Origin of the sequence: Streptomyces sp. NPDC051109 (genome assembly GCF_044455885.1) — a bacterium.
Lineage (GTDB): Bacteria > Actinomycetota > Actinomycetes > Streptomycetales > Streptomycetaceae > Streptomyces.
Genome location: NZ_JBITFF010000024.1, coordinates 56,649 through 98,286 on the forward strand (window position 1 = coordinate 56,649; position 41,638 = coordinate 98,286).

Genomic DNA, 41,638 nt, shown 5'->3' on the forward strand with positions numbered 1-41,638 from the left:
GCCGGTCCAGCGGTACCTGCGGCGGCTCGCCAACCCCATCGGGTCGGCGTGGGTCGCGGCGAAGAACGGTTCGGCGGCGGGGGAGCGCCAGTCGATCAGGAGCCGGCGCCCGGCGCCGTCGGTGAGGCCGAGCCGTCCGATGTAGACGGGCTCGGGGTCGTCCGCGCCGACGATGCGGCCGAGGCACAGGTCCAGTCCGAAGCGGCGCAGGGCGCGCAGCCGGGAGGTCAGCCGGTGGATCTCGCTGTCCCGTTCCATCGCCTCCCGGCCCAGGCCGCCCGGCGCCCTGCGCAGCTCGTCGAGGCTGTCGGACAGCTCGGCGACGGCCTGCTCCAGGCTGTGGGCGAGGGCCGCGAAATGCTGCTCGTCGCGGGCGATCAGGGCTGGGTCGGCCTTGGGGGAGAGGTGGTCGGGGAGGTCGAACGCGCTGGTGGTCTTCGTTGTCAACACAGGCACCCCGTGCATCTCCTAATCCGCTGCTTCTGGCTACGAGGAGCGATTCTGCGGTAGCACGGGGGCCTTGCCGCAAGCCCCCCTGTGCGCTATAAGTTAAGAGTGGCAAGGGGTGGGTACTCCCCCTTCCGCAACCTCTCCCCCTCCCAGTGACGCCGAGCGCGGCGGGTACGCGCCGTTCGACGCGCGCGCGTACCCGCCGGCTCACCTCTGCGTACGGGCTACTTGGGGGTCACCCAGACCTGCCGCTTGTTGGTGTTCGCCGTGTAGAGCTGGACCACGGTGCCGTTGGCGGTCGAGCCGCCGGTGACATCGAGGACCTTGCCCGAGGCGGTGTGCACGATCTGGCCCTTGGCGTTGACCGACCACCGCTGGGCGGCGGTGCCGTTGCAGTCGTAGAGCGAGATCTTGTTGCCGTCGGTGCCCAGGTTCCGCGAGTTGTCGAGGCACTTTCCGAGTGCGCGGAACGTACCGTCCTTCCCCAGGATCCAGGACTGCGCGACGGAGCCGTTGCACGTGTACAGCTGGATCTGGGTGCCGTTCTCCGCCTTGCCTCCCTTGACGTCGAGGCACTTGCCGCCGAGACCGGAGACCTTGCCCTGAGGGGAGAGCGTCGCACCGGCGCCGGCCGCGAGGAGGCGGAGCCCCTGCACGTCGAACTGCTGGACGTACGTGCCCGCCCGCTTGTCCTTGTACGCGTACGTCGGCGTGCACATGACGGGGAACTCGCCCGAGTCGGTGCCCTTGACGCAGTCGCCCTTGGTGAGGCTGCGGTTCGCGTGGGTCAGGCCCAGCGTGTGCCCGATCTCGTGGCTGACGTGGTTGCGCATGATGGCCTCGCCCATGGCCGCGGTGGGCTTGCCGGCCGTGGTGAAGAACTCGTCGTCGATGTAGGCGTGGCCGCTGGTCACCGTGTCCGCGAGGGAGGAGGCGGTGAAGCCGCAGCTCAGGTTCGCGGTGCCGGACCCGTCGCGGACCACCTTCCACCCGGTGCTGCCCATGCTGCCCTCGCCCGCCGGCGGCACGCAGGGCCGGTGCGCCACGCCCATGACCACCTCGCCCCGCGGCCGGGCGTAGTCCCAGCCCACGGGGTGGGTGTCGACGGTGACGGGGAGGTTCGTGATGCGCTGGAGGTCGGCCGCCGTCGCCTTGGCGTACGGGGCCAGCCAGTCGGCGGACTTCTGGTCGTAGAACTTGATCGTGTAGCCGGTGGCCAGCCACTTGGTGGCCCCCGACAGCTTCCATCCCTCGCCCTGCGGGGGAGTGGCCGCGGCGGCCGCGGCTGTCCGGGGGGCGGCAGCCGTGCGGCCGCCGCCGATGCTCATGACCCCGTTGCTGAAGGGGGTGTGATCGTCGGCGGAGACGGCGGCGTCGCCGTCCGCCGCCTCGGGCGCCTCCCCCTGCGGCAGCGCCGCTTCCTCGGGTGCGGCGGACGGATCGGCGCCGGCGGAGGCCACGGCGCCGGTGTCCTCGGTGCCGAAGGCGGTGGGGGCCAGCAGACCGCCCGCGGCGGCCACCACGGCACACGCGGCGACCAGAGGTATTCGATACTTAGCGGTGAATCCCAAGTCCTGTTGCCTTTCCTCGTGTTCACTCCCACTGCCGGCGGCGACGCACCGTCCCCATCGGCAGCCCGGGATCCAACAGATGATAGGAAGCGGGCCAAGGTGAGCCACTGGCGGGGCAGTTAGCGCGCCGAGACCAGCGCGTCCGAACCGGGAGCCGGCGGCGAGCGGGCGGATGCTCGCCACCTCGATCGTGAACGTGGCCCTGCCCCAGATCCGGTCCGGCGTCGGCCTGTCCGACAGCGGCACCACGTGGGTGGTCAACGCCTACGGTCTCGCGTTCGGCGCACTGCTGTTGGCGGGCGGCCGCGCGGCGGACCTCCTGGGCCGTCGTCGCGTCCTGCTCGCCGGCCTCGGGCTCTTCGCGGCCGCGTCCTTGGCTGCCGGCCTCGCGACCACCTCCACCGCTCTCATTGCCGCTCGCGCCGTACAGGGCCTCGGCGCAGCCGCGATCGCCCCGGCCGCGCTCGCGCTGACGATGGACCTGTTTCCGCCCGGCCCCGGGCCGGCAGGGCACTGGGGGTGTGGGGCGCGGTGGCCGGAGCCGGCGGCGCGGCCGGGGTCCTCCTGGGCGGCGTCCTCACACAGGCCTGGGGCTGGTCCTGGATCTTCCACGCCGTCGCCGTCGGGGCGTCCGTCGTCCTGGCCGCAGTGGCGGCCCTCGTACCCCGGCGCCCGCTGCGGACACCGGGCGGTTCGACCTGCCGGGCACCGCGGCCGTGAGTGGTGAAGTACGACCGTGCCAGGGGGAGCCGCCAGGTCCACGAGGTCGGCGATGCCCGGCTGCCCGGTGAGGCCGTCTTCGTACCTGCCGCCGGCGGCACCCGCGAGGACGACGGCTACCTGCTCACCGTCGTCTCTGACCTGAAGCAGAACGCCTCCCGGCTGCTGGTCCTCGACGCCTCGGGCCTCGACCGGATCGCCGCCGTCCACCTGCCGCGCCGCGTCACCGCCGGCATCCACGGCTCCTGGATGATCCCGGACAGCGCCCTCGACGCCGGCCGGAGCTGACGCCCGCCGCACCCGGGCACGCGCGCGAGCGAGCCGTGCGCCGGGTGCGGTCAGCGGGTTCCGGGAGCGGGCGGTTCGTGGCCGGGGTACACGTGGTCGGGGGTCACGATGGAGGTGACCGCCTGGCCGAAGAGCGTGCTGGGCTCCTGGTTCTCGTATTGGTCGTCGGTGTTGAGGAGGATGACCATGGTCGCCTGGGCCTGCGGAAGGTAGACCGGCAGGACCTCGTACCCGGGAATCGAACCGTTGTGACCGATCCAACCCTGGACGTTGAAGATGCCCAGCCCGTAGCCGTCGCCGGGAAGGTCCATCGGGGTGGTCTTCAGCCGCTCGGCCTGGGTCGCGGGCGTCAGCAGCCCGCCGGTGGCGAGGGTGCGGGCCCAGCTGCGCAGGTCCTGCAGGTCGGAGACCATCGCTCCGGCTGCCCAGGCCCACGAGGGGTTCCAGTGGGTGGAGTCCTCGATCTTGCCCGAGGCCGTCTGATCGGTGTAGCCGTGCGCGTACGGATCCGGGAGGGCCGCACTCGTGGGGAAGACCGTGTGGCGGAGTCCGGCCGGTGCCAGGACCTTCTCCGTGATGACCTCGTGGAGCGGCCGACCGGTGACCTTCTCCACCACCAGGCCGAGCAGGATCAGGTTGGTGTTGGAGTAGTCGAACCGTGCGCCCGGCGGGAACTGCACGGGGTGCTTGAACGCGTAGTCGAGCAACTGCCGGGGTGTGAAGTTCTGTTCCGGATCGGCCTGGAGCTTCTTGATGAAGTCCCCGTCCAGGCTGTAGTTGAAGAGCCCGCTGCGCATGCCGGCCAGTTGGCGCAGGGTGATGCGGTCCCCGTTCGGAACGCCCTTGACGTACTTGCCGATGGGCTCGTCGAGGCCGATCTTCTTCTGGTCGACCAGCTGGAGGAGGGCGGTGACCGTGAACGTCTTGGTCTCACTGCCTATGCGTACGTGGAGGTCGGTCGCCATGGGCGCGCGCGTCGCCTTGTCGGCCACGCCGAACGTCTTCACGTAGCTCCCCTTGCCGGGGGCCCACAGTCCCACGGTCACACCCGGCACCTTCGTCTCGCGCATGACCTGACGCACCGCCGCGTCCAGTCGCGCCGCGACGGCTGGCGTGAGCCGCGGGAAGCCCGCGCCGGTGTCAGGGGTGGGGGTGACGGGAGTGGGGGAGGGGGCGGACACCGCCGGGGCGGTTGCCGCCCCGTGTGCGGCGCAGACCGCGGCGGCCGGTCCGACGAGCACGCCTGCGGCGGCGGCAGCCACGCAGGCCCGGCGCAGCCGGATGTGGGTTGGCTTCACGGAACGCCCTCCCGTCGCCCAGGGCACGGACAGCAATCACCAGCGTAGGCCCGGGCCGCGCCGGTCGCGCGGCGAGCCGGTCCGGGGCACGGCGTTCCGGTTCGCCCCGCCGGCTCTCCGGGGCGAACCGGGCGTGCCCCTCACCCGGGTACCCGACCGGTGGTCAGGCCCCGCAGAACGGCATGGTCCGTACGTACCCGCCGAGGTTCTCGTCGTCGGTGGCGAGAAGGGCGTCGCCGGAGCCCGCCAGGCACTCCACCCCCTCGATCTTGTACTGCGGGAAGGTCCCGAGCACCGTGGGGGACGCCGCGAGCGAGACCCGTACCCGGCCGGTCGCCGACACGGTCACCCGGCCCGCCTCGCTCACCGCCGAGTCGAACGGTCCGTCATCGCCCGCGCCCGCCGCCGAACTCACGATGATCCGACCGGAGTCGGTCACCGAGATGTCGGAGATGTGCCGCGTCGCGGTGTCGTTCGGATACGCCGCCCGGTAGACGCGACGGGTCACGCTGCCGAACTGCGGCTGCCCCCAGGGCGCGAACGAGAGCGGCGCCGCGTAGAGCGTGGCAGGACGATCCGCACCCGCTCCGCGATCGGCCCACAGGGCGGCGAGGTTCCCGTTCTGGGACACGAGCGCGAAGCCCTCGAAGTCGTCGCCCTCCCCGATCGCCGGCAGCGGCGCGTAGTCGACGACCGTCGCCGTGCTGCCGACGACCTTCAGACGGTAGACGATGCCGCGACTGGCCAGCGCCAGGTACTCGGAGGGCATCCGGGGGATGGCTTCGATCGCCTCCAGGTCGGAAGGCTCCGGCCCGTCCCAGGTGATCGGGGAGGTGCTGTCGGAGCCCTCCCCGTGGGTGACCCGGGACAGGCGCTGCTGCCCGGTCGGCGCGTTGTCGTGCACGACCAGGGCGTGCACCCCGGTTCCGTCCGCGGTGCGGTCTTCGAACGCGATGCCGCTGACACCGCTGCGGGCGTCGTCGCCCACCTTCCGCCATGCGTCGGCCGCACCGACCGAGGTGGTGCCGAGCAGCGTCATCAGGGCGGTCGCCACGGCGGGCCAGGCCGCGCGCTTCAACATCGGGAGCTTCACTGGGGATCGTTCGCCTTCCCTCCGACAGACGCGATGTCACGCGTCGGGAGGCAGGCTATTGATCATGGTCAGTGCTGCTCAACGACCGTTGCGCCATATGGAGGGGAGCGCGAAGGAGCGTGGGCCTGGCCCTTCGGTGGGGCCGTCAGTGGATGATGACGGTCGTGGAGGGTGAGGACCAGTTGCCGGCCGTCACGCGCAGCTCCTCCTTGCCCTTGTTCTTGAAGGTGTTGTCGAAGGAGAAGCTGGAGCCCTGCTTGACCAGGGTGTTGGCGTGGAGGGTGGTCCACTTGGAGCCGTTCTTGTGCTGCAGGACCACCTTCGTGCCGATCGGCAGGCCCTTGGTGCGGCCGGTGAACGTGACCTTCTCGCCGGCCTTCACCTCGGTCGGCGTGGCCGTGAGGCTGAGCTCCCCGGAAGGCGATGGAGCCGGCGTCGCCGCGGCGGCGGACGTGGCCGCGGCCGTGGCCGCGAGCCCTCCGCCGGTCAGCAGGGCTGCGGACAGGGCGCCGGTGGCGAGGATGCGAGCGATACGACGTGGTGTGGCCATCAGGTCGGACTCCCGTCTGGAACGGATTCCCCCACGTGGCTCGAACGGCTCCGATGCTAGCGGTGCCTCGCCCGAACGGGCGACTTGATCAAGAGGAACGCCTGGTCAGAAGGTGTGCGACCGCCGGCGCCGACCGCCTGCCGACGCCCCGGTACGGTTGCGCCAGTGATCCGCGACGGATCTCCTTGGGCATCAAGGGAGTTGACGGACGTGAAGGTCGGGGTCTACCTGGCGCACCCCCGGGCGGGGAGTTTCAACCACGCACTGTTCGAGGAGGTGACGCACACCCTGGCGGCGGCGGGGTGCGAGGTCTGCGCGCACGACCTGTGCGCGCAGGGTTTCCCCCCGGTGCTGACCGCCGACGAGACCGGGACGGTCGACGTCGCGGCGGCGTCGACGGACCCGGTGGTGGCGCGGCACCGTGCCGAAGTGGCGACGCTCGACGCGCTCGTCTTCGTCCACCCCAACTGGTGGGGCATGCCGCCGGCCGTGCTGGCCGGCTGGGTGCAGCGGGTGCTGGTGCCGGGCGTGGCGTACAAGCTCGGGCAGGCGGACGGCGAGCCGGCGGGCCTGCTGCGGGCCGGCCGGGCGCTGGTGCTGAACACCTCCGACACCCCCGGGGAGCGCGAGGCCGGAGAGTTCGGGGATCCGCTGGGGCGGGTGTGGTCCGCCTGCGTCCTGCCGTACGTGGGGGTGACCGACGTCCGCCGTACGGTGTTCCGGACCGTCACCGGCTCCACGGCGCAGGAGCGCACGGCCTGGCTGGCACAGGCCCGCCGCGAGGCGCGGGCGCTGATCGCCCCCGACGGCTGAAGGCGATGTCGGCGGCGGGCCCGGCGAGGGCGACGGCCTGCGGCCCGGTGGCGGCGTACCCGCGCGCCGCGAGCCGGCCACTGCCGTCGCCCGTGCGGCCTACCGGTCCTGCGAGAGGCGTACGAGCTCGGCGAACGAGCCGTCCAGACGGACCAGTTCCTCGTACGTGCCCTGCTCCGTGATCCGGCCGGCATCGAGGACGATGATCCGGTCGGCGAGGCGGCAGTTCTCCATCCGGTGCGTGACGATCACCGTGATCCGGTCGTCCTTCATGTCCCGCAGCCCGGAGAAGACCATGTGCTCCCCGCGCGGATCCATCGCCGAGGTCGGCTCGTCCATGACGAGGAGCGCGGGCCGCCGGTGGAAGGCCCGGCCGCAGGCGAGCCGCTGCCACTGGCCGCCGGAGGGCTCGTGGCCGCCGTACAGGGAGCGGGCCAGCAGCGTGTCCAGACCGTCGGGGAACGCCTCCACGGCCTCCCTCATGCCGACGGAGGCCAGAGCCTCCCAGACGGCGTCCTCACCCCGCGCGTCGGGCTGGCCGAGGGTGATGTTCTCGCGGGTCGAGAAGGGCCAGTACCCGTACGACTGGGTGACGAGTCCGACGTGGGTCCACGCCGAACGCTGGTCGGCGTCGGCGGTCGGCACGCCGTCCCAGGACACGCTCCCGGCCGTCGGGGTCGTCAGCGCCGTCAGGAGCCGGATGAAGGTCGACTTGCCGGCGCCGTTCTCCCCGACGAGGGCGATGACCTCCCCGCGGTTCACGGTGAGGTCGACCGGCCCGAGTGCCGGGGTGTCCTTGCCCGGGTACGTGTACGAAGCACCCTCCAGCCGGATCTTCTGCGGGGCCTCCAGCACCTGCGCCCCGCGCGGTGCGGACTGCTCGGCCGACTGCGCGATGAAGGCGGCGTAGTCCCCGAGGTAGAGGGCGTGCTGGAACATCGCCGCCCCGTAGACGACGAGCTGGGACAGGGCAGCCGTGGACGTGCGCATGGCGACGATCGCGGTGCCGGCCGCGCCGACGGCCATGTAGCCGCCGATCACCAGGGCGCCGAGGGACATCCAGGTCAGAACGATGAACAGGCCGGACACGGCGGCCGCGGTGAGGTAGACGGCGAGGTAGCGCGGGGCGGAGCCGACCATCTTGGAGTCGATCCGTTCACAGACGGCCGCGTACCAGTGGTGTGCGTACGTCCTCATGCTGTTGCCCCGGAGCTCGTCGGCCAGCTTGGGGGTGGTGAGGTGCCAGCGCATCATGTGGCGGATGTTGCGCGAGGCGACCGTCTCGTTGTGGAGGCGGTAGTCGAGGCGCGCGGCGAAGACCGAGCCGAGACCCCGGGGGACCACCGACAGCAGCAGGAGCGGCAGGAGCAGCGGGTGGACCAGAGACAGCACGGATGCCACGGCGACCATGTCGATCAGCCCGCCGGTGAAGCCGAGCGCGTCCTGGAGCAGCATGGCGGAGCGGGCAGATCCGGTTTCGGCCGCCTCGGAGCGCTCGGTGAAGTCGGGCGCGTCGTAGGCGGCCAGCTCGACGTCCATGTGGGCGTCGACCATGGCCAGGTCGGCGATCGTGGACATGCCGGGGTTCAGGCGCCGGGCGGCGCTTCCGGAGGCGATGGAGGCCAGCGCCCCCACGGCCGTCATGGCCGCCGCGGCGGCCAGGGGCCAGGTGGCGCCGGCGATCCGCTGTTCGGCGCCGCCACCGGCCAGGAGCGGACCCATGGCGCGGGACACGGCGGTGAGGGCGGCGGCCGTGCACACCCCGCCGAGGAGCTGGGCGCATACGAGCCACAGGAACGCGGTGCGGTTCACCGCCCAGGCCAGCTGTGCGGTCTGCACGAGGGCGGCGGGCACACGGCGGGCCATCTGCCCGAGCGACAGCCGCTCCATGGCCTTGTTGTGCTGCCCCCACGTGAACGTGAACTCCGGCGGCGCGGGCAGGGCGGCGGCCTTCGTCTTCTCGGCGTCCGTCGCCTTCGCGGCGACGTCCTTCTTCCGGATCGTGCGGATCATGCTGCGGCTCCTCCGCCTCGGCTGTGAGGGAACCCGGTTCACCCGGTGCGGGGCATGGCGGCGCAGCCCTCCGCCCGAGGTCGGGGGTCGGGGGAGGCGCCGTTCAGCTGTCCGGGGAACTGGAGGGAGTGAGTACAGCGCAGTGCGGGGGACGGAGCAGCCGGATCTGGCCGACCTGCCGGCGCCGTCGGGTCCGCCCTGACAGCTGATCGTTCCGGGCGTCGGCTGCGTTCCGGGGGTTCCGGGAAGGGAGGTTTGGCTGGAACCGGCGGGTTCGGCCGCGAGCCGGAGGAAATCGCTTGCCCGCCTCCGGGGAGGAGTGCGCCCGGCCCCGTCTCGCCTCGGCGGCCGCCGAGGCGAGGCCCTCCCCCTACGGCCGGGGACCGTCGTGCGCGGTCCGAGCCCGACCGCGCGCGACGCAACGGCCCGCCCTCTTCGCGGATGCTAGAAGGCCGAGTGGGTGAACCAGTGGGTGAGCAGGTCCTGGTCGCCGAGCAGGCGGAAGGCGTCACTCTGGCGGTCCAGGCGGCCGTAGAGGAGCAGGAGCAGGTCCGCGGCCGCTCCTCGTACGGTGGCGTCCGCCGTACGGGCCCCGGACTCGTCGGCGATGAGCGCGAAGCCGTCCGGGCGCAGTTCGACCAGCCAGTCGCCGTCGCCGTCGGTACAGCTGAAGCGAATGGTCCGGTCGGCGGCGCGCAGTTGGGCGGTCAGCGGCGCGAACGGCGACGCGAACGGCAGGTTGGTGAGGAACTCGTCGATGCCGTCCACCGCCAGCGCGCGGTCGACGTGCGGTGCGATCCCGAGTGCGAGTTCCGCGTCGACCCGGTGGACGAGGGTCTCGAAGAGCATGCGCCGGACCCAGAACCGGGCGTGCTGGTCGACGCCCCAGGCCCACATCGGCGCGTCCAGGTCCGTGGCGGCGAACATCCCGGCGGCCTCCGCGGCGCTCGCGGCCAGCCAGTCCGGGAGGCCGTCGCGGTCCTCCGGCAGGTGCAGGTCCACCTCGCGGCTCGTCGGCGGCTGCTGGATGCGCCGACGGAGCAGCTCGGTGAACCAGCGGTGCACGCTGCCGACGTGCCGGGTGAGGTCCTCGAGGGTCCAGCCGGGGCAGGTCGGCACCGGGGTGGAGAGGTCCGCCGCCTTGACCGTGGCGACGAATCCGGCGGCCTCGGTGGCGACGGCCGCTCCGTGCTGGGCGGGGTTCATGTGGGGGCCCTTCGTCCGATGGTGCTGCCCGGGTGGAGAGGATCCTTAAGGATGTAGATGATTGATGTCCTTAAGTAATGGTGAAGGTAATTCGCGAGCCGGTGGATGTCAATCTCCGGACCCCGCCTCCGCCCGGGCGCCGCCTGCTAGAATGATCGCGTTCGCCTTCGGCACCCCAGCGGGTGTGTCCGGAGGCTTTTTTCATGCCTTCTTCCCCTGCCGAACCCGCCACCCCGCCCACCATTCCGTCCGCCACCGGCTACCGCTCCCTGCTCCGCAACCGCGAGTTCGCCGGCCTGTACGCCGGCTTCACGCTGACCGTCGCCGCGAGCACCCTGTCGGGTTTCGCGCTCGGCACGCTGGTCGATCACCAGACCGGGTCGCCGTTCCTGACGGCCGTGAGCATGTACGGCGCCACCTTCGCGACGGTGCTCGGCGCCCTGACGCTCATGTCGGTCGCCGACGGGAACCGCCCCCGCCGGACCCTGGTCACCCTCCAGGGCGCCTCGCTGGTGGGCGTTGCCGCGCAAGCGGTCCCGGGGTTGCCGCTCGCCGCCCGGTTCGCTCTTCTCCTGGCGCTGGGCTTCTTCCAATCCCTGGGCACCGGCACGCGGATGGGGCTGCTCGCCGAAATCGTGCCGACGTCCACCTACGCACTGGCACGTTCACTGATGAACGTCACCTCCGGCGGCATGGCCATCCTCGGCTACGCCGTCGGCGCCGTACTGCTGCGCCACCTCAGCCCGCAGGAGGTCTTCGTCATCGCCGGCGTCCTGACCGGACTCGGCCTGGGCGTAGTGGCCGCGACGATCAGGGAACGGTCCATCCGGCTGGCCCGCCGACCCGGGCTGCGTCAGACCTGGACGACGAACATCGCGCTCTTCTCCCGCAAGCGCGAGCGGACACTCCTGCTGAACCTGTGGGTGCCCAACGGCCTGGTCGTCGGCTGTGAGGCTCTGTTCCTCTCGTACGCGCCCGAGCACGCGGGCGCGCTCCTGGCCGCCGGATCGGCCGGCATGCTCCTCGGAGACCTGGCGGTCGGGCGACTGCTCACCGCGGCGCAGCGGTACCGCTGCGCGTTCGCCCTGCGGCTGCTGCTCGCCGCCCCGTACCTGCTGTTCGCCTTCCACCCGCCGATGCTGGTATTGCTGGCGGGTGTGTTCGTTTCCGGCGCCGGGTTCGCCGCGACCCTGCCGCTTCAGGAGCAGCTCCTCGCGCTGACCCCCGACCCGGTCCGCGGCCAGGTCCAGGGCGTCGAGTCCGCCGGCCGGATGACGTGGCAGGGCATTGGAGCCGCCATCGGTGGCGGCGTCGCCACGTACCTCGCTCCCGGCGCCGCGATCGCCGCCCTGGCGGCGGTCTCCGTTGCCGTCACCCTCGCTTCCCGATCCTGTTGCGGGCCCGATCCGGACGCCGCGCCCCCGGCCGTCGACACCCGGTAGTGGAGCGGGTGCCGTCGGCCACGAAGGAGAGTGCTCTGAACTCCTGCCGGACATCCGACGTTTCCTCTGTAGGGAGCTTCCCTGGCGCGATCGAACCGATAGGGGATTCACTGTGGTACTTCCGGTTGTCGTCCAGCGCGGTCGGAGCGCAATCGAGGCGAGCGCCCCGCCGGTCCTGCCCGGCCTGTCCGCACCGGCCTGCCGGAACGCCGATCCGGCCCTGTTCTTCCCGGCGTACGGCGTGCCGTTGAGCGAACCTCAGATAACGGCCGCCAAGGAATTGTGCGCCGGCTGCCCCGTCCGCGAGGAGTGCCTTGCGATTGCCGTCCGTTCGGACGAGAGCGACGGCATCTGGGGCGGCACCACACCGCTGGAGCGGCGCCGGATGAGGGTGCAGCTGGCGCGGATGGAACAGGGTGTGGAGCTGGCCCGGGCGGTGGTGTCGGGGGAGGATCCGGAAGTGGTCCAGGCCCTTCGGCCCGCCGTGGTGTACAGCCTGTTCCGCATGGGCTGGAATGCCGAACGTATCGGCATCGCTCTCAAGTTGACATCCAGTCAGGTGCAAGCGGCGCGGGGGATGGCGGCGAGGGCCCAGGCGTTCCTCGCCTTCATGGAGCGGCACTGCCCCAAGGGCAGGATCTGATGGGCGCCCGGCCGGCGCAGATCGCGCCGGCCGGGCGCCGCCCATCCGTCGGTCAGTCCCGGACGATCGTCCAGGGGCGCATCAGGTCGTCGTCCTCGTGTTCGAGAATGTGGCAGTGGTGGACGTACTCCGCGGGGAATTCGGTGCCGCTTCCCGGGATCGACGCGATCGTGTCCGTCGGCGGGTCGAATTCCCGGATGATGATCCTGGTCACCGTCTCCGGATAGGACTTGACCGTGTCCTTGTTGGACTGTGCCTCGTCCGGGTCCGGCGGAATCGGCGGTCCGGTGAGGTAGTTCGCCAACACCGGCCTGTCCTGCGGCTTGCGGCCGCCGTCGATCCACCTCTCGTACTGCTCCTGGTACCCGGCGGCGTCGATCGGCTGCCTGTTCAGCACCTGGAAGTTCACGAGGTGGACGTGCATCGGGTGGGCGTCGTGGTTGGGGTTGATGTACTCCCAGATCTCGGTCGAGCCCGCCTTGATGAAGTCCTGCGACGGTTCCATGAACGGCACCGCGTTGAACGTCATGGTGCCGAAGAGCTTGTGCTGGTACAGCACCCATTCCCGCCGGCGCGTGTGCGGCTTCGGCCTGATGGCTTCGACGGCCGGTAGTCCGAGTTCCTTGGGCGGGGTCGTCCTGTCCCCGTCCCCGGACAGGGGTTTGGTGACCTTGAACCGCATGATTCCCGAGATTTCCGGTCCGTCGCCGCCCGGGAAGTGGACCGGCGCGTTGTAGTTCGTCAACGTGACGTCCGTGCCCATGGGCACCTTGCTGAAGTCGACGATCAGGTCGTACCGCTCGGCCGGCCCGATCAGGAAGTTCAGCATCCGCAGCGGGGCGCGGAAGCCGCCGTCGGTGCCGATCAGCCAGAACGGCAGGGTGGGCTGGGGCAGGACGTCCACGGGAAGGGTGAAGTTCAGCCGCCAGAAGCGCTCGTTCGAAGCGTTGAGAATGCGCAGCCGGTAACGGCGCGGCTCCACGGTCAGGAAGGGGTACGCCTTCCCGTTGACGACCGGGGTGTCCTCGCCTTGCTGCAGGGTCATGGTGTAGGCGAGCGAGCCGTCCGCGTTGAACGTCCGGTCCTGGAGGATGAGGGGTACTTCGAATTCGCCTTGCGGCAGCCCGAACCGCTCGTCCGCCGGGTCACGGATGAGGTAGAGACCGGCAAGGCCCGCATAGACGTTGACGCTGGTCATCCCCATGCCGTGGTCGTGATACCAGAGCATGCTCGGATTTTCGTGGTTGGTGTAGGCGCAGATCGCTTCGTTGGGCTTGACCCGCTTCGGGTCCAGGGTGGTGTAGGCCTCGGCGTGGACACCGTCGGGGCTGAACGAATGCAGCGGCATTCCGTCGGACTGCGGCGCCGTGAAACCGCCGTGCTGGTGCACGACGTTCCACACGTTGACATTCGGGGGGAAAGGCATGTGGGGCTTGTAGGGCGGCGGCGGGATCGGGGTGAGCTGGGGGTTTCCGTTGCGGATGCCGTCGATCACGAACTGGAACAGATGGGTGGTCGGCAGCTTGTTGCGGTACTTGACGACCGTCGGGCGGTCCTTGTTCACGCTGATGGTCGGCCCGAGGTACCCCATGCCGATGGCCTGCCGGCGGTCGTGCGGGTTCGCGGCCCAGTAGCCCCACACGGTCGCCGGCCCGAGATCGCGGTGGAAGCGCCACGAGCCCTGGCGCATCGTGATCTCGTAGTAGTCGGCGCCCGGATAGACGGACGGATCCGGGACGGCCGTCAGCGGCGTGGGCAGCGGGTCGACGTACTTCGCCAGCGGAGGGGTTTTCGGCACCACGGCGGCTGCGTTCCCGTGGCCGTGGCCGTCCGATGCGCGGGCCGGTGTTCCCAGAACACCCCGCGAAAGCGTGACCGCACCCCCCATGGCTCCGGCCACGAGGAATTCCCTTCGCCCGACCATCGCCCCAGCCTTCCCTCGCCGCACGTGACGTTCAAGGGATACAGAGCGGGCGCGGGGCGCGGCTTGAGCACGCCGGTCGGCTCCGGGAAAGCCACTCATTGAGGCGATTGACGGAAAATTCGGCAGGCGCCGCAATCAGTGGTTCGGCCGGTCGGCGGTGTCGGCGGGTACGCGGGTGTAGGTATCGCCGAAGTCCCGGACCAGCGGGGCGAGTTGCCCGGGGTTTCGCTCTGGGGTGAGTCTGTCCGGTGCCGTGGAGGAGGGGCAACCGGGCCCGGGAGATCGCCACCGCGTCAGTGCGCCGTACGCGCAGTCCACGACCCTCGTCGAGCACTCGCGCGCAGACGCGGGCGAGTGCGGGGACGTCGGTCAGCCACTCGGGCCCCTCCAGGACACCTCGGGTACAGCGGATCCGGAGGCCTTCGCCTAGCTCAAGCGCGACCTGGCCGTGGTCGTCAGCACGAGCAGAGCCTCCGGGTCGCGTCGGTGCCGAACGGTGCCACGGCGGCCGTACGGGAAGCCGATCGGCCCCCTGAACGTGTCGCCGCGCGCGCCGAGCGTCCCGGCATGGAACCGTTTCCGCATGACCGAAGGATCGACACCTCATCTCTCCCCGGCGCGGATCACCGTACTCGGCGTCCAGCCCGGCACCCCGCCCTTTCGCATCGTCGAGGTCGACGGAGAGTTCGTCGGCAGGGCGATGTCGATGACGGACGTGCTGCTGGTCGCCGCGGAGGCGGGCATCCCGATCCACGACCTCGACGACCTGGACGAGGTCCGGTGGGTCGGGGGCGGCAAATTCAACTGGACCCCGCACTAGGGGCTGTCGCTGTCGTCCGAGTGCCACGCGCGCATTCAGGAGCGACGCGAAGGTGACGGCTGCTTCGTAGGACTGGGCGGTCTTGTCGTGGCTGGTCGCGATGGCGCGCCACTGCTTGAGCCGGTTGAATCACCGTTCCACCACGTTGCGGCGCTTTCGGACCGTTCCGGAATCGTGTGCGTGATGCCATGGCGCCGCAGCCGAGTACGGATGGCCTTCGAGCTGTCGGGCCGGGCGCGTGGCCGACCCGCCCGGTCCGGGGCACCCGTATCGCGTCCATCACGGTGGTGAACGGGGTGCAGTCGTTGGTGTTCCCGCCGGTCGGGATGGACGCGAGGGGCCGGCCCGCCCCGCCGCAGGCCAGGTGGATCTTGCTGGTCAGCCCGCCCCTGCGGAAACCACACGAGGGCGGCCCCGAGCACGCCCATCAGCACACGCACCACGCCCCGCACACGCACCACGCCCCGCTCCCTTCGCCCCCGCGACGGCACGGGCGCGCCCAGCGGATCCCACGGGACGGGCGGAAACCAGGCGGCTCGCCCACCCGGCACCCCGAACGGCCGCGTGCGCAGCCGGGCCGGGAAGGCTTGACCCTCACACGGTGTGAGGCGGTGTCGTGGTCCCCACGTTCGATGAAGGGATGCGTCGTGCTCGACTACGTGGGCTCCGGCCCGTACTGCTACACCAACTCTCTCGCGATGGTGCTCGGACCGGAGGCGCCTGCGCCCGCCGTGATCGAGACGCTGACGGGCTCGCCGTTCGGCATGCAGTTCATCGCGGGCGCGCTGCCGTTGTTCGACCCCTACGGCTGGCATCCGGAGATCGGGCTCGATTCCGCGATCGGGCTCCTGGGGTGGCGGTGCGAGCGCAGCGACGGGGGAACGCCCGGCGAGGCGCTGGCGCGGCTGAGGGCTGCCTGCGGGCGGGGCCCGGTACTCGTCGGACCCGTGGACATGGGCCTGTTGCTGTACCAGCCGGGTACCCCGAGCGCGGACGGCGGCGACCACTACGTCGTGGTCCTGTCCGCCGACGAGGAGCGGATCCGGCTCCACGATCCGCACGGGCACCCGTACGCCACCCTGCCCACCGGGGCGTTCCTCGCAGCGTGGGAGGCCGAGTCGGTCTCGTACACCGAGGCGCCGTACGTGCTGCGCACCGGCTTCGTGCGCGAGCGCCGGGTCGACGGGGCGGAGGCGCTGCGGCGGTCGCTGCCGGGGGCGGTGCGGTGGCTGGCCGGCCGTGACGACCTCCCGGTGCCGCCCGGCTCCCTGGGTGGCGCTGCGGCGGTGGAGGAGCTGGCCGCCCGGGTGTCCCGCGGCCTGGAGCCCGGCATCCGGAACCTGCTCACGGTGTTCGGCGTACGCGTCGGCGCCCGCCGACTGAGCGACGCGGGGACCTGCCTGGCCGCGTTGGGTCTGGCCGAAGCCGCGGCCATCGCGACGGAACAGGCCGAGATGGTGGGCGAGTTGCAGTTCCTGCTGGTCGCCGGTGCTGACGCGGAGGCCGCCGCGGTCCTGCGGCGCCTCGCGCCCACGTACGGCCGCCTCGGCGCGGCCCTGGGCGTGCCGCGCGCCGTACGGTGAGTCGGTGACATGGGCTACGGCCAGAGGGGAGACTGGCCGGGACGTCGGGCGTCGGGCGTCGGGCATCGGGATGCGGCAAGGGCGTGGAGGCGGTGGGGCGATGGGCAGGGCGCGGTATGTCGTGGACCTGATCGGCGCGTTCGAGCAGCACGCGGGGCGGCCCGCGATCGGGGCCGGGCCCGTCGTCATGGGGTTCTCCGAGGTCCTGGCCGATACGTACCGGCTGGCCGAGGTCCTCGGGGAACTGGGAGTGCGGCGCGGAGCGGGTCTGGCGTGCGTCATGGACGGCAACCGGCCCGAGGCGCTGCTGGTGCGGCTGGCCGCGCACGTGCTGGGCGCGCGGCTGACCCAGGTGGTCGTCGGCCCGGCCACACACGGCCTGGACTTCATGCTGCGCGACTGCGCACCCGTTCTGGTGGTGAACGACACCCCGGTGCCGGACACAGGGGTTCCGCGCATCGGGCTGACGGAGTTGACGGAGTTGGCCCGCGCCCGGGAAGGGCGGCCGGCGCCCGTGCAGGCACGCGAGGACGACGTGGCGCGTGTGACGTACACCAGCGGTACGACGGGCAGGCCCAAGGGGGTGGCCTCCACCTTCGCCGCGATGGCGGGCCGGACCGATACGCGGGGCAAGAGCGGCGAGGGAGACCAGGAAGGCAAGCGAGACCAGGAAGGCGAGCACCGTGGAGGCCACGGCGGCGGGCCTCGCGAGTCGGTCTACCTGTCGGTCACCTCGCTCGCGCAGCGCTCCGGGGGCCGGTGCCTGGAGCACCTGCGCGAGGGGGGCCGGGTGGAGATCCTCGGCCGCTTCGACGCGGGGGAGTTCGCCGCCACCTGTCGGCGCCTGGCGCCCGTGTCCACGTACCTGACGCCCTCGATGGTGTACCGGCTGCTGGACGACCCGGCGACCGCCGACGGCGTACCGGGTCTGGTCCAGGTGTCGTACGGCAACTCTCCCGTCCATCCGGAGCGGCTGCGGCAGGCGCTGATGCGCTGGGGAGCGCGGCCGAGGTGGCGGCAGGGCTACGGGATGAACGAAGCCGGCGTGATCTGCAGGCTGTCGCCGGCCGATCACGACGCGGGGGTGACCGACCGGCCGTACCTCCTGGCGTCCGTCGGCCGCCCCGCGCCCGGAGTGGACGTGCAGGTGCGCGATCAGACCGGGGCGGAGTCGGAGCGGGGACGTACCGGGGAGGTGTGGGTGCGGTCCGCGATGGTGATGGCCGGCTACTGGAACCGGCCCGACCTGACGGCCGAGGTGATGCGGGGCGGGTGGCTCAGGACCGGGGACCTCGGCCACTTCGACGCTGACGGGTACCTCTACCTCGACGACCGCGTGAAGGACGTGGTGATGGTGGACGGTGTGAACATCTACTGCGGTCCGGTCGAGGCGGCGCTGACCCGGCACCCCGCGGTGGCCGAGGCCGCGGTGGTGGGCAGGGCCAGTGATCACACCGGCGAGGAAGTGTGCGCCTTCCTCGTGCCCGCGCCGGGTCACCCTCCTACGAGCGCGGCGGCCGCCGAGGCCTGCCGGCTGGTGGCCGAGGCGCTGGCTCCGGCCCACCGGCCGACCACCGTCTTCTGGGAGGAGGCCCTTCCGCTGACCGACCGGGGCAAGCCGGACAAACGGCTGCTGCGGGAGCGGGCTGCAGGATCGGCCGGGCCCGCGGAGAGGCCGTGACGATCTCGGGACGCCGAAGGTGCCCGCCGGCTGGTCTACTTCCGTTCCACGCACCTCGACTCTGAGGCACGTACGGGGGAAGGGAAGCCACGGAACTCCTCTGCCCTCCCGAGCACCCCGTCACGGCCGTGATCAGCAGTACCGCCGCTCCGGAGACAGCCGCCCCCGCCGCTACGCCGCCGGGCGCGGCCATGGCGCCAGGACGGCGGAAAATCCGTTTCGCGCGGATCACTGTGATCATTAGTGTCAGGGGCATGAAGTTACTTGTGCGCAAAGCGGCTACGGCCGCGCTCGTCGCCTCCCTCGTGGCCGGCGCGACGACTCTCACGACCGGCATCGCCGCAGCGGCCGACGGACCGGACGTCCAGGGACTGTCCTGCGGCTTCGACAACAGGAACCCTCCGCCCACCGTCCAGGCCGGCAGCACCGGCAACACGGTGAAGGAGGCCCAGTGCCTGCTGGGGTTCTGGACCGGCCTGCAGATGACCGAGGAGGAGCCCGAGGGCGTCTTCGGCCAGGACGCCAGGTCGGCGACGGTGTTCTTCCAGGGGGCGCGCGGCCTTCCGGCCACCGGTGTGGTGGATGCCCGCACCTGGGCCGAGCTGCGGCACAGCTGAGATCCGCTCGGCGCAAGGCCCCGCCCGAGATGACCGGGCGGGGCCTTGCGCGTGCGCCGACGAGCCTGACGGCGCTCGTACTCACGGCGCTGGACGACCAGGACGGTCCGCCCGGGGGACACCGCGGTCCGGTCCGGTTGCACGACGAGCGCCGGTGGCTGGGCACCTGCCGTGAGTTCACCCGCATCCTCGCGCCCGAGCGGGCGGAACCCCCGCTCATCCTGCGGAGGCTCGCCCGGGGGACGAACCGCGGCGGGCGCTGCGGACCGCCACCCGGCGGTCGCGGGACCTGGGGGAAGCCGTCCTGTCGGTGCGGGACGACCGGGGCGAACCGTGTGCCGAACTGAACCTGCGGGTCACGGTCAGCACCTGGCGCCCGTCCGCCGCCGGCGCGGATCTGCTCGACCTGGAACTGTAAGGCGAACTCTCCGCGCCCCTCCCGGAACAGGCGCGGCCGCCCTGGGAGCGTCGGCTCGGCGGACCGCCGAGGCGACCGGCACCTGGGCCGCACTCGACACCCGGCAGCGCTGGGCCTGGCTGGACCGCGTCCGGGAGAGGGCGTTCCTCAGCGCTCACGAGGGCCGGCCGCCGGGGCTCCCGTACGAGCTCGACGGCCGCCAGGTCACTCGACGGCCGCCACGTCACCGACGTCCCGGGCCTCTACCCGGCAATCGGCGAGGCGGTGAACGGCCCGGGCGGCTACTTCGGCGGCTGCCCGGACGCCCTCGACGACTGCCTGGGCGGCGCCTTCGGCACACCGCCCCCGCCACCCTCCTGTGGCGGAACGCCGCGACCGCCCGCGAGCACCCGTCCCGGGTCCTGACGCCGGACGGACGTCCGTACGACCTGTTCGCCGAGGCCCCCGAAAAGTCCGTGCCGACGGCCGCATGCAGGTCACCCTCGCCTGACCCCCGGCCGGACGGCCGGATCGGGCTCGGGATGCGGATCCCGGCGGATGTCGGGATGCTGGATGCGCCAGCATCTCCAAGGAGGCCGTGATGTCGATGCTTGACAAGCTCAAGGGCCTGCTCAAGGGCCATGAGGACACAACCCGGCAAGGGGTTGAAAAGGCCGGCGACGCAGTCGATGCGAAAACCGGCAACAAATACCAGAGTCAGGTCGACATGGCCCAGCGGAAGATCAACGAGGAGCTGGGAAGCGACAAGCCCCAGGACCGCCCCCCGCAGCCTTAGTCCGGCTGTGCTCCTCCCCCTCCCGGGCCGGAAAAACTCAGCTGCCGGTCAGCGTGCGGTCCAGGAGGGGGAGCAGGCGTGCCCAGTGGCGCTGCAGCGCCGAGGGGTTGAAGGCGTCGGTGTCGGACATCGTGAAGCCGTGGACGGTGCCGGCGTAGATCTCGCAGGTGTGGTCGACGCCCGCGGCGTCCAGCGCCCGGCTCAGCTCGCTGATCTCCTCCGGCGTCATGTCGCCCTCGGCGAGCCCGAGGTGGACTTCGGCGTTGAGCGCGGCGACGAGGAGGTGCGGGCTGTCGGGCCCGTCCTTGACCATGGGGGCGGGGTGGAATCCGGCCACGGCGGCCACCTTTTCGGGGTGGGCGATTGCCGTGCGCATCGCCAGCACGGCGCCCATGCAGTAGCCGATCGCCGCGACCGGCCCCTGGCTGACCTCGGGCCGGGCGGCGAGGAACCTGACGTAGGCGTCGGCGTCGCGCAGGGCGCGTTCGGTGGTGTGCGCCTCGATCAAGGGCATCAGTCGGCCGAAGACCGCGGGCCGGATCTCTGCTGTGATGCGCTCGGGCAGTTCGACGACCGGCATGGGGCCGTGCCGGTAGTAGACGTTGGGGACGAGTACGTAGTACCCGTGCCCGGCCAGTTCGCGGGCCCTCTCCTCCAGCACGGGCCGCACGCCGAAGGCGTCCATGTACAGCAGCACTCCCGGGTGGCGCCCGCCACCGTCGGGGAATGCGGCGAAAGCGTCGGCCTGGCCGTCCGCGGTGGGAATCTGTAACGTCTTGGTCGGCATTGTGGGTCTTCCTTCCTCGGGTTCGATGCCAGTAGATCACCGGGCGCGGCGCCACGGCCGGCTACCCGTCGCCGTGGGAGGGGCAGGGACATGCGGGTGGGCGGCGGCACAGGCACGGCCGGTCGGGCGGTCGAGATGACCCGGGTGGGTGCTCGGTGGCGGGTGACCCGCCCGTGGCCTCCGTACTTGCGCCCCTTCGTGCACAGCTATGCCGGTTACTGGGAGGCGGCCGCCACGCCCTACCGCGTGCGGTTGGTCCCCACGGGCCGAGCGGTCGTGGTGATCAACCTGGGGGAGCCGTTCACCCAGGTGCGCCGACTGGGAGACGTGGGAGACGCGGGAGACGGCCGGAGCCCGCACGGCCAGGTGACCGGCTCGCTGGTCGCGGGCCTGGAGGACGGACCCCGTGTGTGTGACCACCCCGGTGGCCAGGAGGCGATCCGGCTTGAGCTGACCCCGTTGGGCGCCTACCGGCTGTTCGCCCTGCCGATGAGCGAGTTGACCAACAGAGTCGTCGAGCTGTGCGACGTCCTCGGGCCCGAGGCCGGAGTGCTGGCGGAGCAACTGGCGGCCACCGCCGACTGGGGAGCCCGGTTCGACCTGCTGGACATCGCTTTGTCGGACCGGATCGAGCGCGGCCCTGACCCCGCGCCCGAGGTGGGCCACGCGTGGCAGCTGCTGTCCCGCTCCGGCGGGGCGATTGCGGTCGGCCGCATCGCGGCCGAAGTGGGCTGGAGTCAGGGCCACTTGATCCGCCGGTTCACCGAACAGGTAGGCCTCACGCCCAAGATGTCCGCCCGCGTGCTGCGCTTCCACCGGGCCGCGGCGCTGCTCACCCGCGAGGGCGCGAACCTGACCGAAGTGACCGCCGCATGCGGCTTCTACGACCAGGCGCACCTCAACCGTGAGTTCCGCGCCCTGGCCGCGACCACTCCCGGCCGGATGGCCGCCGCCCGCGTGGCGGAGGGAGCGCTCGCCCTGTGAGGGGTGAGGTCAAATTCGTCCAAGCCAGGCCGTGTGCGCGTCGATAGCGTCTCCGTTCGTAGTCGATCAGGCACCCGAGCCGGGGGGACGCCTCCGCCCCGAGAAGAAGAGCGCTTCGATCCGCGGTCGAGGGCGGACCGGGCAACGGTGAACCTGGCCCACAGGAGGAGTACCCGATGGAAGACATGCTGCGCATCCTCGTGGCCGGCGCGCTCTCAGGGGGCTTGATCGGTTTGGCGGGGGCTCTCGGCCGCAACCGCCGCAGGCGTCGGGAGGAGGGCGGCGGATCCGACCGCCGCTGACGCCGGGCCGGCCACTGGGCGGCGCGTACGGCATCCAGCGGGATGCCAAGACACGCTCAAACGCAGCCCGACCCACAGGTCCCCCGGACGTTGCCGACCACGGGGGTGTCGGCAACCGGGGGGACCCACTGTGCCTGCGACCGAGGCGACGGCCGCACCCTCCGGAGCGGATGCACCTGCCGGAGAGTTACGCCCGCCCGCCTGGTCCGCGCGGACACCGACCCCGACCGAAACGGCCTAGTCCCGGAGAGGGCGACTGTCCGCCGTGGCGAGCCATTCGGGGCGGTCGAGGAACGCGAGTACCGCCCGCTTCTCGGGGAGGTGGATCTCCGGCAGGTCGATCTCGGGCAGGGTGATCTCGCCCTGTCGGACGAAACCGATGCGGCCCAGCAGGGCGATGGCCTTCTCGTTGCGCGCGTCGGGCTCGCCCACCGCGCGCAGGACGGCCGGGTCGCGGAAGACGAAGCGGATGAGCGAGTCGATGAGGGTACGGCTGAAGCCGGGTCGGGGGCTGCCGGTGATCGGCGCCAGCATGAGGTGGACGCCGATGTCGCCCTCCCGCACCTCGTAGCACTCGCTGACCCGGTCCTCCTCCGGCTGGTAGGTCTGGAAGAGCGCCACGGGCTCGTCGTCCAGCCGGACCATGTACGCGTGATGGGTGTCCCGGCGGTCCACGTCCTCGTAGATCTCTTGCACCAGCTCCCGGCCGGCGCCGTTCATGCCCCAGAATTCGGCGCGTTCCTCGACGACCCAGGCGTGCAGGACGGCGGAGTCCGTCGGGGGGTGGACGGGAGTGAAGCGGACGGTTCCGAAGCCTTCGACGGTCTCGGTGTGGACGTCGGCGCGCGGGGTGGCGAGGACGGAGGACTCAGGTCTCATGCGGGCTCGGTTCCTTCGTGACGGCGGGCAGGCCGGCGGATGACCGCACCGACCCGCGAGCTGATTAGGTTAGGCTGGCCTAAGTGTAGGTGCTCGTTGGCGTGATTCGATCGCAGGGCGAGCGCCGCCTGCGGGCAGTCGTGGGTGGTGCGGCGAAGACGTGGGCGTGCAGCGAGTCCGGGTCGGCCGCTACGGCCGCCGTCCCCGAGCCCGCGACGACGAGCTCCTGCCGCTTACGCCACCGTCTCGTCCTGCTGCCGTCGCACCATCTCGGAGATCCAGACGGGCGCGAACGGTGACGTACAACCCGGGGGAGTCGGGTAGTCCTTGAGTACCTCCAGGCGCTCACCGATGGCGATCGCCCGGGCGCGGTGCTCTGCGTGGTCGATCCCGATCTGTGCCAGGCAGTGGTTCATCGCCCACTGCAGGCGATCCGGGGCGTCTTTCATCTCCGCCTCGATGGCATCGAGCAGTCCGGCGAGGTCGAGACCCTCGGGATTCTTCGCCACGCGTTCGGTGGTCAGCGCCCAGCCGGCACTCGCGACCACCGGATCCGGATCGGCGGCCCAGGCCAGCCGCAGCTCCTCCGCGTGCGGGCTCTTCTTCACCACGTAGTTCACGAGCCAGTCCTGCACCTTGGGCCTGCGCGCCTCGCGCAGCATGGCGTCCAACTCTGCACGCTCGAACGCCTTCGGGCGGCAGATCAGGATCGCCAGCAGTCTCGCCGCGGTGTCATCCGTCTCCCAGAGCCGGCGCGAGAGCTCCTGCTGCGTCTTCAGCCGCTTCGCGACGGCGCGCAGCTTGCCGAGGTTCACGCCGTGATCGTCGCCGTGCCGCTCGTTCACCGCCCGCGTTTTCGGGTCTTCGAGCGCGGCCAGCTCGGCCATCACCTCGGCCACCTTCGTCTCGGCCACCTCGGGCACCTCGGCCTCCTGTCCGTCGCGGGCGAGATGAGCCTATGACGAGATGCGGCCGGGCTCGGGAAGCGGTCCGCGCCGTTCGGCCGTGCCGGTCGGCCGAGCCGCGGCGTGCGTGGCGGTCCGCCGGGGCTCCGGATCGGCCTCGGCCGCCATGGACGTCGCCCGCCGCCCCCTGCCCTCGGCCGCCCGGATGCACAGCCGCCTGCCGCACGCGCACTCCTCGCGCCGCACGACGGCCGCGAAGCCACACGCACCGCCCACTCGAAATGGCCGAACTCCTGCGGAATCCGACTGCCGTTCGTCTGGTGTATCCGCCACCGTCACGTCAGGCTCCCTCTCCAGTAGCCCCGACAGGCTGTTCTGGGGGCGCTCCAGCACTCCTCGATCAAAAGCAGAGGTCACTCTCGCCATGGCAGAACTGAACCGTCGCCGCTTCCTCCAGCTCACCGGGGGCGCCGCCGCCCTGACCCTGCTCAACGAGAGCATCGCGCGCGCCGCCGCCATCCCCGCGCAGGGGACGACGGGGACGATCGCCGACGTCGAGCACATCGTGGTCCTGATGCAGGAGAATCGTTCCTTCGACCACTACTTCGGTGCGCTCCGCGGCGTCCGCGGTTTCGGGGACCCGCGCCCGGTGACCCTGCCCAGCGGCAAGCCCGTGTGGCACCAGACCGACAACGCGGGCAAGGAGACGCTGCCCTTCCGGCCGCCGTCCGACGACCTCGGCATGGAGTACCTCCAGGGGCTCAACCACGACTGGGCGGGCGGCCAGAGCGCGTTCAACAAGGGCAAGTACGACAACTGGGTGCCTGCCAAGACGCCGGCCACCATGGCCCACCTCACGCGCGAGGACATCCCGTTCCACTACGCCCTCGCCGACGCGTTCACCATCTGCGACGCCTACCACTGCTCGTTCATCGGCTCGACCGACCCGAACCGCTACTACCTCTGGTCGGGCCACACCGGCAACGACGGCAAGGGCGGCGGCCCGGTCCTCAACAACGCCGAGGCCGGCTACGGCTGGACCACCTACCCCGAGCGCCTCGAGGCGGCGGGGGTCTCCTGGAAGATCTACCAGGACGTCGGAGACGGCCTGAACGCCGCCGGTTCCTGGGGCTGGATCAACGACGCCTTCCGCGGCAACTACGGCGACAACTCGCTCCTCTACTTCAACAACTACCGCAACGCGGAGCCCGGCAACCCGCTCTACGAGAAGGCCCGCACCGGCACCGACGCCCGGACCGGCGAGGGCTACTTCGACAAGCTGCGCGCCGACGTCACCGCGGGCACCCTGCCCCAGGTCTCCTGGATCGCCGCCCCCGAGGCGTTCAGCGAGCACTCCAACTGGCCGGCCAACTTCGGCGCCTGGTACATCGCCCAGGTGCTGGACGCGCTGACGTCCAACCCCGACGTGTGGGCCCGTACCGCGCTGTTCATCACGTACGACGAGAACGACGGCTTCTTCGACCACGTCGTACCGCCGTACGCCCCCGCCGACGCCAACCAGGGCCTGTCGACCGTCTCCACGACGCTGGACGTCTTCCCCGGCAAGGCCGGCTACGTCGCCGGCCCGTACGGTCTGGGCCCGCGCGTGCCGATGCTCGTCGTCTCGCCGTGGAGCACGGGCGGCTACTCCTGCTCCGAGACCTTCGACCACACCTCGGTCATCCGCTTCATGGAGAAGCGCTTCGGCGTGCAGGAGCCCAACATCTCGCCCTGGCGCCGTGCCGTCTGCGGTGACCTGACCTCCGCCTTCGACTTCGCACGCACGGACACCGACACGGTCCGGCTGCCCGACGCGGGCCGCTGGGAGCCGCAGGACCGCGAGCGCCACCCCAACTTCCTGGCCACCCCGCCGGCCGTGGGGACCATGCCGCGCCAGGAGAAGGGCCTGTGCAACACCCGTCCGCTGAAGTACGCCCCGTACGTGGACGGCGCCGCGCTCACCGGCGAGGGCAAGTTCCGGCTGACGTTCAGCGGCGGCCCGGATCTGGGCGCGCAGTTCTACATCACGTCCGCCAACCGGACCGACGCCCCCTGGACGTACACCACCGAGGCCGGCAAGTCGATCTCGGACACCTGGAACACCCGCTACTCGGCGGGCGTCACCGACCTGACCGTCCACGGCCCCAACGGCTTCCTGCGCGGCTTCCGCAACCCCGGCGCCACCCCCGGCCCCGAGGCCACCGCCCGCCACAACGCCACCACCGGGAACCTGGACCTCACCCTCACCAACGCCGGGGCGTCGACCGCGACGCTCACGGTAACCAACGCCTACGGCGGCGGACCCAAGCGCCTCACGGTCGCCAAGGGCGCCACCGTCACGTACAGCGTTCCCCTGCGGAGCACGCGACGCTGGTACGATGTGACGGTCACCGCGCCCGAAGCCCCGGACTTCGGCCGCCGCTTCGCCGGCAAGGTGGAGACCGGCGCGGCCGGCCTCTCGGACCCGGGCATCCTGACGGACCAGTCCTCCTGACGGACCGGGGATCCTGGAGGACCGGTCCTCCTGACGAGCCAGGCATCCTGGCGGACCGGTCCTCCTGACGCACTGCTCCTGAGGGCCGTTCCCGCTGACCCGAGCCCCCGCCCCGCGGATCCCTCCGCGGAGCGGGCCGCTCGCGGCACGCCTGCGGGCACTGCCCGGTCCGGGCCCGCTACGGTGGCGTGATGGAACAGCGGATCAGCCTCGTGACCCTGGGCGTCGCGGACCTCGCCCGCGCCAAGGCCTTCTACGAGGCGCTCGGATGGCGCGGCACCGAGGTCGAGGAGACGGTCTTCCACCAGGCGGGCGGCCTGGCCCTGGTGCTGTGGGGCCGCGCGAAGCTGGCCGCGGACTGCGGTCTTCCCGATGCCCCGCAGGCCGGGTTCGGCGGTATCGCGCTGGCCCACAACGTGCGTACGGACGCCGAAGTGGACACGGTCCTCGAAGCTGCCGCCAAGGCCGGCGGTACCGTCACCCGCCCCGCCGCCCTCAACGCGATCGGCTTCTACTCGGGCGTCTTCACCGACCCCGACGGCCACGCCTGGGAAGTCGCCCACAACCCCGGCTTCACCCTGGCCGAGGACGGCTCCCTGGTCCTGCCCGACTTCGCCGGGTAGCGCGCCCGATCGTCCGGGGGAGGGCTTCGACCCACTCCTCTCTGGGGATCCACATGCTCATGCGTTCCGGGCGGCCAGGGTTCGTGCGGCGGTCTTCTCCAGGTGCGCGGTGAACATCGCGGCCGGGTCGGCGACGCCCAGCCGGTGCAGCGCGACCATCGCCGTCACCAGTACGTCGCACACTTCCGCCTCCACGTCCCGCCACGAGTGGGACAAGCCCTTGCGGGGGTTGGTCCCGGTGGCGCCGATGACGGCCTGGGCAGCCTCGCCGAACTCCTCCCCGATCTTGAGAACCTGCAGTACCCGGCGCTGCTCGGCGGGGACGTGTGCGGCGGCCTCGTCGAGGAAGACGGCAAGCTCCCCGGTGACGGCCCAGGCGTTCTTCTCCACGGTGGTTCCCCTTCGTCCGGCTGTCGTCCGTTCCCGGTCCTGTGAACGAATGGGATGACGTTCGGGATGCTCCCTCTGCCGGAGCGCCCGCGGCCGCCTTGGCGGACCAGCGCGAACGTACCGGCTGCGGCGGCCCCGCCCACTGCCGCGCCCGCGAGGACCCGGGCGACGGCGTGGTCCTCGGGCTCCCCCGGGACCAGCTGACGACGGCGACCCGCGGCCCGGGACTCGGCGGGGCCGTAGGACCGCGTTCGTGGTCGTCACGCGGTGGCCTCCCGGCAGCTCGCGGTGAGCCGGATGGTCCTCCCAACCCCGGTGGTGTTCGGCGGAGGCCGCCCGTTGCGTACCGGCGCACGCCAACGGCGCGGTCATGGACAGATCCGGCGGTACCCCACTGGAGGGGCGCACTCAGGTACACACGACCGCCTCTGCGTCGGCCGCCAACTCGCATGACTTGCAGGGGAGTTGCGCGGTCGAGCGGCGTTCTGCCGCTGCTCTGCAGCATGCTGGGCCGATCGGGTGCCGGCCGTCGCGGGCCGGTCATCCCGCGGCGCCGTCCGGCCCGTCGTCCGCCTTCCCGCACGCTGCGCGCTTCCGCTCTTCCTCCCGCGCCGCCCAGGCGGCCGAGTCGATCCGCGACCGATGGCCCTCCTGCGGCTCCGACGCGTCCAGGTGTACCGTCCACGCCCACAGGACGACCGCCACCAGCAGGAAGCAGCCCGACACCCCCAGGACCGCGTCGACATCGTCGGACCGGGACTCCGGATCCGTCCCGAAGAAGGCGGGAGGACCGTTGACGATCATGCTGACCCACCATGCGAGGGCCGCGTTGCACGCGAGGACGGCCAGCCAGTACAGGATCCGCACGGCCTGCGCCGGACCGCCTTGCAACGGGCGCAGCAGGAGCAGGCGGCGCAGCCTGCCCGGCCCTCCGCGCTGGCGGCGCGCCGCCGCCTCGAAGCTGCGTACCGATGCGTAGCACTCGTCGAGCCAGTGGCCCGGCTCCGGGTCGGGGGCCCCGGTCGGCGCGAGCTTCTTGGCCTCGATCCAGCCGGTGATGAACTGGACCTCCATCGCCGCCTTCTCCAGCCTCCTGCGGTAGTGGTGGTCGGCGCTGCGCGCCTCGCGCCGGTCCCTGAGGACGAGGCTGATCCCGCCTACCAAGCCGGTGATCACGGGCACGAAGAAGGGCGCGAACGACACCAGGGAATCCAGACCAGGCACCGGCAATGCCTCCTCATCCGACCCGGCCTCGGCTGGGGGCCTCCCCCCAGCCTCGCATCACCGAAGCGACCCCCACCGCTCCGTACGGCCGTTCGGGTGAGCACCGCGGGGCTCGGCGCGGGCACCTGCCCGTCGCCGAAGGATTCCCGCGATTCCGGCCGGACCGACACTCCGGCCTGACCCACGTACCGGGCTCCCGGTTCCGCCACGGCGGAAACGGCGGCGGGCCCGAAGCTCTGGAGTTCCTCAAAAGGCGCTTCTCTCGCCGATCATGCCGGGCATCCTCCTCGTACAGACCGGAGACGAACAGCGACGGGGTGCAGGACATGGGATACCTGGTGATCGTGGGATTCGGCCTCATCGTGGTGCTCACCGCGGCGCTACGGGGAAGCAGGGGCAGGGGGTCGACGCGAGGGCGGTCCGGCGGCGGCGACGGCGGCGGTCACGCCTGCGGTGGCGGCTGGTCCTGCGGTGGCGACTCGTCCTGCGGAGGCGGCGGCGGAGACTGACCCCGTTTCCCGGCTGCGTGCCCGCGGCGCCGAACTGGCCGGTGGGGCGGCGCAGTACGAGGAGGGCATCACCGTCGGGCCGGCCGAGCCGCTCCGTTGAAGGCACCCGCGGGCACACTGGTGCGGAACTTCCACACGATCCGTTGAGAACCCTCACCCGGGCACGGCTACGTTGTCCGGCGACGGGGACGGCGACGCCGACGGGGACGGGGACGGGGACGGGCCAGGAAGTTGGGTACTCTCTCGGTTGGCTTCGGGGCTCCAGCGGGCTGAACTGCCGTGACAGGGAATGGATTTTTCATGAGTGCGCCTTCTACCGACCTTTTCCAGCCGCTCAGGCCCGACGACCCGGCCACGGTCGGTGGTTACCGTCTGACCGCCGTGCTGGGCGCGGGCGGCATGGGCAAGGTGTACCTCTCCTACACGCCGGGCGGGCGGCCCATCGCCCTCAAGGTGATCCGGCCCGAGTTCAGCGAGGACCCCGAGTTCCGGCGGCGCTTCCAGCAGGAAGTGCGGGCGGCGCAGCGGGTGCAGGGCCTCTACACCGCGCCCGTCATCGACTTCGACACCGAGGGCGCCCAGCCCTGGCTGGCCACGGCCTACGTACCGGGCCCCTCCCTCGCGCACGCCGTGGCCCAGCACGGGCGGCTGCCGCTGCGCAGCGTGCTGCTGCTGGCCGTCGGGGTCGCCGAGGCGCTGCACGTCATCCACGGCGCGGGCATCGTCCACCGTGACCTGAAGCCCGCGAACGTACTCCTCGCCGCCGACGGCCCCCGCGTGATCGACTTCGGTATCGCCCGCGCTGCGGACGCCACTTCCCTGACCGGCAGCGGCGTCAGCGTGGGCACGCCCGCGTTCATGGCGCCCGAGCAGGCCTCCGCCGGTACGGTCACCGCCCGCACCGACATCTTCGCCCTCGGCCAGATCGTGGCGTACGCGGCGATCGGTGCGCCCGCCTACGGCGAGGGCTCCTCGCACGCCGTGCTGTACCGCATCGTCCACGAGGACCCCGACCTCAGTGCGCTGCCCGAAGAGCTGCGGCCCCTGGTGACGCGGTGCCTCAGCCGTGACCCGGCGGACCGGCCCACCCTGGCCGAGGTCATCCAGACGTGCCACGACCTTTCCCCCGCCCCGCTCCGCCAGGGCGAGGACTGGCTGCCCCAGGCGGTCGCCGGTTCCATCACCGAGCGCCTCCAGCTGCCCGAACCGGCGAGGACCCCGCCGCCGCAGCCCGCCGGGGCCCCGACGCCGACCGAGGTCTCCCCGCAGCCTCCGGCGCAGGGCGCGCCCCCGGCCGCGCCGGCCGGTGTCGGCGTGGCCGCCGCTCCGACGCAGAGCGCCCCCGCCGCGCCGCCGCACGCACCGACCGGCCCGGCCGCTCCGGGCGTGCCGCCCGGGTACGGGACTCCGCCGCCCGGCTACCCGACCCAGTCCGGTTACCAGACGCCGCCCCCCGGCTACCCGACCCAGCCCGGATACCAGACGCCGCCGCCCGGCTACGTGCCGGGCCACCACACCCCGTCGCCCTCCCACCACCCCGGCTACCCGCCCCCCGCCCCGCAGCGCAAGCCGAAGGGGCTGATCATCGCCGGGGTCGCCGTGGCAGCGGTGATCGGCCTCGCGGTCCTCGGTTCCCTGCTGCCGGACAACTCCGGCGACAAGGCCAAGGGCAGCTCGTCCTCCACCGGCGGGAGTACGAGCAGCGCAGCCCCCGGCGGCAGCTCCCAGGACAAGGGCGGCAAGCGCGCCGACCCCGCCCCCGCCTCGTACCAGGGCGTCAACCTGACGGCCAACTACCAGCTCATGCTGGCCGACAACCCGCCGCGCCCCGTCTCCGGCGGCAACGCCGGCGTGATGTACAACCACGGCGACATCTACTTCTACGTCGACACCCTCTTCGGGGACACGAAGGTCGGAACCAACAACGGCAAGCTCGTCGTGCTGAACAACGCGCAGAAGGGTTCGCTGGAGACCTGCCGCGCCGAAACCCGCTACACCGAGAAGATCGGCCTCGATCAGCTCACGGACGGGTCGGAGATCTGCGTGCTCAGTGACGCGGGCCACATCGCGGTGGCGACGTACCGCGGCAAGTCGGGGGCGAACGACCCGAGCAACTACATCACGCTCGATCTCACGGTCTGGCGCAATGCCGAGGAGCCGAAGAAGAAGAGCTGAGGAGGAATGGTGCGGTAGTCGGCAAAATGGGCATATCGCACACTTCCGTCATTTAACTCAGTTACTACCATAAGCCTTTTGAGGGTGTGTCAGTCGCAAACGTGCGGGGCATAATCGGCCCCGGTCGTCTCCGGAAGCAATGGAGCCATCGGGACACCGACCGACTCTCCGTCGGATTCCCGGACCGGACCGATCCCCAAGGCGCTGTACATGTCCCTGGCCAGCCGCACTCGCCTCGCGGCACTGCTCGCGGCGGTCTCCGTCGGTGTGGCCGGTGTCACGACCTGGGCCTACGGATACGGGAGCGAGCGGCCGCCGGCGGCGGTCGAGGCGGTCGTCAGGCCGAGTGTGACCGAGGGCTCCGCCCTGCAGGTCGTCGCGCACCCCGACGACGACCTGTTCTTCATGAACCCCGACCTGAGCCGCTCCATATCGACGGGCATCAAGGTCACGACCGTCTACCTGACCTCCGGCGAGTCCGACGGCAGGAACGAGGCCCACAGCCCGCACCTGGACGACGCCGCGGGCCCCGCCGACCGCGCCGCCTACGCGGAGGCCAGGCAGAACGGCATCCGCGGTGCCTATGCCGAGATGGCCACCGGTGACCGCACCAGCGCCTGGCAGCGGAGGTCCGTACCCACGGCCGGCGGGGGCAGCGCCGAGGTGGACGTCCTCGTCGCCAGGCCCGAGGTCAACCTGGTGTGGATGCAGCTCCGCGAGGCGCGCAGCATCTCCGGGGACAATCCGGACAGCCTGCGGGGCCTGTGGGACGGCCGGATACCCGCCCTGGGCGCCCAGCTGACCTCCGGGACGCCGGTCGAGCACCCGTTCTCGTACACGAAGGACCAGGCCGTAGCCGCCATCGCGGACGTGTTCGCGCTGTACAAGCCGACCACGATACGGACGCAGGACCCGACCCCCGGCAAGTCGGGGGCGGGTGTCTTCCTGGACCACCAGGACCACATGTACGGCGCCCGCTTCGTCCAGGCGGCCGCGGAGCTCTACGCGCAGAACGCGGACCGGCCGCACTTCTCCGTACAGAACTACGTGAGCTACCCGAACAGCGCGCTGCCGCCGACGCTCGATCCGCAGGCCGCCGAAGAGAAGCTCGGCTACCTCAAGACCTACGCCTGGATGGACCACCAGGACTGGTGCGGCAGCCCCGCCGGCTGCGGCGACCGCAAGACCGCGACCAGGCCCACCGGCGCCGGATGGAACCAGACCATCCGCTACAGCCGTGGCGACGGCACCTCCTGGATGACCGAGGGCGTCGCCGGACGGCTGTGGGCCTTCGCCGCGCTGGACGGCCGGATGGCGTACTGGTCGCGCAGCGGCCCGAAGGCCCCCTGGCAGGGCCCCCGCTTCCTTCCCGGTGCCGGCATAGACGCCGGGGCGAGCGCGGTCCGGCTCCCGGACGGCCGCGTCGCGGTGTTCGCCACCCGCACCACCCTCGGTACGACGCCCCAGGACTACGGGCGGGACATCGTGTACGCCGTCCAGAGCGAGGCCGACGGCGCATTCGGACCCTGGCAGTCACTGGAAACCCCGGACACCGCGGACAGGTCCGGCACCTCGGCGATCAGCGCACCGTCCGTCGCCGTGGATCCGTCGGGCCGGATGACGGTGTACGTACGCGACTCCCGCCGTACTCTGCGCGCCCGGACCCAAACGTCCCAGGACGGCGCGTTCGGACCCTGGCGGGCTCTCGGCGGCGCCGGCCTCCTGGGCGACCCGGTCACCGCGACCGACGGGTCGGGGCGGCGGTACGTGTACGCGGCGACGACCGGCTCCGTACTCGCCTGGGCCCAGCCGACGCCGGGCGCCCCGTTGACCGGCGCCTTCGCGACCGGGCTGCCGCAGACGACGGGCGTGCTCTCGGTGCGCCCGGAGGGCGACGGGGTCCGCGTGTTCTTCCGCCGGCCCGGCACGGGCGCCGTCGGTACGAGCCTGGCGACCGCCGGCGGGCTCGCGCCGCAGTTCTCCCCGGTCGTCGAGGCCGGCGGCCCGGGCGGATACGGCGGGGTGGGTGTCGCGGGCCCGCTTCTCGCGGGCCGTACGGGATCGGGCACGGTCGGCGTGGCGGGCGGCGCGGACGGTCCGCAGTCCTGGCAGGAGTCCCAGATGCTGTACACGGGTGCACCGGCGGGCGTGGCCGACCGGACCGGTACGGCCGTCGCGGCGGCCCTCGGACTGGACGCCGATCTGCACATCGCCACGACGGTCCCTCCGGCCCGGTCCGAGCCGATCGGCTACCGGCCCCCCTCCCCGTGGCACCGGGCGGTCCAGCCCCCGCTGCTCGCGCAGGCCGCCTCAGGGGGCCGGCCTCGGCAGTGACCTGGAACATGGGGCGTCGGTGCCGTGACCAGGGTCAGGGCCGGGACTGCTAGGACGAGAACCGCAAGGGCGGCGTGGGGAGCCCCTTGCCGTCGAGTGCCACCAGGGTGAGGACGGCGATCGAGCCCGTCCATGCCAGAGGTGCCACCGATGAGGGCCTGCCCGCCGTGTTCACCTTCTCGGGCAGCTCTCCGAGCGGGTTCCTCTTGGAGAGGACCCAGTCCAGTACCTGCCTCGCCTTCGCCGTCCTCCCCGTACCGGCCCACGCGAGGGCGAAGAACGAGGTACTGGGCGTCCATGCGTTCCCACCCCACGGCGCCGTCGGATCGTTTCCGGGGGTGAGGCCCCCGTTGGGCAGCAGCAGGGCCTTGTACGTGGTGTCGAGGGCCCGGGGCAGATCGGCCGGAGCCGTGTTGAAGGGCGGCGCCATGAAGGCGGCCGCGCTGTCATGCCCGTGCCGCCCGTCGACGGTGCGCTGGTACCCCAGGGGAGCGAACTTCTCGGCTATCCCGGAGGAGAGCCGCTTGGCGGCAGCGCCCCAGCGTGCCGCGTCGCCCGGCCGGTTCAGCTCCCGGGCGAGGTCCGCTGAGGCGTTGAGCCCCGCGAGCAGGGGCGCGGCCGTACCGATGTTCGTCGTGTTCGTCGTCAGCTCCCAGTAGTCCGGGGAGGCCGGAGGCAGCCCGTCCGCCCGCAGGGAGGCCGCCGCGTGGTCGGCCGCCTTCCGGATCATCGGGTAGAGGGCGGCGAGCCGGACGTGCCGGGTGGTCGGCGGGGCCGTCTGGTACCACTGCCAGGCGGCCCAGGGGACCCAGCCGTTGGCGTCGAGCTGCCACCGCCTGCCGTCCGGCGGCCCGGAACCGTCGAGTCTCGTCCGTGCTTCCCAGGTGCCGTCCTTGCGCTGGGTCGCGGCGCTGTAGCGGAGAATCCGGTACGCCTCGGCCTCGTGGCCGGTGTGCGCGAACGCGGCGCAGGCGAAGCTGGAGTCGCGGGGCCAGGAGTACATCCAGCCGGGAGTCCAGCCCGCCGCCATGGCTCCGTTCGGCCGGAGCAGGGCGCGCATGCTCAGCAGGGCCCGCTCGGCCGCCGCACGCTGCGCGGGCGAGCCGCCCGGGACCCGGCCGGCGGCCAGCCAGGCGGCGCTCTGTGCGATCTGCCGCCGGGCCGCCGGGTCGTCGGCGGCCACCACCACCGAAGCCGTCCTGCCGACGGGGACGTACTTCCACCGGCCGGTCGGCAGCCGCAGTACGTTGCTCCGCCCGAGGTACCACGCGCCCTTGGCGGTGGCCGGTGTGATGCCCTCGGTGGCGGCCGCGTTGGAGAGGAGACCGACGGTGGGGGCGGCGAGCACCGACAGGGGGGCGTACCTGCCCTCGGCGTCGCCGAGGCTCTGGTGGCCCACGGGCCTGACGAGGAACACCGGCCGTCGTGCGTCGGTGTGCCGGCCGCCGGCGGATCCTGCGGTGCACACGGGCAGGGCGGTACAGGCGACAGCCGTCGTGACGGCCGCCCAGCGCACGAGCCGGACAGCAGGCATCACCACTCCCTCCGTCCGGCTTCCGCGCGTGCGGCGGGGCGCCCGGATTTCCCATCGTGGACGAGGTGTGCGGAGCCCGCCACGACATGGCCGCCGCCCGGGTGACCCCGGATGCCGGGGGGCGGCACACCGTGCACATTGGTGTGACCGGCCCCTGCGAAGGAATGGTGGATGAGTACTGCGCTGAGCACGGGAGAGGGCGAGGGATCGGAAGCGGGAGCGGCAGCGGGCCGGGAAGAAGGCGAGGCCCAGGGCCCGGGCGCGGGCTCGCGGCCGGGTCGGACGAGCGGCCACCGCCGGACGAGCGGCCACCGCCTGCTCATCCGCCGACTTCTGCCGGGCGCGGGCGCGACCCTCGTGGCCGCCGCCGGAGCCCTCGTCGCCGTCGGGTGCTTTCTCGGGCTCTACGTACGGCCCGCGTCGGACGACTGGTGCGCCGCCTGGAAGTCCCGTGACCTGGGCGTCCTCGGCATCACGTCCGACTTCTACACGACCCAGAACGGACGCGTCGCCAACGCCTTCCTGAGCGGCATTATCTACGGCGACGGGCTGATCGGAATCAAGGTCCTGCCCACCGTCATCGTCGTCACCTTCACCGTCGGCCTCGTCCTCCTCGGGTGCGAGTTCGTCCGGCTCCTCGGTGCGATACCGCGGGCGGTGACGGTGATGACCCTGACCGCCTGCTCCCTGGCCGTCCAGGCGCTGGTCTACTACGCCGGCACCCGCAGCTATCAGGTACTGCTGTGGGCTCCGGCCACCATTTCCCACACCGTTCCCAGCGTCATCGGAGTGTGGGCGCTCCTGCTGGCCATCCGGACCGTGCGCCAGCCCCGTGCCGGCGTGCGCGCGGGCGGCTTCGCCGCCGCGTTCCTCATCGCGTTCGCGCTCGGAACCCTGAGCGAGCCGTTCGCCCTCGTCAGCGGTCTCCTCGCGGCCGGCGCCGGCCTCCTGGCCCTGCCCCGGCTCAAGCTGGCGCAGACCTGGCACGCGTTCACCTGGTGCGTGCTCTGGTGCGCCGGACTCCTCTGCGGTCTCATCGTGCTCTACACGTCCCCCGGCGCCCGGTGGCGCCGCGCCCAGCAGCCGGACCGGGAGCCGATGCTCTCAGCGAGCGAACTGGAGGCCACCTTCCGGGACTGGCTGCAGATGTGGGACTCCGTCACGGGCCAGTGGGCCTACCTCGGAGCCGCCGCCATCGGCGTCCTCCTCGGCCTGGGTACCGGGCTCCGTACACCCGCGACCGCCGCGTGGCGACGGCGCCGGGCCGTACCGCGGCCGATGCTCCTCGCCGTACTGCTGCTCCCCGTGCCGGTGGTGGTGCTCGGGTCGTTCGCCGTGGTGCTGGGCCTGCGCAGCGGCTACGGTCCGAGCGGGTGGACGTACGCCCGTACGTGGACGAACCATCTCGTGCCGATGGAACTGGCGCTGTGCGCCTACGGAGCCCTGCTGGGGGAGTGGGCCGGCCGGACCCTCGCACGCCGGCGGCATGCCCCGGTGGCCGTGTCGGCCGCCGTCGTGGCCGCGGGCGGCCTGGCGCTGGCCGCGCTGGCCGCGCTCGTCCCGAGCGTGCAGCAGCTCACCACTGCCACGGTCACCCGAGCGGTGAACTGGGACGCCCAGAACTCCCGCATCCGGAGCGGGGCGGCGCAGGGCGCCACCGATCTCGGGTACCGGCCCTTGTACATCGGAAGCCTGGCCGAGCCCTTCTTCACCGCCGACTACGAGCGGGACTGGGTCGCCGGCTGCATCTCGAAGTGGTACGGCATCACCCGGATCCACCGCCTCTGAGGGCCAACGCGCCAAGGGCGGCCCGGATGGGACTTTCGGCAGATCCGGGCCCGGCGGGCGTTGCGTAGGGTCGGGTCCGTGAGACGAATGATCATGGATTTCCGGATACCGGCGCAGGTGCTGCTCGCGGGCGCGGCGGTATCGGCCGCGCTGACCCCGATCAACCTGTGGTGGGCGCTGCCGACCGCGGTGTGCGCCTTCCGGGCGGGCTCGCGGCCCGGCCGGACGCGGGGCACCGCGCTCGCTCTGCTCGCGGTGGTCGTCGCGGCGGTGGCCGTGCTGGCGGCCGTGCCGGCCTGGATGGTGTGGGGCGGGCGGTTCGTGGTCGTGCTGGTCGGGGCAGGAATGATGCCGTGGTTCGCGGGGCGGTTCCACCGCCAGTACCAGGAGCTGGTCCGGGCGGGCTGGGAGCGCGCCGCGCGCCTGGAGCGTGAGCAGCTGCTGGTCGCCGAGCAGGCGAGGCTGCGCGAACGGACCCGGATCGCCCAGGACATGCACGACCTCCTCGGCCATGACCTCAGCCTGATCGCTCTGTCCGCCGGTGCACTGCAACTCGCGCCTGGACTCTCGGAGGAGCACCGGGCGGCCGCCCGGTCCATACGGGCGGGCGCCGGGGGCGCCGTGGAGCGCCTCGCCGAGATCATCGGGGTCCTCCGCGGTGGCAGCGGCCGTGTCGGCGACGGCGATCGTGTCGCCGCCGCCGGGCCCGAGCCCCTTGCCGATCCCGAGGATCTCGGTGACCTGGTCCGGCGGGCGGCCGCCGCGGGGCTCGACGTACGGATGCAGACCGACGGACCGCCGCCGGACGACCTCCCTCCGGCCGTGGAACGGGCCGTGTGCCGGGTCGTGCAGGAGGCGCTGACCAACAGCGTCAAGCACGCGCCGGGCGCCGCGGCGACGGTGACGGTCCGGTACGGGATGTCCGTCGCGGAGGTCGAGGTGGCCAACGGCCCGCCCCCGCCGAGCCCCGCGCCCGGAACCGGCCACGGCGCGGCCGGAACCGGGTCCGGTCTGGTGGGGCTCGACGAGCGGGTGCGGCTGGCCGGGGGCAGATTCGCCGCGGGCCCGCGGGGCGCAGGCTTCGCCGTCCGAGCCCGCCTTCCCTACCACCGCTCCGCCGCCGTTCCGCGAACCGACGGCCTCACCGGCGCCCGCGTGGAGGAAGCCCGCCCGGCCGGGACGGATCCGCGACCAGCGGCGGCAGGGTCCGCCACCGAGCGGCGCCGCGCGCGCAAGGGGCTCGGGCGGACCGCGGTGGCCGCCGTGCTCGTGCCGATGACCACCGCAGTGCTGCTGTTCGTCGGCCTGCGCGCGTGGGACGTACTGACCGCTCGCCAATCCATGCTGCCGGCAGAGGACTTCGCCCGCCTGCGCATCGGACAGCTGCGCGCGGACATCGCCCCCGTCCTCCCCGACCGGCAGACGACGGCCCGTCCGGCCCGGCCCACCCCCTTCCCGCCGGGGGCCGCCTGCGAGCACTACGTGGCGACCGCCGACCCGTTCGACGACCTGTCCGGTGACGTCTACCGGCTCTGCTTCCTGGACGGCCGCCTGGCCTCCGCCGACCACTTCACCGGAAGGGCCGCCCTGTGATCCGCATCCTCATCGCCGACGACGAACCGATGGTCCGGGCAGGCGTACGCGCCGTGCTGTCCGCCGACCCGGCGATCAGCGTGGTCGCGGAGGCCGGCGATGGCAGCGGCGCCGTCGAACTCGTCCTGCGGCACCGCCCCGACGTCGCCGTGCTCGACATCCGCATGCCCGGCCTCGGCGGCATCGAGGCCCTGGCGGAGATCCGCCGTACCGCCCCCGAGACCGGGGTGCTCATGCTGACCACCTTCGGCGAGGACGACTACATCCTGCGCGCCCTCGGCGGCGGCGCCGCCGGCTTCCTCGTCAAGTCCGGCGAGCCCGAGGAGCTGATCGCGGGCGTGCACGCGGTCGCCGACGGCGCCGCCTACCTCTCACCGAAGGTCGCGGCCCGCGTCGTCGCCCACCTCGCGGCCGGCGCGGCCGGCCCCGGGGCCGGCCGCCGCCGCGCCGCCCGCAGCCGGGTGGAGGCGCTGACCGTCCGTGAGCGTGACGTACTGGCCTTCCTCGGCGGCGGGTTGTCCAACGCCCGCATCGCCCGTCGGCTGCATCTGGCGGAGGGGACGGTGAAGGCCCACGTCAGTTCGATCCTGGCCCGGCTGGGCGTGGAGAACCGGGCCGCGGCCGCCGTCGTGGCGCACGAGGCGGGCATCGTCCCGGCCACCACCGCCACCCCGCCCCCCGAGCAGGCCTGACACCGCGCGCGTCCCCCACGGCCGTACGCCGACCAGGACGCCCGCCACCACGGCGGAGCCCAGCACCGCCCCCGCCAGCACGTCGTGCGGGTAGTGCACCCCGACCGCCACCCGCAGCGCCGCCGCCACCGCACCCAGCGGCAGCGCCGCCGCTGCGAGGCCGGGCCGCAGCACGGCCACACCGACGGCGAGGGCCACGGCGAGCGTGGCGTGGTTGCTCGGGAACGACCAGTCGCCCGGATCCGGGCACACCGCCACCGCCAGCGCGTCGCGTACGGCCCGGCACGGCCGCTCCTCGTCGACGACCGACTTGACGGCCTCGCTCAGTACGTACGCCGCCACCGTCCCCAGCCCCACCAGTACGGTGCCGGCGATCCCGTCGGCGTCCCGCCGCCGCAGCGCGCGCCACCCCGCGGCGGCCAGCAGCAGCCCGAGAAGGAGGAGCGTGCCCTCCGTGGCGGCCTCCAGCAACGCACCCGCCCACTCCGGCCCGTCCGCCACCCACCCGGTCACCGCACGGTACCCGCGGGCCGAAGCACCGTCCTCGGGCACCGGCCCGTCCGGCGCGAGCCACAGCAGGCCCAGCGCGCCCGCGATTCCGGCGGCGGTCGGCGTCAGGACCGTCGCGCGTGGCGTTCCCGGTCGTATCTCTTTGTCCATGCCGCCGACGTTAGGAATCCGGGGCGCCCGACCGCCCCGGCCGAACGGCGGCTCCGCCCCCGCCTTTCGTCAGGGTTGTCCCTGGCCCGATCCCGTGGCAGCGGGTCAGTACTCCGTGTCGTGTCGCCGCCATCTCGCCGACATCACCGACATCACCGACATCACCGACATCACCGACATCGCCGACATCGTCGGCTTCACGGCCGCGGAGCCGGGTGGGGATTCAGGCGCTGCTGACGGGGCCGGACCGGGCACGGGCCCGGTCGCGGTACCACGCACCCGCTCCCACCAGCACCGCCACTCCCACCCCGTACAGGGGCAGCCACAGGGTCGTCGTGGCCGCCAGGCACTCGGCGACGGCCTTCCGGGCCTCGTCCTGCTGTACGAACGCCAGGGCCGCGCCGTCACTGCCGGCCAGGTTCCCCAGCGCGGCCTCCACCTGGAGCGCCTCGTACCTGCCCCGCAACACGCACCCGCTGCGCGTGGCCGGCATCGGGAACAGCCAGGCCCGGCGCTGCAGGAGCGGGGCGAGGGCGACCGCCACGCACAGGCCGACGACCAGCGCGTACGCGATCAGGCCCCGCATGTACGGCGAGCTGAGTTCCGGCGTCCACTGCGCCCGTCGCTGGAAGGCGAGCATCACCGCAAGGAGCGTCACCCCGATGAACGTGGCGAACCACTGCCACGAGCCCTGGGCGAGTGCGAACGTCAGCACCGCGGCGAGCCCGATGCCGATGACCCCGGGAGCGGGAACACCATCGCCGGCCGAGGCGGGCGCCGGCCGCGTGGTCAGTCGGGGGCTCGGATCACTCACAGGCCTCTCCTGCAGGCGGGAGCCACCAGCATGTGCCGCAGGCCCCCGCGCGCCCGGGCCGCCATGCCGTACGGATCCTGCGCCCCGCCCGGATGGCCGCCGGGCCACCGGGTCCCCTCCGGGAGGCGCGAGGCGGTCCCGTGTGCGCACGCTGGAGGGGAAGCCCCGCCGGGCACCGCTCGGCGCCGTTCCCACACGGCTCGGGCACCGCAGGAGCCGGGCCGCGTGACACCCCGGAAAGCAGGTGCGACCCATGCGTACGTCGACCCGCGTCGCCGGTGTCCTCGCCGGCCTGGCCCTCACCCTCGGCGGCACACTCGCCGCCCCTGCCGCCCTGGCGGACATCCCGGCCTGCACGAACATGGCCACCCAGGCCGGTGCCGACGCCACCGACGAGGTCACGGCAGCGTGCCGCCGCGGAGTGAGCGGCGACCTCCAGGGCTGTGTCAGCGGCCTGACGGCGGCCGGAGTACCGGGCGGCGCTGCGAACGGCGCCTGCCGGATGGCCGCCTACGAACCGCGCTAGCCACCCCGCCTCCCGCTGCCGAGGTGCTTCCGGTCTCCTGCCGGGCTCCTCGAACGGGGTATGAACGATGACGTTCGGTGAGGTTCGGGCGCCCCTGGGGTGAGCCGCCCCATAGGGCCCACGTCACATACGAACCCGGATAGTAGCCCCTGCGGCCCCGCCATCGGTGCGGCGGCAGGGGCTCCCACCTGCACGGATCGCGACCGACCCCCCTCTGGGTCCCGCGTCCCGCACTGCGAGGGCCGCTAGTAGGAGGCGTCGTTGCCAGGGGGTCGGGGCGTCGGTAGAACTGGATGAGTCGCCAGGCGGCACGGGTACTCACCCGCCGCCGACGAACCCCTCTCCACCGCGTGAGGGCTCACGCATGCCTTCGGCATGCAGCGACCGCCCTTGTTCCCCGTGGAAGGTTCATCCGTGTCGAACTCCGTCATCCGCCGCATCGCCGCCTCCAAGAAGACCCTCGCCGGCTCCCTCGTCGCCCTGGGCGTCGCCGGCTCGATGCTCGCCACGGTCCCCGCCC

The 41,638-nt window shown here is 72.3% G+C and carries 35 protein-coding genes and 3 pseudogenes (1 of these 38 running past the window's edge); 21 read left to right on the forward strand and 17 right to left on the reverse strand.

Annotation, left to right across the window (positions count from 1 at the left end; all coding sequences use genetic code 11):
- Positions 1–447 carry the 5' end (the start) of an RNA polymerase recycling motor ATPase HelR gene (gene helR / locus ACIBAD_RS32050; protein ID WP_398910260.1) on the reverse strand. 1,725 nt of this gene lie to the left of the window's left edge, so the window shows 447 of its 2,172 coding nt (coding positions 1–447); it begins with the start codon at positions 445–447; its stop codon lies beyond the left edge, outside the window.
- Positions 448–674: 227 nt separating this feature from the next.
- Positions 675–2,021, reverse strand: coding sequence for a ricin-type beta-trefoil lectin domain protein (locus ACIBAD_RS32055; RefSeq protein ID WP_398910221.1), 1,347 nt, complete (start codon positions 2,019–2,021; stop codon positions 675–677).
- Between the two features lie 172 nt (positions 2,022–2,193).
- On the opposite strand from ACIBAD_RS32055, the pseudogene ACIBAD_RS32060 reads away from it, so the two are divergent.
- The 3 genes and pseudogenes from ACIBAD_RS32060 to ACIBAD_RS32070 form a co-directional block, all read left to right on the forward strand.
- Positions 2,194–2,451, forward strand: a pseudogene (locus ACIBAD_RS32060) (MFS transporter); the annotation flags it as partial.
- A gap of 101 nt (positions 2,452–2,552) precedes the next feature.
- The gene (locus tag ACIBAD_RS32065; protein ID WP_398910223.1) at positions 2,553–2,741 is read left to right on the forward strand and encodes a hypothetical protein; all 189 of its coding nucleotides are present in this window, start codon (positions 2,553–2,555) and stop codon (positions 2,739–2,741) included.
- A gap of 3 nt (positions 2,742–2,744) precedes the next feature.
- Positions 2,745–3,029, forward strand: a complete 285-nt coding sequence (locus ACIBAD_RS32070) for a carotenoid oxygenase family protein (RefSeq protein WP_398910225.1) — start codon at positions 2,745–2,747, stop codon at positions 3,027–3,029.
- Positions 3,030–3,079: 50 nt separating this feature from the next.
- Here ACIBAD_RS32070 and ACIBAD_RS32075 read toward each other — a convergent pair whose 3' ends face one another.
- The 3 genes from ACIBAD_RS32075 to ACIBAD_RS32085 all read right to left on the reverse strand — a co-directional run bounded on the left by ACIBAD_RS32075 (position 3,080) and on the right by ACIBAD_RS32085 (position 5,970).
- Entirely contained in the window at positions 3,080–4,327 is a 1,248-nt protein-coding gene (locus ACIBAD_RS32075) for a serine hydrolase domain-containing protein (RefSeq protein WP_398910227.1), read from the reverse strand.
- Between the two features lie 163 nt (positions 4,328–4,490).
- The gene (locus ACIBAD_RS32080) at positions 4,491–5,408 is read right to left on the reverse strand and encodes a hypothetical protein (RefSeq protein ID WP_398910229.1); all 918 of its coding nucleotides are present in this window, start codon (positions 5,406–5,408) and stop codon (positions 4,491–4,493) included.
- 157 nt (positions 5,409–5,565) lie between these two features.
- Positions 5,566–5,970 (reverse strand): hypothetical protein, encoded by a 405-nt coding sequence (locus ACIBAD_RS32085; RefSeq protein ID WP_134067859.1) that lies wholly within the window; start codon positions 5,968–5,970, stop codon positions 5,566–5,568.
- A 210-nt stretch (positions 5,971–6,180) separates the two neighbouring features.
- On the opposite strand from ACIBAD_RS32085, the gene ACIBAD_RS32090 reads away from it, so the two are divergent.
- Positions 6,181–6,783 (forward strand): NAD(P)H-dependent oxidoreductase, encoded by a 603-nt coding sequence (locus tag ACIBAD_RS32090; RefSeq protein WP_134073987.1) that lies wholly within the window; start codon positions 6,181–6,183, stop codon positions 6,781–6,783.
- A 99-nt stretch (positions 6,784–6,882) separates the two neighbouring features.
- On the opposite strand, the gene ACIBAD_RS32095 is transcribed toward ACIBAD_RS32090, so the two are convergent.
- Positions 6,883–8,796 carry an ATP-binding cassette domain-containing protein gene (locus ACIBAD_RS32095; RefSeq protein ID WP_398910231.1) on the reverse strand — a complete coding sequence of 638 codons (1,914 nt, stop codon included), beginning with the start codon at positions 8,794–8,796 and terminating at the stop codon, positions 6,883–6,885.
- 444 nt (positions 8,797–9,240) lie between these two features.
- A complete protein-coding gene (locus ACIBAD_RS32100; protein ID WP_134067857.1) occupies positions 9,241–10,002 on the reverse strand; it encodes a maleylpyruvate isomerase family mycothiol-dependent enzyme in 762 nt (253 codons plus the stop codon).
- A gap of 203 nt (positions 10,003–10,205) precedes the next feature.
- Here ACIBAD_RS32100 and ACIBAD_RS32105 point away from each other — a divergent pair, with 203 nt between their 5' ends.
- Positions 10,206–11,444 (forward strand): MFS transporter, encoded by a 1,239-nt coding sequence (locus ACIBAD_RS32105; protein ID WP_134067856.1) that lies wholly within the window; start codon positions 10,206–10,208, stop codon positions 11,442–11,444.
- Between the two features lie 112 nt (positions 11,445–11,556).
- Complete coding sequence (locus tag ACIBAD_RS32110) at positions 11,557–12,087, forward strand: WhiB family transcriptional regulator (protein ID WP_398910233.1); 531 nt, start codon at positions 11,557–11,559, stop codon at positions 12,085–12,087.
- Positions 12,088–12,139: 52 nt separating this feature from the next.
- Here the strand turns inward: ACIBAD_RS32110 and ACIBAD_RS32115 are convergent, their stop codons facing one another.
- Positions 12,140–13,885 (reverse strand): multicopper oxidase family protein, encoded by a 1,746-nt coding sequence (locus ACIBAD_RS32115; protein ID WP_398910235.1) that lies wholly within the window; start codon positions 13,883–13,885, stop codon positions 12,140–12,142.
- A gap of 709 nt (positions 13,886–14,594) precedes the next feature.
- Between ACIBAD_RS32115 and ACIBAD_RS32120 the strand changes: the two genes are divergently transcribed.
- Positions 14,595–14,831, forward strand: a complete 237-nt coding sequence (locus ACIBAD_RS32120; protein WP_134067854.1) for a hypothetical protein — start codon at positions 14,595–14,597, stop codon at positions 14,829–14,831.
- Positions 14,832–14,867: 36 nt separating this feature from the next.
- Here the strand turns inward: ACIBAD_RS32120 and ACIBAD_RS32125 are convergent.
- A pseudogene (locus ACIBAD_RS32125) lies at positions 14,868–15,231 on the reverse strand (IS5/IS1182 family transposase); the annotation flags it as partial.
- 247 nt (positions 15,232–15,478) lie between these two features.
- Between ACIBAD_RS32125 and ACIBAD_RS32130 the strand changes: the two are divergent.
- From ACIBAD_RS32130 to ACIBAD_RS32145, 4 genes are all read left to right on the forward strand, one after another.
- Positions 15,479–16,414 carry a hypothetical protein gene (locus ACIBAD_RS32130; protein WP_134067853.1) on the forward strand — a complete coding sequence of 312 codons (936 nt, stop codon included), beginning with the start codon at positions 15,479–15,481 and terminating at the stop codon, positions 16,412–16,414.
- A 100-nt stretch (positions 16,415–16,514) separates the two neighbouring features.
- Positions 16,515–18,095, forward strand: a complete 1,581-nt coding sequence (locus ACIBAD_RS32135) for an AMP-binding protein (RefSeq protein ID WP_166681922.1) — start codon at positions 16,515–16,517, stop codon at positions 18,093–18,095.
- A gap of 254 nt (positions 18,096–18,349) precedes the next feature.
- Entirely contained in the window at positions 18,350–18,712 is a 363-nt protein-coding gene (locus ACIBAD_RS32140) for a peptidoglycan-binding domain-containing protein (RefSeq protein WP_166681921.1), read from the forward strand.
- A 998-nt stretch (positions 18,713–19,710) separates the two neighbouring features.
- The gene (locus ACIBAD_RS32145) at positions 19,711–19,905 is read left to right on the forward strand and encodes an antitoxin (protein WP_398910238.1); all 195 of its coding nucleotides are present in this window, start codon (positions 19,711–19,713) and stop codon (positions 19,903–19,905) included.
- Between the two features lie 37 nt (positions 19,906–19,942).
- Here ACIBAD_RS32145 and ACIBAD_RS32150 read toward each other — a convergent pair whose 3' ends face one another.
- Complete coding sequence (locus ACIBAD_RS32150) at positions 19,943–20,692, reverse strand: dienelactone hydrolase family protein (protein WP_134067850.1); 750 nt, start codon at positions 20,690–20,692, stop codon at positions 19,943–19,945.
- A 186-nt stretch (positions 20,693–20,878) separates the two neighbouring features.
- Here ACIBAD_RS32150 and ACIBAD_RS32155 point away from each other — a divergent pair, with 186 nt between their 5' ends.
- Positions 20,879–21,676 carry a helix-turn-helix domain-containing protein gene (locus ACIBAD_RS32155; RefSeq protein ID WP_398910240.1) on the forward strand — a complete coding sequence of 266 codons (798 nt, stop codon included), beginning with the start codon at positions 20,879–20,881 and terminating at the stop codon, positions 21,674–21,676.
- Between the two features lie 176 nt (positions 21,677–21,852).
- Complete coding sequence (locus ACIBAD_RS32160; protein ID WP_398910242.1) at positions 21,853–21,978, forward strand: hypothetical protein; 126 nt, start codon at positions 21,853–21,855, stop codon at positions 21,976–21,978.
- A gap of 237 nt (positions 21,979–22,215) precedes the next feature.
- Here ACIBAD_RS32160 and ACIBAD_RS32165 read toward each other — a convergent pair whose 3' ends face one another.
- Both ACIBAD_RS32165 and ACIBAD_RS32170 read right to left on the reverse strand, forming a co-directional pair.
- A complete protein-coding gene (locus ACIBAD_RS32165; protein WP_134067848.1) occupies positions 22,216–22,857 on the reverse strand; it encodes a GNAT family N-acetyltransferase in 642 nt (213 codons plus the stop codon).
- A gap of 233 nt (positions 22,858–23,090) precedes the next feature.
- Entirely contained in the window at positions 23,091–23,744 is a 654-nt protein-coding gene (locus tag ACIBAD_RS32170) for a DNA alkylation repair protein (protein ID WP_398910262.1), read from the reverse strand.
- A 442-nt stretch (positions 23,745–24,186) separates the two neighbouring features.
- Between ACIBAD_RS32170 and ACIBAD_RS32175 the strand changes: the two genes are divergently transcribed.
- Together ACIBAD_RS32175 and ACIBAD_RS32180 are read left to right on the forward strand one after the other, a co-directional pair.
- Entirely contained in the window at positions 24,187–26,256 is a 2,070-nt protein-coding gene (locus tag ACIBAD_RS32175; RefSeq protein ID WP_398910244.1) for a phosphocholine-specific phospholipase C, read from the forward strand.
- A 191-nt stretch (positions 26,257–26,447) separates the two neighbouring features.
- On the forward strand, positions 26,448–26,879 hold the full coding sequence (locus tag ACIBAD_RS32180) for a VOC family protein (protein WP_134067845.1): 432 nt from the start codon (positions 26,448–26,450) through the stop codon (positions 26,877–26,879).
- Positions 26,880–26,936: 57 nt separating this feature from the next.
- Here ACIBAD_RS32180 and ACIBAD_RS32185 read toward each other — a convergent pair whose 3' ends face one another.
- Both ACIBAD_RS32185 and ACIBAD_RS32190 read right to left on the reverse strand, forming a co-directional pair.
- Entirely contained in the window at positions 26,937–27,269 is a 333-nt protein-coding gene (locus ACIBAD_RS32185) for a MazG-like family protein (RefSeq protein WP_134067844.1), read from the reverse strand.
- Positions 27,270–27,809: 540 nt separating this feature from the next.
- On the reverse strand, positions 27,810–28,493 hold the full coding sequence (locus tag ACIBAD_RS32190; RefSeq protein ID WP_398910246.1) for a hypothetical protein: 684 nt from the start codon (positions 28,491–28,493) through the stop codon (positions 27,810–27,812).
- 809 nt (positions 28,494–29,302) lie between these two features.
- On the opposite strand from ACIBAD_RS32190, the gene ACIBAD_RS32195 reads away from it, so the two are divergent.
- Positions 29,303–31,177: a serine/threonine-protein kinase gene (locus ACIBAD_RS32195; RefSeq protein ID WP_398910248.1), complete on the forward strand. Its 1,875-nt coding sequence runs from the start codon at positions 29,303–29,305 to the stop codon at positions 31,175–31,177.
- A gap of 210 nt (positions 31,178–31,387) precedes the next feature.
- Positions 31,388–33,511 (forward strand): PIG-L family deacetylase, encoded by a 2,124-nt coding sequence (locus ACIBAD_RS32200; protein ID WP_398910250.1) that lies wholly within the window; start codon positions 31,388–31,390, stop codon positions 33,509–33,511.
- A gap of 49 nt (positions 33,512–33,560) precedes the next feature.
- On the opposite strand, the gene ACIBAD_RS32205 is transcribed toward ACIBAD_RS32200, so the two are convergent.
- Entirely contained in the window at positions 33,561–35,045 is a 1,485-nt protein-coding gene (locus tag ACIBAD_RS32205; RefSeq protein ID WP_398910252.1) for a hypothetical protein, read from the reverse strand.
- Between the two features lie 171 nt (positions 35,046–35,216).
- On the opposite strand from ACIBAD_RS32205, the gene ACIBAD_RS32210 reads away from it, so the two are divergent.
- The 3 genes from ACIBAD_RS32210 (at position 35,217) to ACIBAD_RS32220 (ending at position 39,118) form a co-directional block, all read left to right on the forward strand.
- Positions 35,217–36,833 carry a hypothetical protein gene (locus tag ACIBAD_RS32210; protein WP_398910254.1) on the forward strand — a complete coding sequence of 539 codons (1,617 nt, stop codon included), beginning with the start codon at positions 35,217–35,219 and terminating at the stop codon, positions 36,831–36,833.
- An 87-nt stretch (positions 36,834–36,920) separates the two neighbouring features.
- Complete coding sequence (locus ACIBAD_RS32215; protein WP_398910264.1) at positions 36,921–38,426, forward strand: sensor histidine kinase; 1,506 nt, start codon at positions 36,921–36,923, stop codon at positions 38,424–38,426.
- Positions 38,423–39,118 (forward strand): response regulator, encoded by a 696-nt coding sequence (locus tag ACIBAD_RS32220; protein WP_398910256.1) that lies wholly within the window; start codon positions 38,423–38,425, stop codon positions 39,116–39,118. Before ACIBAD_RS32215 ends, ACIBAD_RS32220 begins: the two co-directional genes overlap by 4 nt.
- Before the next feature lie 42 nt (positions 39,119–39,160).
- Here the strand turns inward: ACIBAD_RS32220 and ACIBAD_RS32225 are convergent.
- Both ACIBAD_RS32225 and ACIBAD_RS32230 read right to left on the reverse strand, forming a co-directional pair.
- Positions 39,161–39,778 (reverse strand): annotated as a pseudogene (locus tag ACIBAD_RS32225) (phosphatase PAP2 family protein); the annotation flags it as partial.
- A 223-nt stretch (positions 39,779–40,001) separates the two neighbouring features.
- On the reverse strand, positions 40,002–40,592 hold the full coding sequence (locus tag ACIBAD_RS32230; RefSeq protein WP_398910258.1) for a hypothetical protein: 591 nt from the start codon (positions 40,590–40,592) through the stop codon (positions 40,002–40,004).
- A 253-nt stretch (positions 40,593–40,845) separates the two neighbouring features.
- Here ACIBAD_RS32230 and ACIBAD_RS32235 point away from each other — a divergent pair, with 253 nt between their 5' ends.
- Complete coding sequence (locus ACIBAD_RS32235; RefSeq protein WP_134067837.1) at positions 40,846–41,118, forward strand: hypothetical protein; 273 nt, start codon at positions 40,846–40,848, stop codon at positions 41,116–41,118.
- Positions 41,119–41,638 lie beyond the last annotated feature (520 nt).

Bases quoted from the DNA above. Each gene is read 5' to 3' on its own strand.
- ACIBAD_RS32210 (WP_398910254.1), top strand. From the start codon at position 35,217: ATGAGTACTGCGCTGAGCACGGGAGAGGGCGAGGGATCGGAAGCGGGA.
- ACIBAD_RS32180 (WP_134067845.1), top strand. From the start codon at position 26,448: ATGGAACAGCGGATCAGCCTCGTGACCCTGGGCGTCGCGGACCTCGCC.
- ACIBAD_RS32165 (WP_134067848.1), bottom strand. From the start codon at position 22,857: ATGAGACCTGAGTCCTCCGTCCTCGCCACCCCGCGCGCCGACGTCCAC.
- ACIBAD_RS32235 (WP_134067837.1), top strand. From the start codon at position 40,846: ATGCGTACGTCGACCCGCGTCGCCGGTGTCCTCGCCGGCCTGGCCCTC.
- ACIBAD_RS32105 (WP_134067856.1), top strand. From the start codon at position 10,206: ATGCCTTCTTCCCCTGCCGAACCCGCCACCCCGCCCACCATTCCGTCC.
- ACIBAD_RS32200 (WP_398910250.1), top strand. From the start codon at position 31,388: ATGTCCCTGGCCAGCCGCACTCGCCTCGCGGCACTGCTCGCGGCGGTC.
- ACIBAD_RS32095 (WP_398910231.1), bottom strand. From the start codon at position 8,796: ATGATCCGCACGATCCGGAAGAAGGACGTCGCCGCGAAGGCGACGGAC.
- ACIBAD_RS32140 (WP_166681921.1), top strand. From the start codon at position 18,350: ATGAAGTTACTTGTGCGCAAAGCGGCTACGGCCGCGCTCGTCGCCTCC.
- ACIBAD_RS32145 (WP_398910238.1), top strand. From the start codon at position 19,711: ATGTCGATGCTTGACAAGCTCAAGGGCCTGCTCAAGGGCCATGAGGAC.
- ACIBAD_RS32160 (WP_398910242.1), top strand. From the start codon at position 21,853: ATGGAAGACATGCTGCGCATCCTCGTGGCCGGCGCGCTCTCAGGGGGC.
- ACIBAD_RS32150 (WP_134067850.1), bottom strand. From the start codon at position 20,692: ATGCCGACCAAGACGTTACAGATTCCCACCGCGGACGGCCAGGCCGAC.
- ACIBAD_RS32205 (WP_398910252.1), bottom strand. From the start codon at position 35,045: ATGCCTGCTGTCCGGCTCGTGCGCTGGGCGGCCGTCACGACGGCTGTC.
- ACIBAD_RS32080 (WP_398910229.1), bottom strand. From the start codon at position 5,408: ATGTTGAAGCGCGCGGCCTGGCCCGCCGTGGCGACCGCCCTGATGACG.
- ACIBAD_RS32100 (WP_134067857.1), bottom strand. From the start codon at position 10,002: ATGAACCCCGCCCAGCACGGAGCGGCCGTCGCCACCGAGGCCGCCGGA.
- ACIBAD_RS32175 (WP_398910244.1), top strand. From the start codon at position 24,187: ATGGCAGAACTGAACCGTCGCCGCTTCCTCCAGCTCACCGGGGGCGCC.
- ACIBAD_RS32085 (WP_134067859.1), bottom strand. From the start codon at position 5,970: ATGGCCACACCACGTCGTATCGCTCGCATCCTCGCCACCGGCGCCCTG.
- ACIBAD_RS32215 (WP_398910264.1), top strand. From the start codon at position 36,921: ATGATCATGGATTTCCGGATACCGGCGCAGGTGCTGCTCGCGGGCGCG.
- ACIBAD_RS32195 (WP_398910248.1), top strand. From the start codon at position 29,303: ATGAGTGCGCCTTCTACCGACCTTTTCCAGCCGCTCAGGCCCGACGAC.
- ACIBAD_RS32170 (WP_398910262.1), bottom strand. From the start codon at position 23,744: ATGGCCGAGCTGGCCGCGCTCGAAGACCCGAAAACGCGGGCGGTGAAC.
- ACIBAD_RS32120 (WP_134067854.1), top strand. From the start codon at position 14,595: ATGACCGAAGGATCGACACCTCATCTCTCCCCGGCGCGGATCACCGTA.
- ACIBAD_RS32135 (WP_166681922.1), top strand. From the start codon at position 16,515: ATGGGCAGGGCGCGGTATGTCGTGGACCTGATCGGCGCGTTCGAGCAG.